This window comes from Gemmatimonadaceae bacterium (genome assembly GCA_035606695.1).
GTDB lineage: Bacteria > Gemmatimonadota > Gemmatimonadetes > Gemmatimonadales > Gemmatimonadaceae > JAQBQB01.
Genome location: DATNEW010000015.1, coordinates 230686 through 288356, shown reverse-complemented (window position 1 = coordinate 288356; position 57671 = coordinate 230686). Strand labels below are relative to the sequence as shown.

Annotated in this window: 48 protein-coding genes and 1 tRNA gene; 11 read left to right on the top strand and 38 right to left on the bottom strand. The window is 65.2% G+C overall.

Annotation, left to right across the window (positions count from 1 at the left end; translation table 11 throughout):
• Nucleotides 1-95: 95 nt before the first annotated feature.
• From VN706_06175 to VN706_06115, 13 genes are all read right to left on the bottom strand, one after another.
• On the bottom strand, nucleotides 96-1466 hold the full coding sequence (locus VN706_06175) for a dicarboxylate/amino acid:cation symporter (GenBank protein HXT15196.1): 1371 nt from the start codon (nucleotides 1464-1466) through the stop codon (nucleotides 96-98).
• Nucleotides 1467-1488: 22 nt separating this feature from the next.
• Nucleotides 1489-2994, bottom strand: a complete 1506-nt coding sequence (locus VN706_06170; GenBank protein ID HXT15195.1) for an amino acid permease — start codon at nucleotides 2992-2994, stop codon at nucleotides 1489-1491.
• 138 nt (nucleotides 2995-3132) lie between these two features.
• The gene (locus tag VN706_06165) at nucleotides 3133-5640 is read right to left on the bottom strand and encodes a sodium-translocating pyrophosphatase (GenBank protein ID HXT15194.1); all 2508 of its coding nucleotides are present in this window, start codon (nucleotides 5638-5640) and stop codon (nucleotides 3133-3135) included.
• A 258-nt stretch (nucleotides 5641-5898) separates the two neighbouring features.
• On the bottom strand, nucleotides 5899-6768 hold the full coding sequence (locus VN706_06160) for a hypothetical protein (protein ID HXT15193.1): 870 nt from the start codon (nucleotides 6766-6768) through the stop codon (nucleotides 5899-5901).
• Nucleotides 6769-6971: 203 nt separating this feature from the next.
• Entirely contained in the window at nucleotides 6972-7382 is a 411-nt protein-coding gene (locus tag VN706_06155) for a biopolymer transporter ExbD (GenBank protein ID HXT15192.1), read from the bottom strand.
• A gap of 47 nt (nucleotides 7383-7429) precedes the next feature.
• On the bottom strand, nucleotides 7430-7912 hold the full coding sequence (locus tag VN706_06150; protein HXT15191.1) for a biopolymer transporter ExbD: 483 nt from the start codon (nucleotides 7910-7912) through the stop codon (nucleotides 7430-7432).
• A 27-nt stretch (nucleotides 7913-7939) separates the two neighbouring features.
• Nucleotides 7940-8671 carry a MotA/TolQ/ExbB proton channel family protein gene (locus tag VN706_06145; GenBank protein HXT15190.1) on the bottom strand — a complete coding sequence of 244 codons (732 nt, stop codon included), beginning with the start codon at nucleotides 8669-8671 and terminating at the stop codon, nucleotides 7940-7942.
• A gap of 42 nt (nucleotides 8672-8713) precedes the next feature.
• Nucleotides 8714-9436, bottom strand: coding sequence for a TonB family protein (locus tag VN706_06140; protein ID HXT15189.1), 723 nt, complete (start codon nucleotides 9434-9436; stop codon nucleotides 8714-8716).
• A gap of 216 nt (nucleotides 9437-9652) precedes the next feature.
• Nucleotides 9653-11263: a HAMP domain-containing sensor histidine kinase gene (locus VN706_06135; protein HXT15188.1), complete on the bottom strand. Its 1611-nt coding sequence runs from the start codon at nucleotides 11261-11263 to the stop codon at nucleotides 9653-9655.
• Entirely contained in the window at nucleotides 11223-11966 is a 744-nt protein-coding gene (locus tag VN706_06130) for a response regulator transcription factor (protein HXT15187.1), read from the bottom strand. Before VN706_06130 ends, VN706_06135 begins: the two co-directional genes overlap by 41 nt.
• Before the next feature lie 227 nt (nucleotides 11967-12193).
• A complete protein-coding gene (locus VN706_06125; GenBank protein HXT15186.1) occupies nucleotides 12194-13627 on the bottom strand; it encodes a sigma-54 dependent transcriptional regulator in 1434 nt (477 codons plus the stop codon).
• The gene (locus VN706_06120) at nucleotides 13624-15072 is read right to left on the bottom strand and encodes an ATP-binding protein (GenBank protein ID HXT15185.1); all 1449 of its coding nucleotides are present in this window, start codon (nucleotides 15070-15072) and stop codon (nucleotides 13624-13626) included. The genes VN706_06125 and VN706_06120 overlap by 4 nt, the downstream gene beginning before the upstream one ends.
• A 234-nt stretch (nucleotides 15073-15306) precedes the next feature.
• Nucleotides 15307-15834 (bottom strand): redoxin domain-containing protein, encoded by a 528-nt coding sequence (locus VN706_06115; protein ID HXT15184.1) that lies wholly within the window; start codon nucleotides 15832-15834, stop codon nucleotides 15307-15309.
• A 114-nt stretch (nucleotides 15835-15948) separates the two neighbouring features.
• Between VN706_06115 and VN706_06110 the strand changes: the two genes are divergently transcribed.
• Complete coding sequence (locus tag VN706_06110) at nucleotides 15949-16404, top strand: FKBP-type peptidyl-prolyl cis-trans isomerase (protein HXT15183.1); 456 nt, start codon at nucleotides 15949-15951, stop codon at nucleotides 16402-16404.
• Nucleotides 16401-17507 carry an acyltransferase gene (locus tag VN706_06105; protein ID HXT15182.1) on the top strand — a complete coding sequence of 369 codons (1107 nt, stop codon included), beginning with the start codon at nucleotides 16401-16403 and terminating at the stop codon, nucleotides 17505-17507. Before VN706_06110 ends, VN706_06105 begins: the two co-directional genes overlap by 4 nt.
• On the opposite strand, the gene VN706_06100 is transcribed toward VN706_06105, so the two are convergent.
• Entirely contained in the window at nucleotides 17419-18078 is a 660-nt protein-coding gene (locus VN706_06100) for a porin family protein (GenBank protein HXT15181.1), read from the bottom strand. The genes VN706_06105 and VN706_06100 overlap by 89 nt on opposite strands.
• A gap of 221 nt (nucleotides 18079-18299) precedes the next feature.
• Here VN706_06100 and VN706_06095 point away from each other — a divergent pair, with 221 nt between their 5' ends.
• Entirely contained in the window at nucleotides 18300-20684 is a 2385-nt protein-coding gene (locus tag VN706_06095; GenBank protein HXT15180.1) for an alpha-L-rhamnosidase C-terminal domain-containing protein, read from the top strand.
• A 33-nt stretch (nucleotides 20685-20717) separates the two neighbouring features.
• Here VN706_06095 and VN706_06090 read toward each other — a convergent pair.
• Nucleotides 20718-20790: transfer RNA gene (locus VN706_06090), tRNA-Ala, on the bottom strand.
• A 124-nt stretch (nucleotides 20791-20914) separates the two neighbouring features.
• Between VN706_06090 and trxA the strand changes: the two genes are divergently transcribed.
• Entirely contained in the window at nucleotides 20915-21379 is a 465-nt protein-coding gene (trxA, locus tag VN706_06085) for a thioredoxin (protein HXT15179.1), read from the top strand.
• Between the two features lie 120 nt (nucleotides 21380-21499).
• Here the strand turns inward: trxA and VN706_06080 are convergent, their stop codons facing one another.
• The 12 genes from VN706_06080 to VN706_06025 all read right to left on the bottom strand — a co-directional run bounded on the left by VN706_06080 (nucleotide 21500) and on the right by VN706_06025 (nucleotide 37872).
• Nucleotides 21500-22828, bottom strand: coding sequence for a hypothetical protein (locus VN706_06080; GenBank protein HXT15178.1), 1329 nt, complete (start codon nucleotides 22826-22828; stop codon nucleotides 21500-21502).
• Complete coding sequence (locus VN706_06075; GenBank protein HXT15177.1) at nucleotides 22825-23595, bottom strand: cytochrome c; 771 nt, start codon at nucleotides 23593-23595, stop codon at nucleotides 22825-22827. The genes VN706_06080 and VN706_06075 overlap by 4 nt, the downstream gene beginning before the upstream one ends.
• 94 nt (nucleotides 23596-23689) lie before the next feature.
• Nucleotides 23690-24190: a DUF3341 domain-containing protein gene (locus VN706_06070; GenBank protein HXT15176.1), complete on the bottom strand. Its 501-nt coding sequence runs from the start codon at nucleotides 24188-24190 to the stop codon at nucleotides 23690-23692.
• Nucleotides 24191-24204: 14 nt separating this feature from the next.
• Nucleotides 24205-25668 (bottom strand): NrfD/PsrC family molybdoenzyme membrane anchor subunit, encoded by a 1464-nt coding sequence (gene nrfD / locus VN706_06065; protein HXT15175.1) that lies wholly within the window; start codon nucleotides 25666-25668, stop codon nucleotides 24205-24207.
• Nucleotides 25669-25680: 12 nt separating this feature from the next.
• Entirely contained in the window at nucleotides 25681-28857 is a 3177-nt protein-coding gene (locus VN706_06060; GenBank protein HXT15174.1) for a 4Fe-4S dicluster domain-containing protein, read from the bottom strand.
• A 1-nt stretch (nucleotide 28858) separates the two neighbouring features.
• The gene (locus tag VN706_06055) at nucleotides 28859-29554 is read right to left on the bottom strand and encodes a cytochrome c3 family protein (protein HXT15173.1); all 696 of its coding nucleotides are present in this window, start codon (nucleotides 29552-29554) and stop codon (nucleotides 28859-28861) included.
• A gap of 197 nt (nucleotides 29555-29751) precedes the next feature.
• Entirely contained in the window at nucleotides 29752-30555 is an 804-nt protein-coding gene (locus VN706_06050) for a hypothetical protein (GenBank protein HXT15172.1), read from the bottom strand.
• A complete protein-coding gene (locus VN706_06045; GenBank protein HXT15171.1) occupies nucleotides 30552-31427 on the bottom strand; it encodes an amidohydrolase family protein in 876 nt (291 codons plus the stop codon). Before VN706_06045 ends, VN706_06050 begins: the two co-directional genes overlap by 4 nt.
• Nucleotides 31424-32758, bottom strand: a complete 1335-nt coding sequence (locus VN706_06040; GenBank protein HXT15170.1) for an aminotransferase class III-fold pyridoxal phosphate-dependent enzyme — start codon at nucleotides 32756-32758, stop codon at nucleotides 31424-31426. The genes VN706_06045 and VN706_06040 overlap by 4 nt, the downstream gene beginning before the upstream one ends.
• Nucleotides 32759-32796: 38 nt before the next feature.
• Complete coding sequence (locus tag VN706_06035; protein ID HXT15169.1) at nucleotides 32797-33546, bottom strand: TrmH family RNA methyltransferase; 750 nt, start codon at nucleotides 33544-33546, stop codon at nucleotides 32797-32799.
• The gene (locus VN706_06030) at nucleotides 33539-36301 is read right to left on the bottom strand and encodes a heparinase II/III family protein (protein ID HXT15168.1); all 2763 of its coding nucleotides are present in this window, start codon (nucleotides 36299-36301) and stop codon (nucleotides 33539-33541) included. Before VN706_06030 ends, VN706_06035 begins: the two co-directional genes overlap by 8 nt.
• Nucleotides 36259-37872, bottom strand: a complete 1614-nt coding sequence (locus VN706_06025; GenBank protein ID HXT15167.1) for a peptide ABC transporter substrate-binding protein — start codon at nucleotides 37870-37872, stop codon at nucleotides 36259-36261. Before VN706_06025 ends, VN706_06030 begins: the two co-directional genes overlap by 43 nt.
• Between VN706_06025 and VN706_06020 the strand changes: the two genes are divergently transcribed.
• Both VN706_06020 and VN706_06015 read left to right on the top strand, forming a co-directional pair.
• Nucleotides 37867-38853 carry an ABC transporter permease gene (locus VN706_06020; GenBank protein ID HXT15166.1) on the top strand — a complete coding sequence of 329 codons (987 nt, stop codon included), beginning with the start codon at nucleotides 37867-37869 and terminating at the stop codon, nucleotides 38851-38853. The genes VN706_06025 and VN706_06020 overlap by 6 nt on opposite strands.
• Nucleotides 38850-39707 (top strand): ABC transporter permease, encoded by an 858-nt coding sequence (locus VN706_06015; GenBank protein HXT15165.1) that lies wholly within the window; start codon nucleotides 38850-38852, stop codon nucleotides 39705-39707. The genes VN706_06020 and VN706_06015 overlap by 4 nt, the downstream gene beginning before the upstream one ends.
• Nucleotides 39708-39845: 138 nt before the next feature.
• Here the strand turns inward: VN706_06015 and VN706_06010 are convergent, their stop codons facing one another.
• The 4 genes from VN706_06010 to VN706_05995 form a co-directional block, all read right to left on the bottom strand.
• Nucleotides 39846-42482, bottom strand: a complete 2637-nt coding sequence (locus VN706_06010) for a glycoside hydrolase family 38 C-terminal domain-containing protein (protein ID HXT15164.1) — start codon at nucleotides 42480-42482, stop codon at nucleotides 39846-39848.
• 127 nt (nucleotides 42483-42609) lie between these two features.
• Nucleotides 42610-42762, bottom strand: a complete 153-nt coding sequence (locus tag VN706_06005) for a lmo0937 family membrane protein (protein ID HXT15163.1) — start codon at nucleotides 42760-42762, stop codon at nucleotides 42610-42612.
• A gap of 81 nt (nucleotides 42763-42843) precedes the next feature.
• Entirely contained in the window at nucleotides 42844-43371 is a 528-nt protein-coding gene (locus tag VN706_06000) for a hypothetical protein (GenBank protein ID HXT15162.1), read from the bottom strand.
• A gap of 1 nt (nucleotide 43372) precedes the next feature.
• Nucleotides 43373-44584: a hypothetical protein gene (locus tag VN706_05995; protein ID HXT15161.1), complete on the bottom strand. Its 1212-nt coding sequence runs from the start codon at nucleotides 44582-44584 to the stop codon at nucleotides 43373-43375.
• Between the two features lie 38 nt (nucleotides 44585-44622).
• Here VN706_05995 and VN706_05990 point away from each other — a divergent pair, with 38 nt between their 5' ends.
• Together VN706_05990 and VN706_05985 are read left to right on the top strand one after the other, a co-directional pair.
• On the top strand, nucleotides 44623-45264 hold the full coding sequence (locus VN706_05990) for a VTT domain-containing protein (GenBank protein HXT15160.1): 642 nt from the start codon (nucleotides 44623-44625) through the stop codon (nucleotides 45262-45264).
• A 29-nt stretch (nucleotides 45265-45293) separates the two neighbouring features.
• The gene (locus VN706_05985) at nucleotides 45294-45896 is read left to right on the top strand and encodes a superoxide dismutase (protein HXT15159.1); all 603 of its coding nucleotides are present in this window, start codon (nucleotides 45294-45296) and stop codon (nucleotides 45894-45896) included.
• A 9-nt stretch (nucleotides 45897-45905) separates the two neighbouring features.
• On the opposite strand, the gene VN706_05980 is transcribed toward VN706_05985, so the two are convergent.
• The gene (locus VN706_05980; GenBank protein HXT15158.1) at nucleotides 45906-47150 is read right to left on the bottom strand and encodes an amidohydrolase family protein; all 1245 of its coding nucleotides are present in this window, start codon (nucleotides 47148-47150) and stop codon (nucleotides 45906-45908) included.
• Nucleotides 47151-47288: 138 nt separating this feature from the next.
• On the opposite strand from VN706_05980, the gene VN706_05975 reads away from it, so the two are divergent.
• On the top strand, nucleotides 47289-47708 hold the full coding sequence (locus tag VN706_05975; protein HXT15157.1) for a hypothetical protein: 420 nt from the start codon (nucleotides 47289-47291) through the stop codon (nucleotides 47706-47708).
• Nucleotides 47709-47869: 161 nt separating this feature from the next.
• Here VN706_05975 and speA read toward each other — a convergent pair whose 3' ends face one another.
• Nucleotides 47870-49834 (bottom strand): biosynthetic arginine decarboxylase, encoded by a 1965-nt coding sequence (gene speA, locus VN706_05970; GenBank protein HXT15156.1) that lies wholly within the window; start codon nucleotides 49832-49834, stop codon nucleotides 47870-47872.
• Nucleotides 49835-49975: 141 nt separating this feature from the next.
• Between speA and VN706_05965 the strand changes: the two genes are divergently transcribed.
• Nucleotides 49976-50359 (top strand): four helix bundle protein, encoded by a 384-nt coding sequence (locus VN706_05965; GenBank protein ID HXT15155.1) that lies wholly within the window; start codon nucleotides 49976-49978, stop codon nucleotides 50357-50359.
• Between the two features lie 56 nt (nucleotides 50360-50415).
• Here the strand turns inward: VN706_05965 and pdxH are convergent, their stop codons facing one another.
• The 3 genes from pdxH to VN706_05950 are packed head-to-tail and all read right to left on the bottom strand — an operon-like array spanning nucleotide 50416 to nucleotide 52831.
• Nucleotides 50416-51015, bottom strand: coding sequence for a pyridoxamine 5'-phosphate oxidase (gene pdxH, locus VN706_05960; GenBank protein ID HXT15154.1), 600 nt, complete (start codon nucleotides 51013-51015; stop codon nucleotides 50416-50418).
• Nucleotides 51012-51782, bottom strand: coding sequence for an ABC transporter permease (locus VN706_05955; GenBank protein HXT15153.1), 771 nt, complete (start codon nucleotides 51780-51782; stop codon nucleotides 51012-51014). The genes pdxH and VN706_05955 overlap by 4 nt, the downstream gene beginning before the upstream one ends.
• Entirely contained in the window at nucleotides 51779-52831 is a 1053-nt protein-coding gene (locus tag VN706_05950; protein HXT15152.1) for an ATP-binding cassette domain-containing protein, read from the bottom strand. The genes VN706_05955 and VN706_05950 overlap by 4 nt, the downstream gene beginning before the upstream one ends.
• Before the next feature lie 117 nt (nucleotides 52832-52948).
• Here VN706_05950 and VN706_05945 point away from each other — a divergent pair, with 117 nt between their 5' ends.
• Nucleotides 52949-53677 (top strand): TetR/AcrR family transcriptional regulator, encoded by a 729-nt coding sequence (locus tag VN706_05945; GenBank protein HXT15151.1) that lies wholly within the window; start codon nucleotides 52949-52951, stop codon nucleotides 53675-53677.
• Nucleotides 53678-53681: 4 nt separating this feature from the next.
• Here VN706_05945 and VN706_05940 read toward each other — a convergent pair whose 3' ends face one another.
• Both VN706_05940 and VN706_05935 read right to left on the bottom strand, forming a co-directional pair.
• Nucleotides 53682-54482, bottom strand: a complete 801-nt coding sequence (locus VN706_05940) for a TIGR00266 family protein (protein HXT15150.1) — start codon at nucleotides 54480-54482, stop codon at nucleotides 53682-53684.
• Between the two features lie 177 nt (nucleotides 54483-54659).
• On the bottom strand, nucleotides 54660-57629 hold the full coding sequence (locus VN706_05935; protein ID HXT15149.1) for a prolyl oligopeptidase family serine peptidase: 2970 nt from the start codon (nucleotides 57627-57629) through the stop codon (nucleotides 54660-54662).
• Nucleotides 57630-57671 lie beyond the last annotated feature (42 nt).

The window sequence follows — 57671 nt, the reverse complement described above, 5'->3', positions numbered from 1 at the left end:
GCGAGGGAGTCGAGGATCTGCTTTTGTGTCACGCCGTTCGAACTGCGTTCATGAGAGCAGATCCTCGTCTCGCTTCGCTCGCGAGGATGACGCCGTTACACCCGGTCCGGCGTCCGCACCGCCGGCACCCGCAACGTCTGTCCGACGATCGCATCCACCACCGGCAACGCCGGCTGGTCGAGCGGCTCTCCTTCCCACCGCGCCATCACCACCGTCGCCAGACAATTGCCGACGACGTTGAGCGACGTACGCCCCATGTCCATCAGCGCGTCCACGCCGAGGATGACGGCGACCGCCTGCAGCGGCAAGCCGAACTGCGCGAGCGCGCCCGACAGGATCACCAACGCGGCACGTGGCACCGCGGCCACGCCTTTGCTGGTGAGCATCAACGTCAACATCATCACGAGCTGCGTCGAGATCGGCATGTCGATGCCCGCCGCCTGCGCCGCGAACACCGAGGCGAGCGCGAGATAGAGCGTGCTGCCGTCGAGATTGAACGAGTAGCCCGTCGGCAGGACGAACGCGACAATGCGCCGCGGCACGCCGAACTGTTCCATGCGCTCCATCGCGAGCGGGAACGCCGCTTCGGACGACGCCGTCGTGAACGCAATCAACCACGGCTCGGCTACGGCCTTCACGAACCGCTTGATCGGCACCCGGAAGAGCAGCGCAACCGGCAGCAGCACGCACAGCACGAACACGACGAGCGAGCCGTAAAGTGCGCCAACCAGAATGCCCAGATTCCTGAGCACGCCCAGGCCGCTCTTGGAGACCGTTACGGCGATCGCCGCGCCAATGCCGATCGGTGCGTATGCCATCACGATGTTCACAAACTTGAACATCACTTCTGATAAACTCTCGCAGGCGCTGAGCATGAACGTCTTGCTCGGACCCTGCACCTTCGACAGCGCGACGGCGAAGATGATCGCGAAAAAGACGATCTGGAGCACTTCATTCTTGGCGGCCGCGTCGAAAAAGCTCGTCGGCACGGTGTGCTCGATCAGTCCCGTGAACGTCGTGTGCGTCGAGGCGAGATCGGCGCCTTCTTTCGCCGACGCCGCGCCCAGGTCGATGCCGCGCCCCGGCTTGATGATGTTCACCGCGAGCAGACCCACGACGAGGGCAAGCGTCGTCACCGCTTCGAAGTAGATGATGGATCGCAGCGCGAGCCGGCCCACGCGCTTCATGTCGTCGCCGTGCCCCGCGATCCCCACGACCAGCGTCGCGAAGAGCAGCGGCACGATGAGCGACTTGATCATCCGCAGGAACACGGACGAGAACACGTTCAGGTCCGTTGCGGCCCAACCGCCATGCTCGGCGCGCGCGCTGTCGGGAAACGCCCAGCCGACGATGATGCCGACGACCATCGACACCACGATCCACTGCGAGAGCGTCAGGCCAAGGAACTTGCCCGACTTGGCGGGTGTGCCGTTGCCGGCGGCGGTGGGAACTGCAGCATTCTGCATGAGTGCGCCCTGAAAAAACGTCCTACTCGACGACGACCGGACCCGTGCCGCGACGCAGCGTCGAATTCCGATGCCCGTACACGAAGTACAACACGAGACCGATCACGAGCCACCAGCCGAAACGGACCCACGCCAGCTGCGGCAGTCCCTTCATGACGAATACGCACAAGGCCGCGCCAACGATGCCGACGAAGTGCACGAGCGGCACGCGAAACGGGCGCGGCCGATCGGGATCGGTATAGCGCAACACGATCACGCCGATACAAACCAGGGCGAACGCGAACAAGGTCCCGATGTTCGTGAGGTCGTACGTCTCGTTGGCGTCGCCGATCAACGACCAGAGGGCGACGAATACGCCCGTCAACACCGTCGTGGTGTATGGGACTCGCGATTTTTTGCTCACGCGTGCTGCCCAGCGCGGCAGCAAACCGTCGCGCGCCATCGCGAAGAAGATTCGCGGCTGGCCATACTGGAAGACGAGCAGCACCGCCGCCATCGAGAACACAGCGCCCAGCGCGACGATGCGGGCAATGCTCGTGAGCCCGGTCGCATTCAGCGCGTACGCGAGCGGATCGGCTGCCTTGCCGAGATCCTGCGACGGCACCATGCCCGTGAGCACGGCGCCGATGATGACGTAGATGATGGTACAGATCGCGAGACCGCCCAGAATCCCGATCGGCAGGTTTCGCTGCGGATTCTTCGTCTCCTCCGCCGCGGTCGAGATGGCGTCGAAGCCGATGTACGCGAAGAACACGATCGCCGCGCCCTGATGAATGCCTTTGAAGCCGTTCGGCGCGAACGGATGGTAGTTCGCCGTATTGATGTGCTGCACGCCCATCACGATGAACAGCGCCAGCACGATCAGCTTGACCGCCACCATGATGTTGTTCGCCCGCGCGCTCTCGCGAACGCCCATCAGCAGCAGCCACGTGATGAGCATGACGATCGCGAACGCGGGAATATTAATTAGTATCGGAATGCTACCAATATGCGGCGCGGTCGCCAGCATCCCGTGGATCTTGGGATCGGAGCTGAGCAGCGCCGTGCGATAGCCCGTCGTCGTCCAGTCGGGCAGATGCAGAAAATCGCCCGTGAGCGTTTTGAAATAATCGCCCCACGAGATCGCCACCGCGACGTTGCCGACCGCGTACTCGAGGATGAGATCCCAGCCGATGATCCACGCCACGATCTCGCCCAAGGTCGCGTACGAGTACGCATACGCGCTCCCCGCCTGCGGGATCATCGAGGCCAGCTCGGCGTAGCACAAACCGGCCAGCGCGCAGCACGCGCCGAGCAGAATGAACGACACGACGAGGGCGGGTCCGGCGCCGACGCGGATCACTTCCCCGTTCGGTCCGAATTGTCCCGCGGCGGCCGATCCAATCGAGCCGAAGATGCCGGCGCCGATCACCGCGCCGATCGCCAGCATGATCAGATCGCCGGCACCCAGCGCGCGTTTGAGCGCGTTCGGGTGCTCGCCTTCGTCGAGCAGTGCGGCGATCGGTTTGCGAGAGAAGAGAGTCGCCATTGACTATTAAAAGTTCGTCATCCCGAGGGAGCGAACGCGACCGAGGGATCTCGCGTCACGGTAGTGGGCCTGGCCAATCCGACGTGACATGAGATCCCTCGCTTCGCTCGGGATGACACTATTTGCGCAAGATGCCCACTACCGCGCCGCCACGCGCCCTTCGCTTTCGATGCGCATGCCGTAGAACGAGCGATAGACGAACACCACGGAGATTACGAAGAACACCGCGGCGAGCAGATGGCTCAAGCCCGGGCCATTCCGCTCGGTGAGCGACACCGCCAGCTCCACGGCGAGCAGACCGAACAACGTCGTGAACTTGATGATCGGATTGAGCGCCACCGACGACGTGTCCTTGAACGGATCGCCGACCGTGTCGCCAACCACGGTCGCGGCGTGCAGCGGCGTGCCTTTCTGCTTGAGCTCCACTTCGACGATCTTCTTCGCGTTGTCCCACGCGCCGCCGGCGTTTGCCATGAAGATCGCCTGATAGAGACCGAACAGCGCGATCGACACGAGGTAGCCGATGAAGAAGTACGGCTCGTAGAACGCGAACGCCAAGGTCGAGAAGAAGACGGTCAGGAAGATGTTGAGCATGCCGGCCTGCGCGTACTTCGTGCAGATCTCGACCACCTTCTTCGAATCCTCGACCGACGCCGCGGCGGTGCTCGTCAGGTCCATGTTGGCCTTGATGAACTCGACCGCGCGATAAGCGCCGGTCGTCACGGCCTGCATCGACGCGCCGGTGAACCAGAAGATGATGGCGCCGCCAGTGATCAATCCGAGCAGGAACGGCGGATGCAGCAGCGAAAGGTTTTCGAGATTGGTCGTGAGCCCGTTCGTCAACGCCACGATGATCGAGAAAATCATCGTGGTCGCGCCGACGACGGCGGTGCCGATGAGCACCGGCTTCGCCGTGGCCTTGAACGTGTTGCCCGCGCCGTCGTTCTCCTCGAGAAAGTGCTTCGCCTTCTCGAAGTTCACCGGGAATCCATACTGCTGCTGGATTTCCGCGGCGGCGTTCGGAATCTGCTCGATCGTCGAGAGCTCGAACACCGATTGCGCGTTGTCCGTCACCGGGCCGTACGAGTCGACCGCGATCGTCACTGGTCCCATGCCAAGGAACCCGAAGGCGACGAGACCGAAGGCGAACACCGCCGGCGCGACCATGAGCGAACCCAGGCCCTCGAGACTCACGAAATACGCGATCGTCATCAGGATCATGATCGTCATGCCGAGCCAGTACGCGCTGAAGTTGCCGGCGACGAGGCCCGACAGGATGTTGAGCGACGGACCGCCTTCGCGCGACGACGTCACGACCTCGGCGACGTGCCGCGACTCAGTCGACGTGAACACCTTGACGAATTCCGGAATGATCGCGCCCGCGAGCGTGCCGCACGTGATCACCGCCGAAAGCTTCCACCACAAGGTCGTGTCGCCGCCGAGCTCGGGGATCACGAGCTTCGAGACGATGAACGTCAGCACCACCGACAGGATGGACGTCAGCCACACGAGGAACGTGAGCGGCGCTTCGAAGTTCATCTTGTCGGCGTTCTCGTAGCGTCCCTTCGCGATGGCGGCGTTGATGAGATACGACACGCCGCTCGACACGACCATCATGATGCGCATCACGAAGATCCACACCAGGAGCTGCACCTGCACCGTCGGGCTCTTCACGGCGAGCACGATGAACGAGATGAGCGCGACACCGGTCACGCCGTAGGTCTCGAAGCCGTCCGCGCTCGGACCGACCGAGTCGCCCGCGTTGTCACCCGTGCAGTCCGCGATGACGCCTGGATTGCGCGCGTCGTCTTCCTTCACGTTGAAGACGATCTTCATCAAGTCGGCGCCGATGTCGGCGATCTTCGTGAAGATACCGCCCGCGATACGCAGCGCCGCCGCGCCGAGCGATTCACCGATCGCGAAGCCGATGAAGCACGGACCGGCGTATTCACCCGGAATAAAGAGCAGGATGAACAGCATCAGCACGAGCTCGACCGAGATGAGCAGCATGCCGATGCTCATGCCGGCCGACAGCGGAATGGCGTAGCACGGATACGGTTTGCCGCGCAGCGCGGCGAAGGCGGTGCGCGAGTTGGCGAACGTGTTCACTCGAATGCCGTACCACGCAACGCCGTAGCTGCCGGCGATGCCGATCAGGCTGAACACGAGAATGATGATGACTTTGGCGAGCGTGAAGTGCTGGAGCACGCCGAAGTACAAGGCGATCACCAGTCCGATGAACACCTCGAGCAGCAAGATGAACTTGCCCTGGGTGATCAGATACGTCTTACACGTTTCATAAATCAGTTCGGAGACTTCGAGCATCGAGCGATGCACGGGCATGTTGCGGAGCTTCGTGTACATCACGAAGCCGAACAACAAGCCGAGCGCGCACACCACGAGACCGCCGAGGAGCAAGGAGCGGCCGTTCATGCCCATGAACTGCACCTGGCTCAAATCCGGAATGATGAGATTCGCTTCGCCGCCGGCGGCTTGCGGCGTGGCGGGACTTTGCGGGGCGGTCGCAACTCCACCGGTCGCCTGGGCGCCGAGTCGCGCGGTGGGGAGAGATCCGAACAGCGCTGCCATCATTACGGCGAGCACGATGGGGAGGGTCCGGCGGAACACGTTCTCCATCAGTTTCATCGGTTGTGTTGTCCTTTGGAGTGCCGAGGGACAGAAAGGCAGGGAGTGGCCTAGGGAGTGGCAGAAAAAAAGCCCATGCAACTCATCATGGGCCCTGCACTTTGGGTGGCGGGAAGATATCGGCGCGGGGGGGTATTGGCTAGTCGCTTCGCGATGGGCGCTGGGCGTTGGGCGATGGGCGTAACGGCAAAGGGCGACGGAACAGATTCCGTCGCCCTTCTGTTTTCACGCCCAGCGCCCATCGCCCATCGCCCATCGCTAAAAGTCGTAGACGATCTGCGCCTTCATCCGAATCGGTTTGCCGTCGGGCGTCGTTCCCGGACGGAACTTGGTGTTCTTCAACACCTCTTCCAGACGTTTGTTGTAGCCGCCATCGGGCGTGTGCGTGAATTCCCAATGCAACACGTTCCCCGCTGAATCCACGTCGAACTCGGCGATCATGTGGAAGCCGCGCACCTTGCTCGGATACGGAAGCGGAGGCAGGAACAACTCGGTTGTCGACGGCGGATAGTTCGCCTGCACGCCACCGCCTGTTCCAGGTCCAACACCTGATCCGCGCCCCGGGCCGATGCCGCTGCCGACGCCACCACCCGACCCCGGGCCGCTGCCGTTCGTTCCGTCGTTGCCGGTACCACCGCCTGTGCCGGCGGTCGGTGCCGACGCCTGCGGCGGCTTGGCGTCGGCAACGGTCACCATCGGTGTGGGCGGAGCCGCGATCGGCTGCGCGATCGGCGGCGTTACGAGCGGTTTCGGCTGCGGCGGCGGAATGACCGGCTGCGGAGGGGGAATGACCGGCGTCGCGACGGGTGCCGGCGTGGGCGCCGGCGCGACGGCGACATACTGCACTTTCTCTTGCTCACCGCCCGTTCCGCGATGTCCGCCACCGCCGCCACCGGCGGGTCCGGGGCCGCCGGCGCCTTGCAGCATGTCCTTGAGATTCTTTCCCGCGTGTCCGGCGACGGGATATGCGATCAGCAGGATCAGCAGAATGTGAATCAGCAGCGACACGATGCTCGACGCTCGGCGTTCATCGCCTTTCACCGGCATGCCCGTCGCAGGCAACCGACGCGCGCGGCGCGAAGCGCCTGGCGTTGGTGACGTGCGGTTGGGCTCGGTGTGCTGAGTCATCGAGGAATACCTGCGAGCGGCGGACGCGCCGAATGTCATGGGAAGTTATACGTCAGACGACCCCGAAGGTGTCATAGGCACAAGGCGGAATTGAGACGACGAGGCCCTCTGTTCTCGTGAGAACAGAGGGCCTCGTCGTTGCTTGCGGCGTTACTGCTGTAGCCGGTATTGCCGGTGCAGCCGGTGTTACGAAGCTGCGTGAGCTACTTGCCGGCCGCGGCCGGACCGGTGTCCTTCGGCGGCACGCCAATGATGACGTGCTGGCCGATCGCACCGCGGGCGATGTCCATCGCCTCGATGATGTCGGCGTACTTCGCCTTCGGATCGCCCTTCACGAACAGGATTTTCTCGGGACGCGGATCGTAGATTTCCTTCAACCGCGGACCGAGGTTCGCCGCGCCCTGCACCGCGGCGCTGTTGATGTTGTATTGGCCGTTCCCGTGAACCTCGAGCACGATCTGGTTCGAGTTGTTGTTCGCGGTCGCCACCTGCGGGTTGGGATCGGGCAACTGAATGTCGATCGCCTTGCGCATGGACGGCAGCACGGCCATGAAGATGATCAGGAGCACGAGGAGCACGTCGATCATCGGCGTGACGTTCGGCTCGCTGGACATCGAACCAGCGGAGCCGGAAGCACCCGGAGACCCTGCGGTCATCGCCATTACTTGGACCCTCCCGCAACGGGCGTCTGCGCTTTCGCGTCGCCCGGAACAGTCGAGACCGTGCCGTTCTTCTGCTCGCCGATCATACCGACCACGCGAACGCCGTTGTGCATGGCCACGTCCATCAGGTCGATGACCTTGCCGTAGTCGAGGTTCTTGTCGGCCTTCAGGTACATCACGTAATCGTCGCGCGTCTGATCGACGTAGATGTGCTTCAGCGCCGGCGCGATGTCGTCGTACCGGATCTGCTTCTTGTTCAGGTAGTAGTTGCCACCCTTGTCGATGCCCAGGACCTGATCGGTCTTGTCATCCTCGGGATGGTCCTTGATGTTCTGCGCCTGCGGCGGATCGGCCGTGAAGCCCGCCAAGAGCGCCGGTGCCACCACCATGAAGATGATGAGCAGCACCAGCATGACGTCCACCATCGGCGTCACGTTTGGCGTCGACTGTACACCGCCGCCGCCGCCCGATGACATTGCCATTGGGACTTACCTCCTCAGCGGGGTGAATTACTGCGAGATCGGGCCGCCCGAGGCCGCGTTGAACTCACGGGTGAAGCGCGACCGGCCGAACTCACCCGACACGCCCTTGATGAGGTAGTCGATCATTTCCTTCGACACATACGTCATCTCGGCCGCGAGGTTGTCGATCTTCGTCGTGAAGTAGTTGTACGCCCACACCGCCGGAATGGCGACGAGCAGACCGAACGCCGTCGTGATGAGCGCTTCAGCGATACCACCGCCGATCGCCGCGAGACCGCCCGAGCCCGACTGCGCCATGCCCGTGAACGAGTTCACGACGCCCATCGTGGTGCCGAGCAGTCCGACGAACGGCGCCGTCGAACCGACCGTCGCGAGCACCGCCAGACCACGCTTCAGGTTCGTGAGCTCGAGCAGCATGTTGCGCTCGACCGCGCGTTCCGCCGAGTTGATGTCGGCGACCGTGACCGAACCGTCGGCGATCAGCGGCTTCACTTCGCCGAGCGCGCCACCGAGCACGATCGCGACGTGCGAGCGCTTGTAGCTCTCGGCGAGACGGATGGCTTCCGTGAGGTTGTCCTCTTCCAGGAACTGCGAAAACTCGGGCGCGAACTTGATGGTTTCCTTCTGCGCCTTACGCAGGTTCCACCACTTCGAAACCATGATCGTAAGCGAATAAATGGACATGATCGCCATGACGATAACGATGCCCTTGGCGAAGTTGCCCATCTGATGCCAGAGGCCAAGCAGTGAGAAATCCATACAGACGTATCTCCGTGCGGAATAAGGAGGAGAAGACCCGAGTTACTCGGACTTGGTGAGGTTGAACTGGAACGGCATCTGGACGAGCTGCTTCACCTTTCTGCCGCCCACTTCCGCCGGAAAGAACTTCATGTTCGGCAGCGCGGACTTCACGGCGTTGGTGAAGAGGTCGTGCGTCGACTTGAGCACCTTGAACGTGCTCATGTCGGCGCGGCCCGTCGTGTCGACGACGAACTGAGCGAGCACTTCGCCTTCGACATTGGCCGAGCGGAGCATGTCGGGATAGCGCGGCGCCTGATTGCCCGGCACCTGCGACACCTGCTTCTCCACCTGGAATTCGAAGTACGTCTGGTTGTCGTTGGCCGGCGCCGGCGTGCCGCCGACGACGCCCTTGGCGAAACCACCGGCGGCACCCTTGCCGGTGAAGTCCTCCTCGTTCGTGACCTTCTTCGACAGGTCGATATCCGGGAGGACGTCGGGGATCTTGATTGGCGCGGTCAGCACCTGAAAGCCTTTCGGCGGCGGTGCCTTCATGACCACGTCCGGCGGGGGTGGCTTGGGCTCCTCCTTCGGCGGAGGCGGCTCGTCTTTCTTGACCGTGACGAAGTCGACCTTCTCAGCCTTGGGTTTTTCCAGAGCTTCGCTCGCGTGCAACGTGCCGTACACCGCGGCCGTGATGAGCACGGCGTGAATGACGGCACTCGCGAAGACGCCACCCGCCCGCCGCTGTTTCCTTGCCTTCGACTCGATAAGGTTGTCGAACATGTCTCGCTGGCCTTGATCGGGTACAGGGGGAGAGCTCCGATCCGGCGCATTCCGAGCGTTGGCGCAAAGCACCGAAGCGAGGAACGACCGTTCGAAGTGCGCGGACTGACTCGGGGGATAAGCTATCCCTCGACTCTAAGGACGGAATGGCCGGAAGATTAAGAGTCGATGAAGCCGAGGTTCCTTCTTGCGCGCGACGTGGCCGACGCGTCCGGATCAGCTATCCGCCGACTCCGCCGCGATTTCCGCTTCGGCCTCGTCCGCGACGGCGGGCACTGCGCCGGATGCGCCAGTCGACGCCGCGGTCGCGCTCGGAACGATCGGCAGCACCACGGTAAACATCGTCCCGCGCCCGAGTCGCGACTGCACCGCGATCGTGCCACCGTGCGCGTGCACGATCCACTGCGCGATAGCGAGCCCGAGCCCGAATCCGCCGCGCTCCGACGCGCGCGAACGCACGCGATCGGCTCGCCAGAATCGATCGAACACATGCGGAAGGTCGGCCGCCGCGATGCCGATCCCCGTATCGCGCACGACGATCGCGATCTCGTCGGCGCCACGCCGCGTCGCCGACACCTCGACGTGTCCGCCGCGCGGCGTGTACTTGATCGCGTTCGTGACGAGGTTGAGCAGTAGCTGCCGGAGCCGCGTGCGATCGCCCATCACGATCGCGTTCTCCAGCGACTCGAGTGACTCGAGCGACAGCGTCAGCTCGGCCTCTTCACCGAGAATCGTCGCCGTCTCGTAGACCTCGCGAATGAGCGGCTCGAGCTCCACCGGCGTCCGATGCAGATCGAATCGCCCCTCATCGGCGCGCGCAAGGGTCAGGAGGCTGTTCACGAGATCCGACATGCGCGCGGTCTCTTGCAGCGCTTCCTCGAGCGCGACCAAGCGATCCGTGCCCGCGGTCCCCGGATGCATCGCGCGCTCCACGTCGGCGCGAAGCACCGTGAGCGGCGTCTTGAGCTCGTGACTCGCGTCGGCGGTAAATCGCCGCAGCGCGGCGAACGACGTTTCGAGGCGCGTGAGCATGGCGTTGAGCGTCGTCGTCAGGCGAACGAGCTCGTCGTTCCCTGCCGGATCCGTCGCGAGGCGGCGATGCAGGCTGCGGCCGTCGGTGATCGCTTCGAGCTCGTTGATCAGCTGATCGACGGGCTGAAACACGTTACCGAGAACAGCGTACGCGGCGAGCGCCGAGAGGAGAAAGAGCAGCGGCGCGATGATGATGATCGCCTCGGAGGCTGCCGACGGCAGCAGGTCCGCGAACGACACCGGCTGCGCGACGACGACGCGCGAGATGTTCGGCACCGGATCCTTCGACGACGGTACCGTGTCCGCGACCATGAACAGGTGCTGGCCGTTCTTGAGCGTCACGCGCGCGTCTTCGTTTCGCACGGCGAGCCGCGTCGCGAGTCGATTGACCGCATCCTGATCGTCGGTGCCCAGCGCCTGCATCGCCGACGACGCGTAGAGCAGTTGGTTCTGATCGTTGAAGACGAGGAAATAGCCGGGCAGCCGGTTGAGCATCTTGCGCAGGCGCGCGCTCGACGCCGCGAGAGGCTCACCCGTCGTCGATGTGTAGATGGTGCTCGTCAGCGCGCTGTCCGGCTGCGCGCGCTGCAATTCGTGAATCGCGGTGATGATGCTGTCCGCCGCCGCGATCGGACTGGCCGAGATGTTGTTGGCGGCGCTGTTGCGCGTGGCGCTCAGCGCGATCGCGAACACCACCAGTGTGGCGAACAACAGCGCGGCATACGCCACGACGAGTCGCCCACGCGCCGACACGCTACCGCCGCGGCTCTCGACCCGCGGGCTCGCGTGGTTCACGCGACTCGCGTGATTCACGCGGCTTCGCCGCCGATTCGTCCTTGATCATGTAGCCCACGCCGCGCACGGTGGTGATCAGCCGGCGATCGTGCTTCGCGTCGACTTTCTTCCGCAGGTGATTGATCACCACGTCGACGATGTTCGTGCCGGGATCGAAATGATATCCCCACGCATACTCGGTGATGAGCGTGCGACTCATCACTCGGCCATGATGTCGCATGAGATACTCGAGCACCGTGAATTCCTTCGGCGTGAGCTCGATGAGCTCTCCGGCGCGGCGCACCTCGCGCGTCGCCTGGTCGAGCACGAGGTCGCCGACGGTGAGCGTCGGTGATGCGAGCGCACGCGGCCGGCGCGCGAGCGCTTCGACGCGCGCCAACAGCTCCTCGAACGCAAACGGTTTGGTGACGTAGTCGTCCGCGCCGGCGCGAAGGGCCGTCACTTTCGCGTCGACAGCATCCTGCGCCGTGAGCACGAGGACCGGCCGCTCGAACCCGCGCGCGCGCAGCGCATGAAGCACGTCGAGTCCGGACTTACCGGGCAGGCGCATGTCGAGGATGATGAGATCGAACGCCTCCGATCCGGCACGCCGCTCCCCTTCCTCGCCGTCGGCGACGAGGTCGACGGCCCAGCGCTGCTCCTCGAGACCTCGTTTTACATACTGTCCCACGGTGGGATCGTCTTCGATGACGAGAATGCGCATATGGGGAAAGTATAGCGCGCGAACTGGGCGCTGTCGCGCTGGGTTTGGCCGGCGCGTTGCGCCGGTGGTTCGGCCCGCGCTGTGCGCGGGTGATGAGGTCGGCCGCCTAAGGCGACCAACGTGAGTCCGGCGCTGCGCGCCGATGTAAAAACAGAGAGCGCAGCGCAGTTTGCACCAACCACCGCGCCGCAGGCGCGGCCGCACGTTCGCGGCCTTAGGCCGCGGCCCTAACCATCCGCGCGCGAAGCGCCGCGGTCCTCACCGCCGCCACCGCGCCCCGGCCGTTCAAACCCGTACTCTCTGATCTTGCGATAGAGAGTCTTACTCGAAATCCCCAACACTTTGGCGGCATTCCCCTGGTGCCAGTTCGTTTGCTGCAACACCGCCTCGATATGCTGGCGCTCGAGCTCCGACAGGGTCACCGCCGAGCCAACCGAGGCACGATTCGGCGACGGCGCCGTCACCAGCGGCAAATCCTGCGCGCGAATCTCGTGGCTGCCCGTGCGCGACAACAACACGACACGTTCGATCACGTTGCGCAGCTCGCGAATGTTGCCGGGCCACGGGTACTCCTGCATCAACTCGATCGCGTCCGGCGTCAACGTCGGCGCCGAAGCGCCGCCGAGCTGCGTCAGGAAATGCTGGGCGAGCAGCGGAACGTCCACCGCGCGATCGCGCAGCGGCGGCAGCGCAACGGTCACCACATTCAAGCGATAAAGCAGGTCGTCACGAAAGCGTCCGTCGCGCACAGCCTGCTCGAGATCATGATTGCTCGACGTCACCAGGCGCACCGAGATCTCGACCTTCTGCGTGCCGCCCACGCGGAAGAAGCTCCCGTGCTCGAGCGCGCGCGCAAGCTTCGATTGCAGCTTGGGACTCAGCACGCCGATCTCGTCGATGAACAACGTGCCATTCGCGGCGAGCTCGATCAAACCCGCCTTGCGCGCGATCGCGCCGCTGAACGCGCCACGCTCGTGGCCGAACAGCTCGACGTCGAGCACGCCTTCAGCCAGCACGGTGCTGTCCGCCTCGACCATCGGACCCAGGCGGCCCGACAAACGATGAATCGCGCGCGCGAGCAGCGTCTTGCCCGTCCCGGATTCTCCCGTGATCAACACCGGCGAATCCGTCGTCGCGACGCGCTCGAGCAGCGTGAGCACCGCGTGCATCGGCGCGTACTGCGTGATGACTTCAGGCGTCGCATCCACGCGCGACAAGCGGGCCTGCAGATACTTGTTCTCCCGCGCGAGCTGATGCTTCTCCCATGCGCGCCGCACCAGCACGTCGATCTCCGCCATGCGGTACGGCTTCGCCATGTAGTCGTACGCGCCAAGCTTCATCGCGGTGATCGCCGTCTCGACGGTGCCGTTGCCCGTGATGATGATGACTTCCGGCGGATCCGCCTCAGCGCGCAAATGCTTGAGCGTCTCGAGACCGTCCATCTCGGGCATCACGATGTCCACGAGCGCGACGTCGAATGCCTCATCGCGCACGGCTTGCAGCGCCGCCTTGCCGTCGCCGACCGACTTCACGTAGTGGCCGCGCCCGCGCAGAAACGTCGACAGAATCTGCGCGAGATTCTCCTCGTCCTCGGCCACGAGCACGCGAATGCGGCCGGCCGTCGTCGCGGTGCCCGAAGGCGGCGTGAAGCGGTCCGTCATGCGGCGGTCGCCGGAAGAATGATGCGGAAGACGCTTCCCTCGCCCACGACGCTGTCCACCTCGATGCGCCCTCCATGCTCGTTGACGATGGCGTAGCAGATCGAGAGCCCCAACCCCATGCCGCGCGCGGGCGACGACTTCGTGGTATAGAACGGCTCGAAGATCTTCGTCCGGTCCGAGCTTCGAATGCCGTGGCCGTGATCGACCACCTCGGCGATGGTGAGATCTTCCTTGTCGTCGTTCCGCGTGCGGAGCGTCACGACGCCCTTGTCTTCCATCGCGTCGAGCGCGTTGAGAATGAGCGCCATGAAGACCTGCACCATCTGCTCCTCGTTCGCCCATACGGGCTTGAGATGCGCGCTGCGCTCCACGCCCACGAGCACGCGCCGAAAGCGCGGATGATGTTTGACCAGACGCAGCGTCTTGTCGATCACCGCGTTGACATCGACGATCGCCTTTGTCGTCGACTTCGGCCGGCTGAAATCGAGCAGTCCGTCGATGATCCCCTTGCAGCGATACACTTCCTGCTGGACGAGATCGAGCGACTCCTTGAAGTCCTGCGTGTCGCGCGCCGGATCGAGCGAGCCCTCATCGATGCCGAGCGTGAGCGATTCCGCACAGGCGCCGATCGTCGCCAGCGGATTGTTGAGCTCGTGCATGACACCGGCCGCCAGCGTGCCGATCGCCGCCAGCTTTTCCGCTTGGGCGAAGCGCTCCTCGGCCTGCTTCCACTCGGTGATGTCCTCGCCGATGGTGATGATGTGCGACACTTCCTTCTCGTCGACGTGCATCGGGATCTTGCTGATCCGATACGTGCGCGACTCGCCGAACGACGTCGACTCGATCGGGAACTGCTGCATCTCACCCGTTTCGAACACGCTCTCGAACTCGCTGCGCAGCAGCTCCGCGGGCTGGCGATGCAGAATCTCGAAGATCGTGCGGCCGATCGCTTCCTCGCGCGACACACCTTGCAGGCCCGTCTCGCGCTTGCGGTTCCACGCCTGAATGCGATAGGCGCGGTCGATGACGTACAAGCCGACCGGCAGCGAGTCGATGATCTTCTCGGTGAATCGCCGCTGCTCGTCGATCTCGCGCGTGCGCGCCGCCACTTCGGACTCCAACCGATGCGCGTATTCCGCCGCGCCGAGTGCGGGCGCGAGCAGGTCGGCGACGGTGGAAATGAACAGACGGTCTTCGGGCGCGAGCTCGCGGCCGGGACGCACCGAGATCGCACCGAGCTGCTGTCGTCCGGCGAAGAGTCGCGCGGCGGCGAACGCAGAATCCGCCGCGACGTCGCCCTGCCGGAGCTGGTCCTCGACCGCGCGGGCCGGCGTGTCGTCACCGGCCACGCTCCACGCGCGCCGCAGCCCGTCCAGGCCATGCAGCCACAACGTCGCCTGCGCGCCATCCAGCTCGCTCGCGACCGCCGCGAGAATACCGGGCATCACCGCGCCCACCGAGTCACCTGTGGCCAGGGCGGACGCGATCTCCGCGAGCGCCGTGAGCGTCCGCGGGATGGGTTTGGATGGGCGATGCCTGATGGGAGCGGTTATGAAAACCTCGGACTCGCCGTCGGGTCGAGGGTCGCTGGCAGGGGGGACAACTTGACCGAAAACACCGTGTGATAGACGTGTCGACACGGCCAATCGCAACCGTGATCGCGCTGTATCATCTTGTGTCTAAGCCAGTTTATCGATCTGGGCCAGAAGTTCGGCGTCGCTCCGACGGTTACCCGGGTTCTCCTCGATATGTTCCCACCGTACTATCCCGTCCCGGTCGAGGAGGAAATAGGCTCGATTTGCGAAAAAACGCTCTTCGAGCAGCACGCCATACGCGCGAGACACGTCACGGCGGAAGTCGCTCAGCAAGTCCGTCTTCATGCCATGCTTCGCCTTGTACTCCTTGAGTGAGTACGTGTGGTCGACGCTGATCGGCAGAATGACGACGTCACGCTGCGCGTACTGGTCGTAGTCGTCGCGCATCTCGCACAACTCCGCGGTGCAGGTGCCCGAGAACGCGAGCGGGAAGAACGCGATGAGGACCGGTTTTCCCCGCAGACTCGAGAGCGTCACGTTGTCGCCCGAGGTCGACGGCAGCGTGAAGTCGGGAGCGGGCTGTCCGACGGCGGGGACCGGTTGCGATGCGGCAGCAGGTGCGGCAGCAGGTGCGGCAGCGGTTGCGGCGGTAGCTGTAGCGGTAGCAGTCATTTTGCGCGCGAGGCTCCAGTTGCTCTAGTTTCGTGGATTATGGAATCTAGAACCCTTTTGCGTTTCGCCAGCCGGAAAAGGCTCCTAATTGTCGTTGCTATCGCTGCGGTCGGCGTGCCCGGCATCGGCGCGTGCGGTGGGGGCGGCGGCGGAGGCGGAGCATCGAGCGCGAATCAGGCGCCACAACCCGTGGGCGAGGTCGAGCGAACACAGTTCGCCCCAGACCTTGGCGTCGATCTCTCGAAGATGATCCGCCGGCCGTCGGGCCTGTACGTCGAGGATCTCTCCGTCGGCACGGGACAAGTCGCGGCGCGCGAACGTACCGTGGTCGTGCGGTACGTCGGCTGGCTTCCGAGCGGCAAGACGGTGGATCAAGGGGAGATCACGGTCGCCCTCGGCAAGAACCAGGTCATTCGCGCGTGGGAGGACGGGCTGCTCGGCATGCGCGTTGGCGGACGGCGATTGCTCGTGACGCCGTCCGCACTGGCGTACGGCGGGCGCGGCGCGGGCGACGCCATTCCGCCGAACAGCGTGCTGGTGTTCGTTATGCAATTGCAGTCGGTGTATTGACGGACACTCATTCCGACTCTCGTCGCATTCCTTCGCTCGACGGGCTCCGCGCGATCTCGATCGCCGCGGTGGTTTCGTCGCATCTGCTCTGGCACGGCGAGACGGGCCCGCATGCGCTGATTCGTACCGCGCTCGGCCGCATGGGCGTGCAGGTGTTCTTCGTCGTGTCCGGATTTCTGATCACGCGTCTCTTGGTACGCGAGCAGGGGGCGCGGGGGCGGATTTCACTCGCACGCTTTTTCCAGCGGCGCGCCATACGCATTCTGCCGCCGTATCTCGTGTACGTCGTCACGGTGGTGGCGATTTCGCGCCTGGTCGCCGTGCCGATGCCGCGCGCTGACGTCGCGCACGCGCTGACGTTCACGATGAACTTCGCCAGCGACCGCTCGTCATGGGTGCTGGCTCATGGCTGGTCGCTGTCGACGGAGGAACAGTTTTATCTGGCGTGGCCGCTGCTCGCGGTGGCGTTCGGCTGGACGCGCACGCGTTGGCTGGCGGCGGTCGTTGCGGCCGTGCCGTTCGTGCAGTTCGCCGTCACGGGTGCGCTGCCGTCGATTCACTGGTTTCCGAACGGCGTCGACGGTATCGCCGCGGGGTGTCTGCTCGCGCTGCTGTGGGACGACCCGCAAGCGTCGCGGGTGCTACGACGAATGACGACCGGTGCGACGCCGCTCGTCGCGTTGGCACTCGTGATCGCGCGCATCGCGCTCGCACCGTATCACGTCGGGACGCTTCTCGAAACGCTGTCGGGCGGCGCGATCGCGATGCTCGTTGCGCGCGTCGTGCTGCACCCCGGCGGCTTTGCGTCCGCGCTCAACGCGGCACCGGCCGTCTGGCTCGGAAAACTGAGCTACTCGCTGTATTTGTGGCAGCAACTCTTCACGCGTCCCACCCTCGAGCGCGAGCCGCTGCCCTTCCCGCTTGCTGTGGCGTGCGCGCTCGGCTGCGCGGTCATCTCGTACTACGCCGTGGAACGCCCGCTGTTGGCTGCTCGCGCACGCCTGCGCGCGCCAATCAGTGACGCAGCGAGACCGGCAGCTCCAGCCCGACTCCAAACGTCGTGGCGCGACTCGTTGCGTCGTGCGATTTCTCGACGTGTGTGAACCCGCGTTCGTATTGCGCGGTAACGAGCAGCCGAGCGGACCCGGTGGAAGCGCGTAGTCCCAGGCCGCCAACGGCGCTCCAATCGAACGACTGAAACTCGATCGTCCCGTTGGACAGCGTCTTGGCGTCGGCGCACGTCACGCGCTGCGTCGCTCCAGTGGCGTGCGCCGTTGCCACGAGTGAGCAACCGCTCCGAAAGTTCGCGCTAGGTCCGCCAAACGCGACGACACCAAGCCGGCTCGCGCCGCCGAAATCATACCGCGCGAACAGCGGCACTTGAACGAAGTCGATTTGGACCACGGCCAGGTCGCCGGTGTCCGGCTCCTTCCGTTGCCATCCCTTCCCCGAGAACAAACCGCCCGTTTGGAGCGACCAGTCGGCGCCGAGCGGGTAGGCGACGTACGCGCCGTACGTCCCGGCGCGACGATTGGAGATGTCGCTCAAATCCGAGCCCTCGACGTGAGCGAGATTCACACCGCCCGATACGCCAATGCGGGCCACCCCCGATTGCGCTTGGAGGGCCACGGCGATCGGAAGTATCAGGAGGAACGAGAGGACGCGAGCAGGCATGGAAGCCTCGTGGTGAGAGGGAGCTTTTCCTTTACGACGCCGACGCGGGTCGAATCCCTACCCAGGCCCGCGAGATTTGAGGCCGCGCGATCTCGCGGGCCCATTCATGGATTCGTAGAATTGTTCGACCTTCCGAGGATCCTCCCTTCCGCACGCTCGCGCCAACGCAGGCGACCCTCCGCACATCGTACCTGGGGTTCATTGTCGCCGCCCTTCTCTCGTTGGGTGCCGCGTCGGCGTGCGCGCAATCGTGGACGGCGCGGTGGATCTGGGCGCAGAGCGGCCAAGCGAATCAGTGGGTGGCGTTTCGGAAGACCGTCACGCTCGCGCGAACACCGAGCAGTGCGCCGACGCGCATTGCGGCCGACACGAAGTACTGGCTGTACGTGAACGGAACGCTCGTCGTGTTCGAGGGCGGCCTGAAAGGCGGTCCGACACCCGACGCGATCTACTACGACGAGATCGACCTCGCGCCGTATCTCCAGGCGGGTCGCAACACCATTGCGTTGCTCGTCTGGACGCTCGGCAAGGACGGCTACTCGCACCATGCGCGGAGCGCGAACGCCGGCGGCCTTCTCTTTCAGAGCGACGTCGCGGAGGGGCCGGCGATCGCGTCGGATGATTCCTGGCGTGCGACCGTTCATCCCGGATACCAGCAGGAGACCAGCGGACGCCAGCCGAACTTTCGGTTGCCCGAATCCAACGTGTACTTCGACGCGCGGGCCGGCGCGCCGCTCGAGGGCTGGACCGCCGCGGACTTTAACGATTCCTCATGGCCGCCGGCGGCCGATCGAGGGAGCGCGGGCGCCTCGCCGTGGGGTGCGCTGCTACCGCGCCCCATCCCGCTCTTTCGGTTCACCGACGTGCTCCCGTACACGAGCGTCTCGACGTCGCGCTCCGGTTCGACGACCATCGCGGTCGGACATCTGCCGTCGAACCTGCAGATCACGCCGTATCTCAAAGTCGACGCACCGCCCGGCGCGACGATCGCGATTCAAACCGATCGCTACATGGACGGCGGCGACGCCAACGTACGGGCGACGTACGTGACGCGCGGCGGCGTCCAGACGTTCGAATCGCCCGGATGGATGTCGGGGACCGCCGTGCAGTACCAGATTCCCGCCGGCGTGCAGATTCACGTACTCGGCTATCGCGAGAGCGGATTCGCCACCGACCTCGCCGGCTCCTTCTCGAGCAGCGATGCGTTTCTCGATCGCCTGTGGCAGAAGGCCGCGCGCACGGTGTACGTGAGCATGCGCGACAGCTACATGGATTGTCCGACACGCGAGCGCGCGCAGTGGTGGGCGGACGAGGTGAACGAGATCCGCGCCGGCGCGTACGTGTTCGACACGGCGGCGTATCGGCTTGGCGGCAAGGGCGTGCGCGAACTGGTCGCGTGGCGGCGTCCGACCGAGGAGCTGTATTCGCCGGTGCCGACGGGCGTGTGGCAGGCGGAGATGCCGCAGCAGATGCTCGCCTCGATCTGGGGAGCGTGGCGGTACTACATGCTGAGCGGCGACAGCGCGTGGGTCCCGGGCGCGTATCGCGCGTTCGCCGACTATCTCGATCGCTGGTCGCTTGGGCCCGACGGACTCGTCGTGCATCGCGCCGGCGACTGGGACTGGCAGGACGCGGGCGACGCCATCGACGGTCCGTTGTTAGAGAATGCATGGTACGCAATGGCCGCGCATGCCGTCGCGGAGATGGCACGCATCGTCGGCAATACCGCCGACGAAGCGCGGTGGCGTTCGCGCGAATCGACCGTCTTCGCCGGCTTCGACGCATTCTGGGACGCGTCGCGTCAGGTCTATCGGTCGCGACACTATCACGGCGACGCGGACGATCGCGGCAACGCACTGGCCGTCGTTGCGGGTCTCGTTCCGGCGCTGCGATATCCCGCGGTGACGCGCGCGTTGCGCGATCACGCGAACGCGAGCCCGTATCTCGAGTTCTACGTCCTCGAGGCGTTGTATCAGATGGGCGCGCCCGATGTCGCGGTCGCGCGCATGCATTCGCGATACGCCGCTGAAGTGGATGGCAACGAGGCTGGTCCGACGTTGTGGGAATCGTGGGACGGCCGCGGCACGCGCAATCACGGATGGAACAGCGGACCGTTGCACGCGCTCTCCGCCTACGCGGCGGGCGTACGGCCCCTCGATGCCGGCTTCACCCGCGTGGAGATTCAACCCCAGCCCGGCGCATTAGCAAATGTGAAAGCGTCGGTGCCGACGGCGCGCGGGACGATCGGCGTGGACGTGACTTCGAAACTTTCAGGCACCAACACCAGCGTGACGCTATCGGTCGACGTGCCGAATGGCGTGAGCGCGCACGTCGCGGTGCCATGGGGGAGTCTGCTGTCCGGACGCATCGTCGCGAACGGGACGGAGGTGGACATCGACGGCGTTCTGGAAGCGATGCCGTCGGGTCTCACCGCGGCCCGCGACGACGGACAGTCGGTCTGGTTCGACGTCGCGCCCGGGCGGTGGGTGTTCGAGCGGACTGGTGTCATGGCCCCGCCGCCGCCGCCGCCGCCGTTCGGCCCGGCGCCCAAGTCCGTTCGCCCGCCGAGTGTCCTGGGGACGCACAACGGCCAGCCTTCGCGATGAAGGCTGGCCGTTGTCGAGCCGTTGAACGGGGCATGGAGCGTATCGGGATCGAACCGATGACCTCCTGGTTGCAAACCAGGCGCTCTCCCAGCTGAGCTAACGCCCCCTCAATCACCTGAGGCTTGGAATTTATCGAAGGGCACGCCACACTGGAACGGCTTGTGAACTCACGGATAGCGGTTCCGTGACGAACCGCGCCGTACCACGACGTGCACTCCGAGAGGACGCCCGTGACAACACCTGACACCGCCGCCACCGCCGCCGCGACGCGACACCTGACCCTCCGCTGCCAATTCTGCTCCACCTGGAATCGGGTCGACGCGGCGCGCGCCGCCGACCGGCCGAAGTGCGGCAAGTGCGCGAAGCCGATGCTGCTCGACCGGCCCGTGCACGTGGACGACGACACGTTCGCCAAAACGATCGCAGGCACCGACGTTCCGGTGCTGGTCGACTTCTACGCCGACTGGTGCGGGCCGTGCAAGATGATGGCGCCGTTCGTCGACGAGCTCGCGCGCGAGAAACAAGGTGTCGCGCTGATCGCGAAGTTGAACACCGATCTCGCGCAGCGGACCGCCGGCGGATTCAACATTCGCGGCATTCCGACGGTGATCGTGTTCAGCGGCGGCCGCGAGGTCGCACGCCAGACGGGGGCCGTGCCGAAGGCCGCGTTGGAGCAGTTGTTGGCGAAGGCGTAGCGGCCGTCATCCCGAGGAAGCGAAGCGACCGAGGGATCCAACATCGCGATAGAGAGCACAGCCCTCTGCCGTGACGCTAGATCCCTCGCGTTGCTCGGGATGACATGACGGCTTCCCGCGCTACTCGTGCGCCGGCAACGGCTCCATCGTGTCGGGATTCACCGGCACCTGCACTTCATCGCGATACGGCGACGTCAACAACGTCACCCGCATTCGCGGGAAGGCATTCATGAAACTGATATAACAGAATCCCCATGCGCCGGCGTAGAGCGCCAGCACGCCGAGCTCCCAGAGGCTGAACGGCAGCGACGGAATCACGCCGTAGCCCGACGGATACACCTCGATGTACCGCATCAGCCACATGCCGACGAGGCTCGACACGGCGAAGAGGTTCATCCACGACCGCGTGACCTTCGTGTGGCGCGACAGCAATCCGAAGAACGGCGCGAAAAACACGAGAATGACCGACGCCACCGTCACCCACTTCCACGGCGAGATGAGCCGAAGCCGCATGAAGTGCGTCTCCTCGCCCATGTTGCCGTACCAGATCACCAGGTACTGCCCAAACGTGAGATAGCCCCAGAACGCGGTGAACGCGAAGCAGAGCTTTCCGATGTCGTGGAAATGCGTCTCGGTGATGATGCCGTCCGCGGTACCGAGGAATGAGTTCCAGGCGCCCACGAGGACGGCGAACAGCATGAGCGCGCACAGCCAGCCGCCCATGAAGAACCACCAGCTGTACAGCGTGCTCTGGAAATGGAGCGAGAGACCCATCGACAGGTCCCACGCCAACACCGACCAGCCGAAGCCGAACAGCAGCACCTGGAAGACCGAGAGCTTGCCCTGCAGCGAATGCGTCGAGTGCAGCTCGCGGCGTTCCTCGCCGAAGCCGTTGCGCATGCGCGCGCGCCAGCCCGCCGCCCACGTCGCGCCCCACTCCGGCAACCGGCCCGCGTCCAGACGCAGCGACGTGTAGACGTACCAGAGGCCGAGCAAGTTCATCAACAACAGCACGACGATGTCGCGAATCGCGAGGAAGGTCCCGTTGAAGTACTGCGCCTTCTCAGGCGAGGGATACGCCTCGTGCGTCCACGGGAACACGTAGTTCCGGCCGAAGATCAGCGTCAGCAAGAAGAACACGAGCGCGACCGGCAGGAACGCGACATACGCTTCCATGAAGCGAATGACGCCGCGCGACCAACGTGCGGTCGTGATGCGCTGCACGGCGACGAACGTGACACCACCGCTCGACAACGCGGTGAAGAACAGCCAGTTGGCGTGGAACGCGCGCCACACACGATCGGGCGCGACGAACAAGCCGATGATGAAGATCAACGCGCCGATGCCGAACAGCGCGAGCATGGTCGTCGTCAGCGACTTGGGAATTTCGCGATTCGACGCCGCAACGACTTCGTTCGGCGTGTACACGCGCGGAGGATGCAGGCTCACGGACGTTGCTCCGGCTTCTTCGTCGTATTCTTCGTCGTGTCGGTGGCGGACTTCTTTCCGGTCGTATCCGCGGCGGCTTTATTCCCCTTCCCCGCCGTGTCGGCGGCGGACGGCGCCGGCGGCACAGCCGACGGAATCGCGGACGCGGCGTTCACCGCTCCACTCACGCTCATCGCATGATAGTACGGCGACGGACGCGTCGGACCCATGGTCGTTGCACCGGGCACGCACAATCCCGTCTCACCCGGACGACAGTGCGACGTATCCGCGGCGAACGCCGTGTTCTTGCCCTGAATGGTGCGCAGATAGTTGATGATGTCCCAGCGATCCGCTTCTTCGATGCGGTTGTAGGGCGGCATCAACCCGCGGCCGTTGCGAATCATGCCGAAGATGTATCCGTCGGTGTATTCGTTCGCGGCCTTGGAACCCGCGCCGATCGCGATGCCCGCCATCCCGTATTTCGTCGCTGGGCCGTTACCCATGCCGAGCGGCCCATGACAGACGGCGCAGTTGATCTGGAAGTTCACGCGCCCGCGCTCGATCGACGCCGAGTCGGCCGGCGTGGGATTCGGAATCGAGGCCATCGTCGCGATCGTCTGCGGCATCGGCGTGCGATCGTAGATGAATCCCGGCGCCGCACTGCCCGTGGTCGGCACAGACAACTGCGGATTGCCGCGGAACGCGATCGTGTCGTTCGGCGTCTCCCACGGATCGATCTTCGGCTGTTGTTTGAAATCCGTGAACCACGAGCAGCCGGCCATCGTCATCCCGAGGAACGCAGCGACGAGGGATCTAGCTGAGGGATAGAGCGCTCGTTCGGGACGCGAGATTCCTCGCTTCGCTCGGAATGACACCGCGCGCCTATCGCTCACGCCGCACCTCCGCCGCTCCGTGCTTTTTCAGAATGCTCTCCGCCGTCGCGGCTTGATCGGGCGACGCTTCGACCCAGATGCCGAAGTGACCGCTCGAGAAGCGCGGATCGTAGCCCACGGTCGTGGTGAGTCGTGGAATGTGCGCGAGCGCGAACATGGCGAACACCGTCGCGAGACCGCCGACGAGCACCATGACCTCGAAGCCGAGGATCGTGAACGGCACCCACGTCGCGATGGCCTTGCCGCCGACGACGAGCGGCCAGTAGTCCGAGATCCACACCGGAATCCAGTAGCCGAACGTGACGCCGGCGAGTCCGAAAATCAGCGTGTAGATCCGCACCCTGCTCGGGCCGCGATCCATTGCGTGCTCGAGCTCGTGCCTGGGCGTCGGCGTGAACACCGTGATGTCGCCGAGCTTCGCTTTCTTCAGCTCTTCGATCGCGTATAACGTCGAGTCGAGCTCGCGGAATGCGCCAAGAACGCCTTGCATCCGTGTCTCCTCCCTCAGGCCGGGCCGGGTTCGCCGGTCTCGAACGGTTGAACGTACCCGAGGTTCAGCTCGTGATCGATCTCGGGATCGGGATGCTTCATCCGCGGCGGTATGACTTCCTTGATCTCGCTCATCGCCATGACGGGAAGCTGCTTGATGAACAGCAGGAACCACATGAAGAACCATCCGAAGCTGCCGAGCAGGATGCTGTAATCGACGAACGTCGGACGGTACGTGCCCCACTGCCACGGCTCGAACTCGTGCGACAGCGACGGCACCACGATCACGAACCGCTCGAACCACATGCCGAGGTTGATGAACAACGACAGGATGAAGAGCCAGCCCGGATTGCGACGCAGCTTCTGCGAGTAGAGCGACAGCGGCAGCACGCAGTTGCAGATCAGCATGATCCACGCGGCCCACGCCCACTGCCCGAACACGCGATTCCAGAAGTAGTCCTGCTCGAACCGGTTGCCGCTCATCCACGCGACCTGGAACTCGGTGAGATACGCGAGTCCCACGACCGTCGACGTGAACAGGCACAGCTTCGCCGCCGCGTCCAGATCGTTGAGCGTGATGTAATGCTCGAGATGGAACGCCTTGCGCAGCGGAATGGCGATCGTGAACACCATGCCGATGCCGGAGAAAATCGCGCCGGCCACGAAGTACGGCGGGAAGATCGTCGCGTGCCAGCCGGGCGTCAGCGCCATCGCGAAGTCGAACGACACCACCGAGTGCACCGAGAGCACCAGCGGCGTCGCGAACGCGGCCAGGAACAGATAGGCGCGCGTGAAGTGCCGCCACTCCTTATCCGAGTTGCGCCAACCGAGCGAAAGCATCGCCAGGATCGACTTGCGCACCGGATTCGTCTCGCGGTCGCGCAGAATCGCGATGTCCGGAATCAACCCGACGTACAGGAACGTGCTCGAGATCGTGAGGTACGTCAGAATCGCGAAGACGTCCCACACGAGCGGCGACTTGGGATTCGGCCAGATCAGGCGCCAGTTCGGATACGCGATCAGATAAAAGAACTTCCACGGCCGCCCAAGGTGCAGGATCGGAAACAATCCCGCCGTCATGACGGCGAACACCGTCATCGCTTCCGACACCCGGTAGATGCTCGTTCGGAATCCCGCGCGGAAGAGATACAAGATTGCTGAAATCAGCGTCCCCGCGTGACCAATGCCGACCCAGAACACGAAGGTGACGATGTACACGCCCCACATCACCGGCGGCTGATACCCTGCCGCGCCCAGCCCCTCGTGAATCTGATACGTCCACGCCGACGCGCCGACGAGCAGACACAGGATCGCGATGCCGAGCGCCGCGAACCAACCAAGCGAGGGCCGGAGCGTGCCGGCAATCTCGCGGTCGACCTGCTCGTAGCTGCGTACCGCCGGAAAACGAACCGCCGCCGACGGAATGTTCGGTCGCGGGGATCCAGTGCCGCCCGGGAGAGGAGTCGCAGTCGTTGCCATAATCGCGCCTCCTTACGCCCGCGGCGCGGCAGTCGCCGCACCGGCCGAATGGTTGACCTTCTTCAAGTAGACCACCGCCGTGAAGGTGTTGAGCTCTTCGAACACGTGATACGCGCGCCGATCCTTCGCGAGTTGCGCGATCGACCAGTTGGGATCCGCGGCGTCGCCGAATACGATCGCGCGGCTCGGACACGCCTGCGCGCACGCCACCGTGAATTCGTCCGGCTGTACCTCGCGATGCTCGAGCGCCGCGCGATTCTCCGCTTCACGAATGCGCTGCACGCAAAACGAGCACTTCTCCATGACGCCCTTGCCGCGCACCGTCACGTCCGGATTCAACTGCCAGTTGAGCGGCTCGGGGAACGCGTACTGCTTCCGATCCTGCTCGCCGTAGCCGAACCAGTTGAAGTAGCGAACCTTGTACGGGCAGTTGTTCGAGCAGTAGCGCGTGCCCACACACCGGTTGTAGACCTGCACGTTCAAGCCGTCCGGCGAGTGATACGTCGCATACACCGGACACACCGGCTCGCAGGGCGCGTTGCCGCAGTGCTGGCACAGCATCGGCACGAAGCGGGCTTCGAAGTCCTGACCGAACTTGCCGTCGGGATTGCCCTCGAAGTAGCGCTCGAGACGAATCCAATTCATCTCGCGGCCGCGCTCGATGTTGAAGCCCGCGCGCGCATCCGCCCAGATCGTCGCGTTCTGCCACGGCGCTCCAACCGTCGGAATGTTGTTCTCGGCGTAGCACGCCGTGACGCACGCCGAACACCCGGTGCATCGCGCGAGATCGATCGTCATCGCCCACCGACGCTTCGATGCGCCGCGCGGGTCATCCGGGCGATACATACCCTTGTTCTTGCCCTGATCCGCCGCGGTCGGCGCGCCGAGCTCACCCTGCGCGTCCGCCGCAACCGGCGAGCGAAGTCCCGGCAGGAACTCGTGGCTCGCGTCGCCCGGCAGTTTCTCCTTGTCGCCTTCGCCTTCGACGGGCTTGTTCAAATCCGCCGCTTCGATCGCCTGCGCAATGCCACGTCCGTGCTGCCGCGCCGATCCCTCGGTACTCGGCAGCGTGACGTGGTCGCCCGTCTTCGAGATCGAAGCCTTGGTCGCCATCAGCACCGCACCGCCGGCGCCGTTCGACACGACCGGCAGCAGATCGGCGGCGTTCACGCCCAAGTCACGCGCGTAACGTCCGTAGCCCCACTGCGTGACGTTCTGATCGTGCTTCCAATCCCACATGCCGAGCTTCGCATTGGAGCGGTGGCCCTGGCCGAGGGGAATCGCGATCGCGTCCTTGTGAATGCCGAGATACGGGAACGCCGGCGCGCGCACTGAACCGCTCGCCGTCTTCACGTCGAGAATGTCGCCGCGCTCGATGCCCAGCCGCTGCGCGGTCTCGGGGTGAATTTCGACCCACGAGCTCCACACGATCTTCGTGACGGGATCCGGCAGCTCCTGAAGCCACGGCTTGTTCGCGCCGCGTCCGTCGCCGCCGAGCACCGAGTGTGGGTAGGCGATGAGGAAGAAGTCCCCGGTTGCGCTGGGCGCTGGGCGTTGGGCGCTGGGCGCGGACGGCGGAAGTGCGCGTGCGGGCAGCGTACCGGCCGCGATACCTTTCGGCAGCGCCGCGGCAAACGCGCTCGCGCCGCCGGGGAACTGCGCCATCAACCACGTGCGATAGTTCGTCGGCTTGGCGTTCCCCGCCGCGGCGGGCGCCGGAGCGGGGGTTGTCGCCGCCGCAGCGGCACCGCCGTTCGACACCGCGATCAGCGCATCCGCGGTGCTTCCCTTGATCGCCGGAAACACCGGATCCATCGTCGGCTGCTGAACGCCGATCGTGCCGCGCGTCGGCTCCGCGTCGCCCCACTGCTCGAGCGAATGGAGATCTGGAATAATAAGATTGCAAAGCTCGGTCGTCTCGTCGGGATAACTCGAGAACGACACGCGGACCGGCACCTTGTTGAATGCGTCGGCGAAGTTCGCCGACTTGGGCAACGCGTACGCCGGATTCACACCGCGCACGAACGCGATGCCCACCGCGCCCGAGCGCATGCGCTCCACGGCGGCGAGCACCTGGTCGTGCGATGCAATGCCTTCGTATCCGCCGATCGGCTGCGCGGCCTTGATCGTCGTACCCGCACCGCCATTGATCGCCGCCACCGCGAGCGCGACGTCGAGCGCGTTGTCGCCCGTGACGCCCGAGACGGCGAGGACCGGCTTTGCGGCCGCGATCTCGCTCGCGACGCGCTGCAACGTGTTCGCATCGACGCCGCTCTGCGTCGCGGCATCCTGAATGCTGCCCTTGCCCGCCAACGCGTTCGCGATCGCGAGCTCGCTGCCCGGCTTGCACGCGATCCATTCATCCGCGTTCAACCCGGTAAGCGATCTCCGCGCGCCGACGTAGATGAACCGCGGCGCGCCGTCGAGCTTCGCGCGTGCATCGGCGAAGTCGAGCTGCTGCGGCACGCTCGCACCCCACCCCTCGAGGAAGTCGGCGCCGAACGAGACGATGAGCTTCGCGTCCTTGAAGCTGAGTGACGGCCACGCCACACCGTAGGTGCGGCGATTGGCTTCGATCGCCGCGGCATCCGCGTCGAAGTCGACGCTCAGGTGCGGCTGCAATCCGTTCCGCGCGAGCCAGCCGTCGAGGAAGCGCGGGAAGCTGCCCGTCTCGTGCTGGTTGAGGAACACCGAGCCCTTGCCGCGCGCCGAACCGATCGCCTGCGCCAGACGATTGATCGCGTCTTCCCACGTCGTCGTCTTCCACGTTGTCCCGTCGAGATACATCGGCGAGCGGAAGCGATCGGGATTGTAGAGACCCTGCAACGCCGCCTGACCACGCGCGCACAACGCGCCGCGATTCAGCGGATGCTCGGGATTCCCCTCGAGCTTGATCGGGCGCCCATCGCGCACTTCGGCGATCACGCCGCACGCGGCAACGCATTCCCGGCAGACGGTGGCGTAATACGTCGAGACGCCCGGCACGGTCATGTCGGGCGAAACGAGATACGGGATCAGCTTGCCCGTTTCCTCGGAGCACGCGGTCGCGGCGACCGCGGCGCCGGAGACGCCGAGGACTTTGAGGAACTCGCGGCGCTTGACGGCCGTGCGTTTATCGCTCCTCCCTTCGGCGCCGCGCACCTCCGGTCGGAGTTCCGCGATGGACGGGTCCTTCGTATTCTGGCTCATATTAATAATGGCAGTTGGCGCAGTCATACCGCGCCTTCTTGCGTTCCGTCGAAGCGGCGGCGGTGGCGGCGAGCGCGTTACCCTGCCCCTGCGCGACCTGCTGCGGCGTGTACCCCGCGGCGTCCTGGCCTTCCTTGGGGACGTAGCCGTTCACGTGACAGCTCACACACCAGCCCATGTTGAGGCTCGCGTACTGCTCCACGCGGTCCATCTTCTGGATTTGGCCGTGGCACGTCTGGCAGGTGACGCCGGCGTTGATGTGGCGCGTGTGCGGGAAGTGGACGTACTCGGGCAGCTTGTGAATACGCACCCACGGAATGGGCTTCGGCGGACCGGCCGACCCCATGCCCGCGGCGACCCCCGCCGTATTCGCGAACTTGTACAGCTTCTGAATCTCGGCGCTCGTGCGCGCGGGACCGATGTCCGACGCGGGACGCTGCGGGCCGACGAGGTTGTGGCACCCCATGCAGGTCGAGAGCGCGGGGAGGCCCGGGTCCATCGACTTGTTGGCCGAGAAGTGACAGTAGAGACAGTTCATGCCGAGCTTCTGCACGTGAATGGGGTGCGGGAAGTTGATCGGCTGAACGGGCGAGTTGTGTTGCGAAGAGGAGGCGCCGCTATATGCCGAGAGCATGACGGCGCCGATCGCCAGGACGAAGAGTCCCGGGATGGCGGTCCACTTCCTTCGCTTGGTCATCGCGATGGGGTGAATTTTTGATGGTACGACAAGCCAGAGCGTGCCTTGTGAACAAATTCACAAGCCCCCGGACTGGCCGGGAAATCTGATGGGACCAGATGGCTCACGCAAGTGAGCACCACTGCGCCAACCACATGATCCCGGTCCAGCAACTCGTTGCAGAGACGTGTGTAATCCTAATCGGCCTCGCCCGGGCATCAGCGCGAAGTAACCGTCTTTCGTACCGCGCTCGCTCCCGCATCACAAACGGCTTCGGCCCCCGCAAGTCGCGAACCGCGAACATCATCCGGCAGCAAATCCAGATTCGCCCGCGGCGTTTGCGTCAACCGCAACGGCCACTGCGTGCCGAACACGAATCGCTCCGACCCGATCATCCGAAACAACTTCGCGAGATGATCCTCCGGCGGCCCCCAGACCCACGAGATGTCCCAGTACACCCGGCGCTGCTCTTCCGCCGTGAGCCCCCAGTGCACTTCCTCGATCATCTCGCGCCCTGCCGCCGTGACAACGAGGCGAACGCGTTCGCCGGCGCGGGCGAGCGAGCGAATCGACGCGGCACTCAGGTCGCCCGCGGAATCCATGGGGTGACGTTGCCGGAGATCCTCGAAGCGCACGGTCAGCAGCAGCGCCATTCTGTGCTCGCCGGCAGCGATTGCCAATTCTCGCATACCCGCGTCGTGGGGGCCCATCCCCCACTGCGGCGGATACGCGCGCACCGCCGGCGAATTCGCGCTCGCCGCACGCCGCAGTTCGTCGCGCCAGCGAGGCCAGTCGGGGCGAATCGTCGGGACCGGCTGAAGACGGTCGGGGAAGCGCTCGAGCGCGCGGTACAACTCGGCGTTGCCCTGCGTCGGATCGCGATAGAACGCCGACGGAAGATGCCCGACCCACGCTCGGTCGATCTGTTCACGATCCAGAACGCGAATGAGAACGTCCGGATCGGGGTGCGGTACGTACCGGAAGGGGTACGGGCCGATGAGCGCGTTGACGTCTGTTGTCACGGGCGTCGAGGCGTCGAGGCGTCGAGGCGTATGGGCGAACAGCGCGGAAAGCTGCCGTCCGGAAAAATTCGAGCGGCGTTGCGCCAGCGGATGTCCTCGAGGTCGTCGTCGGTCAGGCCGATCACCTCGAGGGCGCGGAGCTTTGCGAGGCCCGTGCACATCGTGAGATCGCAGCCCCACAACAATCGCCGCGCGCCGAGTGCGTCGACCGCGGCGTCGAGCATGCCGCGATCGACGCCGCTTCCCGAGAGATCCGGCAAGATGTTCGGACAGTCGACCACGGCCGGAAACGTGTGCATGTAATCGCCGCCGCCGCCGATGTGGGCGAGAATGAATGTCGCGCGCGGATGACGCGCCGCGAGTCGCGCGAGATCGGCGCCGTCCGAGATCTCCTGCGACGGCCATTCGCGGCGGCGATGCTGCCAGATGTGATGCAGCACCGGCATGCCCTTCTCCGCCGCGATGGCGGCGATGGGATCGAGCAGCGGATCGTCGGCGCGGCGGCTTGCCAGCAGTTTGATGCCGATCGCGCCGCGTGCGCCGCAGCGTTCGATCTCGCGCAACGCGTGTTCAGTATCGTTTGGATTCACGGTCGTGAACATCCGCACGCGTTCGGGTTCCTGCGCGCACAGCGCGAGCATCGCGTCGTTCCCTCGCGTGACGTCCACCGGCGAGGGAAAGTACGTCGGCGACGAGAAGCCGTAGCTCCCGAGCACCGACGCGACGTGATACGTGACGCCGATCCGCTCGCCGGCGCGAAACCGCGCGGCGTTCACGTCGCTCCAGTCGGCACGGCCCGCGCCGGCGTGATAGAAGTGCGCGTGCGCGTCGATCAGCGGCCCGCTCTGGAGCGGCGCGCCGTCGTCAGTCACGCCTCGGCTTCCTCGTCCCGGAGCGCCACCAGCGTATCGCTCACGGTGGCTTCGAGATCTCTAATTGCATCTTCATCATGCGCGAGCGCCGCGAAGTTGTACGCGCCATGCTTGAGGAGCACGCCGTGCGCCGCGGCCAGCTCGAGAAAACGCCGCTCGCGCTCTGGCCGATCGAAGCGCAGGAACCACATCGGATCGATGCCGTCGTCGCTGATGCCCTGCACGCCGCTCGCCTCCAACGCCGAGCGAAACGCGCCGCGCATCTCGGCGCCGATCGTCCACAGCGAGGCGCAGACGTCGGCTTCGTCATGCCAGCTCAACACCGCGGACGCCGCAGCGAGCGCCGTTGCCTCGCTCGCCAGCGTGGAGGAGATCCACGTTTTGCGCGCCGCATCCATGACGTCGCGATCGCCCATGACGGCGGCGAGGGGATACCCGTTGGCCATCGCCTTGCCGAACGCGGCGAGATCCGGTACGACGTCGACATGCGCCTGGTAGCCGCCGGTCTTCAGGCGAAAGCCGGTCTTGACCTCGTCGAAGATGAGCACGGCACCGGCGGACGTCGCCAGATCGCGCGCGCGCTTGATCCACGCCTCGCTCGGCAACCGCTCGACGACCGGCTCGATGACGATGGCGGCCAAGTTCGAACCGGCATCGCCGACGGCGGCTTCGAGCGCGGCGACGTCGTCCCATGGGATTCGACGAAATGAATTCTTCGTTCCCTCGGGTACACCCGCGGTCTCGTCGGCCGACCAATCGAGCCAACCGAAATAGCCGCTGCCGATCACGAGATCGCGCGCGGTATACGTGCGCGCGAGCCGCACGGCGGCGGCCATCGCTTCTGCGCCCGTCTTCAGAAACTGCACTTTGTCGGCGCACGGAATGATGCCGCAGAGCCGCTCGGCGACGTTGACCTCGTGCCAGCTGGACAACCCTGACACGTTCCCGGCGGCGATCGCATCGACCACGGCGCGCGTGACGTTCGGTTCGGCGTAGCCGAGTGCAACGGAGCCGAGCGCCATGGTGCAATCGAGGTACTCGTTGCCGTCGACGTCGGTGACTCGGCAACCGACGGCTTGCGCGAAGTGCGTCGGTCCCACCGCGTCGCTCGCGCCATAGAGCGCTTCCAGTCGCTTGCTGCCGGTGGATGCGCCGGTGGGAAGCACGGCGCGCGCGCGCATCAGCCAGTCCGCGTCATCGTGCTCAGCGGGAATGGATTCGGGCTCGGACTCCTGCTCGTCGTCGGGAGAGGTCTCGTCAACATCGGGCGGCGGCGCGGATTGCGCTTTGGAGTCTTTGGCGCCGCGATCGAAAAAACGGCCGAAGGGCATGGCGGAAGATATTGTGGCCGGGCGTCACTGTCACGCGGTTACTGCGTCACTCCCTTCCGCTTCAAATAATTCACCACCTCGATCGCCATCGCCCGCATCAACGACAGCTCGCGCGAATTCGGCGCGGCCCGATGCGTCAGCGAACGCAACGTGCGCATGATGTGCTCCGGATAGCGCGTCTTGAAGAACTCGATGGATCCGAGCGATCGTTCGGCGTCAGCGAAGAATTGCTCGAACTGCTCGTTCGTCGGTGGCGGCGCGTCCTTGCGCGGCGGGGCAATCTCGCGCGTGGCATCCGCGGCAGCGAGATGCAGCTCGTAGACGCCGATGAGCACCGCCTGCGCGAGATTCAACGAGGCATGGTCCGTCGTCGGGATCGTGACCGCGGCGTGCACACGATCGAGGATCTCGTTCGGCAGTCCATCGTCTTCACGGCCGAACACCAGCGCGACCGTGCCGTCGCGCGCGGACTCGAGCAGCTCCGCCGCGGCAGCCTTGGGATCGAGAACACGCAGCTTCGCCGCGCGGCGGCGCGCCGTGAATCCAACGGTGCTGATGCAGTCGGCGACGGCGGCATCGAATGAATCGAAGTGCTCGATGCGCTCGATGATGTCCATCGTGCGATGCGCGACGCCTTCGAGTCGCACGACGTCGTACTCGACCGGGTGCACGAGACGCAGTCGCGCCACGCCCATGTTCTTCATCGCCCGGATGACGGCGGCGATGTTGACCGGATCCTGTGGCTCGTACAACACGACGACGACCGACGAGAGCAGCGAGTCAGGCATCCGACAAACGTAGCGGAATCAGACGCCATGATTCGTGGCGATCGCCGCGGAGATACACCCATTCATTCGCACCGCCGCTCAACGCGAGCTGCCCGCGCCGGCGGGTGCGGCCGCGCGGCATCTCGTTCACGACGACGTCCATCGCCAGATTCTCGGCGCGAGCGTCGAGCACGATGTCGAGCTCGTATCCCTGGGCCGTCTCGCGCCACGTCGCGCGCGGCGAAGGGGACGACTTCCACCCGTCGATCGCGCGCTGTTGTACGTCGTTTCCGCCGATGATGGGAACGAACAGCCACCCCCGCGCACCGTCCACGTCGCGGACGAACAGCTCGACGCTGTCGCCGTTGATCTGCGCCGGTTCGTTGTCGTACATGTTGACCACGTTCGCGGGCACGAAGGTCCGATCGCTGCGCGGGACATCGACGACGACGTGCAACGCGTCGTCGTTCCACGCGAATAACACGGACGCGCGCGGTTCGCCCGCGTCGCGCCAACTTTGCTCCGAGCGACGGTAGTGCGCTTCGCCAAGCTCGATGTGCGTCACCGCGCCGCGCTGCATCATGAGCGCCGTCAGTCCCTCTGCAACGATCTGCTCGGTGGAGAACTCGTCCTGATCCTGCTCGACGACGCCACCCAGCTCGATCACGCGGCTGCGCGATGCGTGCTCCATCTCGATGCGCCAGCCGTCGTCGCCGATCGAGTGACGATGTTCGGCGCCGTCGCGGAGCTTTACGACGATCGTCTGGGCGTCGAAGGCCACGTCGACGACTGCGCGGTTCCACGACCATACGAGGCGATGCCTCCCGGCGGTGCCTTGGACACGCAAGACCCGAAAGCGATGATCGCCTTTCCCGGGCGCTCCGGGTGCCGTCGCGCGCCACCACTCGCAATCGCCGTCGGACTGGGCGAACACTTCCATCAATTCTTCTTGATTCGTCGCGGTTGTGGCGCGCGCTTGCACCGCGGTGAACGCGCGGATGCGCTGCACCGCGGTCTCGCGAACGAAGTCGAATCCGTCCTCCACGCCGTCGGCGCCCTTCAGTGAGCCGCTGGCGAGTTCGACGTCCGGATTCACAATTTCAGCATCGAGATGCATTGGCAGATCAACGGCCACCGTGCGAGTGGCCGCCCAGTCGACAATGTCGAGGCAATAGTCCGGCAGAACCACGAGCGTGCGCGAAACGCTCGTGCCCGGCGCGATCTCGTCGACCGCGGCGACGATCCAGCCAACGCCATCGCGTTCCGAATAGGCCAGCAGATTTCCGGCGACTCGACGCTGCGACTGTCCGTCGACGAGCGGCGCGTTGTGCGCGAGCGAGCTGCGATACCAATGCAGCGTCGGATCGACGTACGAGCCGGTACCAAAATCGTCGAGCCAGCGCACGTCGTTCTTTGCGAGCATGAGATTCAGGCGGTCCGGATGCCCGTGCCCGCCTCCGGGATGGCCGTAGTCGAGCGCCGCGTAGACACGCGCGCTGTCGCGCCGGAACACGGCGATGCCTTGCGCATCGAGCAACGCCGACGTCGCGACCGAGGACGACAGCACCGGCAGCTGCGGAAGCGCGAACATCAGCGCGCGCCAGCTCAAGTCGCGGCGGCTGAGCGGCGACGCCGGCGCATTTCGCTCGACGTCCGCCGAGGACCGCGCGCGTGCATTTCTCGCCGGCGTGTCGTCGCCGGTCGCCGCATACATCTCGCGCAGCGCCGCGAGCAGCGGCTCATCCGCTCGCCGCGCGACGCCGAGCTCACAATGCTCGGCGATGCGCCATTGGCGCAGCGAGATCGCGTACTGCGAATCACGCCGCGACGGCAGCGTGAAGTCCGGCAGCGCGGTCGCGAACGGTGTCGCAAATCCAAGTTGGAATCGGTCGCTGAGCGGCGCGAGCAATTCGAGCCCCGCCTGCGTCGCCATGGTGACGCCGTACCACAGCCCGCGATGCGCGAAGAGATGATAGTTCTCACCCTCGTACCACGTTCCGTCGACCAGCAACCCATTCGACAAATGGCTCGCGATGCCGGAGCGCCCGTACACGGCTTGTTCGGCCGCGTCGTCGTCGCCCAACAGGCGTCCCGCCGCGAGCAACGCGGCATCATTCCACACCTGACGATTCGACGCACCTTCGTCGAACTCGGCGATGATCGTGCGACTCGGCTCGACGATGCGATCGCGAACTCGCGCGGCGAGCGACGGATTGCGAGCTTCCATCAGATCGGCCGCGATACAGATCTGTAATAGCCAGATCGACTCGAGATATGTGCTGAAGAACAGGCGCGTCGGTCCGAGGACGTTGTCGGCATTCGGATACGACAGGTATCGCTCGACATATCCGTCGAGAATGGATGATGCGAGCGTCTCGAAGCGAGCGTCGCCACCGAGTCGAGACAGCAACGCGGCATGCACGCTCCGCTCGGCCATCCAGAGCTGATACCAATAGATCCAGAACCGATCGTGCAGCTCGCCGCGATAGACCTCGCCGCACGTGGGGCAGCGGTGCTGATGCGGCTGGTAAGGGTCGAACTCGAGCATCGTGCCGTCGCGCGCACACCGTCCGCCCTCGCGCGAAAGGAGTGCCTTCTCGCGCGGAAAATACAGATCGCGTGAGAGCAGCGGCTCGAGATCGCTCGCGAGCGAAAACGCCAGCGGCGCAAGCGGGCCATCACCGATCGTGACGCTGCGCCGAGCGTCGAGCGCCGGTTCGTCGAGCAGCAACGTCATCGCGCCGCCGCGACGCCGCGCGGCGCGCCGATCTCCCACTCCGCAAGCGACGCCAGTTCGCCGCGCAGATCCATGCGCACGTTGCGAAGCCGCGCGGACAGACCCTGCAGTCCGCGCGAATGATAGATCCACGAGACGGGCTGCTCGGCAGCGAGATAGCGCTGTACGTCGCGCCAGGCGGCAACGCGCAGCGACTCGTTCGGCGCGGAGCGCGTACGCGCGAACAACGTATCCAGCACCGCCGTGTGAAAGCCGGTATAGTCGAGCGCGCTGCCTTGCTGCCGTGACTCGAACATCGACGCGAGAAACGAAAGTGAGACGTCACCGGGCACGCCGGATACGAGCACGTCGAATGTCTTGTGACTCGCACGCGCCGCCGTGAGGAACGTGCCAAGCTCCACTTGTCGGATGTGCGCGTGCACACCGCGCAACGCAAGATCCGCCTGCACGAGTTGCTCGAGCGCGTTGTCGCCGCTGCCGACGGTGAGCAGTTCGAGCTCGAATGGTTTGCCGTTCCTGACTCGCACGCCGTTCGCGCGACGCCAGCCGGCGGCGTCAAACAAGGAATCGGCGACCGCGGTGTCGGATGCGCTCGAACCGGCGAGCGCGAGCGGACTCTCCGGAGGAACGGGACCGGACGCCGGCGTGCCGTATCCCGCGAGCGCCGCGTCGACAATGCGCCGCCGATCGATCGACAGCGAAATCGCGCGCCGCACGCGCGCATCATCGAACGGCGGCTTCGTCACATTGAAGGCCAGCCCGGTGGTGAACAGGATCGGATAATCGACGACGCGCATCGACGGATCGCGGCGCGCGAGGGCCGCCATCGTCGGCGCGATACCCGCGACGTCGAGATCGCCGCTCGCCAGCCCGGCGAATTTCGTCGTTGGCTCGTCGACGACGCTGACGACCAACCCAGCGAGGCGCGGCGGCCCGCCGAGCGATGCGGGAAATGCGTCGTTGCGACGGAAGGTCCAATGCGCGCCTGCGCGCCGATCCACAAACTTGAATGGTCCGTTGCCCACCGGATTCAAGTTGAATGATGCCCGGCGCATGTCGCCGCGCGCCACGGCGCCGAGGAGGTGTTGCGGAAGGATCGGGAGCTCGCAGAGCACGAGTGGAAACTCGGGCTGGTGCACGTGAAAAACGAGCGTGACCGTCGAATCGTCGTGCGCGATCGCGCTGTCGACTGCAGCGAGATCGGCGGCGCGCCAATAGCCCGTCGCGGGATCGCGCGCCGCATCGATCGTGAACGCAACGTCGCGCGCCGTCGTCAACCGGCCGTCATGCCACAAAAGGCCTTGCACGAGATGAAACGTCAGCGCGCGGCGATCGGCCGACCACTCCCACGCACGCGCGGCGTAGGGCGCCGGCGCCAACCGCGTGTCGTAGCGCGCCAGCGTGACGAAGAGTGCGTAGCGCTGAATTTGCCGCGACAGCGAATGCACGGTCACGAGCGGATTCCCCGACTCGAGATCGGTGCCCGACGCATACACCGCGACGTCGCGAGGCCGCTGCGGCGCGAAACACGCCACGGGCACCACGACCAGCGCGAGAACGGCGAGCACGGTTGACACGCCGAACCAGCGTTGCAGGTTCAACGTGTGCATCCTCCCGCCCTGCTGCGTCGCCTCATCGGCGCGCTCGTGCTGCTCTGGCTGGTCCTGACGATCACGTTCGCGTTGGTTCGGGCGGCACCGGGTGATCCTGCGACGTTTCTCATTCCGCCTTCCGCGTCCGCCGCCGATGCGCTGCGGCTGCGCGCGGAGATGGGACTCGATCGCTCGCTTGCCGTGCAATATGCACACTGGCTCGCGAACCTGCTGCGCGGCAACCTCGGCGAGAGTTTCTCGCTGCACGAGCCGGTGTCGTCGGCCATCGCCGACGCGCTGCCGGTCTCGATCGGCCTTGGCTCCATCTCGCTGATCTTGACGTTTCTGATCGGTGTACCGATTGGCGTCGTGCAGGCGGTGCGTCGCGGGCGTCCGCTGGATCGCGCGCTGACGTTCGCGACGACGGTGGTTTACGCGGCACCGAGCTTCTGGCTCGCGCTGGCGCTCGTCGCGGTGTTCACGTACGGCGCCGCTGAATGGGGTCTGCCGCCGCGCCTGCGATTGCCGGCGTTCGGAATTCACGCCCCGGGCGTCGAGTTGCACGGCGTCGCGTCGTTTGTCGATCTCGTGCGACATGCCTTGCTGCCGGTGTTCATTCTCACCTCGGTCGGCGCGGCCGGTATCGCACGCTATGCCCGGTCGAGTGTGAGCGACGTGCTATCGCAGGATTTCGTGCGGACCGCGCGTGCGAAAGGTGCGACGCCGCGCCGCGTCTACTTTCGCCACGTCCTGGCGACGGTGTTGCCCGCGCTCGTCGTCCTTTTCGCGCTGTCGCTGCCGGGGTTGGTCGCGGGATCGATCTTCGTCGAGTCGGTCTTCGCGTGGCCGGGCATGGGTCGGCTGATGGTGAACGCGATTGTCGCGCGCGACTACCCGCTGGTCATGGGCGCCGCGGCGATCTATGCGGTGCTGGTGCTCGCGGCGAATCTCGCGGGCGATCTCGCGCTGCCGCTCGTCGATCCACGGCGGCGCGCATGAGCGGGCGAGGGCGATTGCCTGGCGGATGGGCGAGCGGGTTGCTCGTTGCCCTCGCGCTGTTCGTCGTGCTCGTGCCGCTGGCGTCGCATCAGGATCCACTCGCGATCGGCGACGTGCTGGCGCTCAAACTCGTTCCGCCGCTGTCGCGCGATGCGCATGGCGCGTTTCATCTCCTCGGCACGGATCGCTTCGGCCGCGATCTCTTCGTGCGCATGATGCTCGCCGGGCGAATCTCTCTGGCCGTCGGCGTCATCGGCTCGCTCCTCGCCGGCGCGCTCGGCACCGCCGTCGGCGCACTGGCCGCATGGACGGGGGGCGCGGTCGATTGGGCGCTCATGGCGCTCGCTGATGCCCTGCTTGCACTGCCGCGGCTCGTGCTGTTGCTCGTTTGCGCGGCGTTATGGCAGCCGGGACTCGGCACCGTGGTTGTCGTGCTCGTGGCGACGGGATGGATGGGTGTCGCGCGAATGATTCGCGCCGAGTTGCTTGGCGTCGTGCAGCGGCCGTTCGTGGAATCGGCGACCGCGCTCGGCGCGCCGAGCATGCGCGTGCTCCTGCGGCACGCGCTGCCGAATTCGCTTGGACCCGCGATTGTCGCGACAACGCTGGGCGTCGGCAACGCGATTCTTCTCGAGAGCGGCTTGTCGTTTCTCGGGCTCGGGATTCAGCCGCCGCAGCCGAGTTGGGGGAATATGATCGCGGGTGGGCGCGATCTCATTGTCGCGGCGCCGTGGGTCGCGATCGCGCCGGGGCTCGCGCTCGTGGCGACGGTGCTCGCGTGTACGCTCATTGGCGATGACCTGCGCGATCGGTTGGCGGGGGATACGGCGGCGACGCTGCGCGACCGGGTGTAGCGAAGCGTTGTCATCCTGAGCGAAGCGCAGCGCAGCGAAGGATCGCTTGCTCAGGGATGCGCTGTGTTTGACTCCTCCGTCGGGACGGGGGTCGCTCGACTCCGGCGCTACGCGCCTCGCTCGGGATGACAACGAGAGTCACCGCACCGCGATGGTCACGATCTCACGCGGACCCGCCACGAACGCCAGTGAATCAGTATTTTCTAATACCAATTCACTCATTATTGTTTCGTCCAGCCGCGCCCGCCGCGCTTCGCTCGCCGCGAACGGTAGACGCCAGGCTCCGGCGACTTCGTCGTCTCGCAGATTCACGCAGCGCAGCACGAGCCAGCCGCCGTCCTCGCTTTCCTTGACCGTCGAGCATGCCAGTCCCGGACCGACGAGCTCGACACCGCGGACCGGCTCCGGAACAGCGAGCGCCGACCGGAGAGTGGTGCCGACGAGCGGCAAGAGCACCTCGTTGGCGGCGCGCTCGATCGCGTCGATCGTCGTCGCGAGTCGCGATCCGTGCAGCATGACCCCGAGCTCGGCTTCGAACGGACCGATGCACTGAGCGCCAGGTGTCGGCACCGGCCAACCGGCGTGGCCTGGCCGCTCGGGCAGATCGTTGCGCGAGAGCTCACCGACGGCGCGCACGAGGGTGACCGCGATCGCTCCGTCCGGCGTCGCCTCGTATTCGGCCAGGCCGTCGCTGAACAGCGTGAACCCGGCCGCCTCGTTGAACAACGACACGTAGCGATGCAACGGCGCCGTGCGCGGCGGGCGTTCCATCGCACTGTCCGACTCGCCGACGACGAGCGGCTCGCGACGCACCGGACCGAACGCGGCGTCCGCCCAGACGACGTCGGCCGGAACGTCTCCGTTCACCCGCAATCGCAGCCGGTGATTCTCGCGACGATTCTCGCCGCGAACGCGAAGCCGCACGAACGGCGCATCGGCGTCGAGAATGAGATGGATCGTCAGTTCGGCATCCACGCGGCGGCCCTCTTCTCCGTCGAGCACCGCGTATCGCAACGCGAGCTCGCCCCGCAATGGACCGCGATGCACCCGGCGAACCCCACGAAACTCGACGCGATGCGCGCGCGCGCGTGGCGCCGGCGTATAGAGATCGCCGACATCCGCTTCGTCGATGAGCTCCACGAGCGATGGAATCGCGCGCTCCAGTGCGCCGTGCGCGAGAGATACAATGCCGGACTCGGAGACGTCGACGCGCAGAAACGAGTTCTCCATCGATCGCGCGTCGGTGCGCACCGGCGCCGCCGGTCGTCCACGTCGTGCTTCGCCGCCACCGATTGCGTAGCTTGAAATTCCGTACGCCGGCGCCTCCGGAACCCACACCGCAACCTGCGTGCGTTCCACGAGATCATTGTCCGGATAATGGCGAGGCGATTCGGTGAGTGAATGACGAACGCCGCGCGACAACACTTGCACTGCACCGAGCGCGGGAATCGCGGGCTTGCGTCGCGCCGTCACAGCGCCGCCTTCGGGCGCCGCCGGCGCGGATCCCGGACCCACCGCGACATCGGCGATGAACTCGTCGACGTCGACGACGGCAACACCGCCGCGCGCGTATGGCGCCGCGTTGCGCACGACGACAATTGGCATCCACGCGTCGCGCGACGTCCGCGCGGCGACAGGGTCGTGGCCGACCAATTCGGCGATCGCGTCGTCGCGCACGCCGGCCGCCTGATTCGTTGCCGATCGCACGCGGAGCTCCATCGCGCTCGCCACGTCGTCGATCGAGCAGCCGCACAGCGTGTCGTGCGGATGTGCCTCGAGGAGGGTGTGCCATGCGACGTTCAACAGTGGTCGCCGCGACGTGCCATGGACCGCCGCCAGCGCCGCCCATGGTTCCGCTTCGCGCAACAGCACCCGCTCGGCGCGCGCGTTCATTCGCTTCTCGTGAGCGCGCGTCGCGAAAGTACCCTGCAGCGTCCAGGTGTAGCCGTAGGAATCGCGAAGCTCGCCGCGCACGATCGGCAGCCGCTGATTCGCGCTGCGCTCCACGAGACGCTCGGCAAACGAGCGCAGCGCGCTGCGATGCACGCCGTCGGCTTCGCCCGCGCGCTCGAGCGCCGCGAGCGCGTCGCTCAGCCCAACCTGGCGCGCGTGATGATCCGCGCCGTTCGTCACGAGCATGACACCGGTCGTCGCGCGGCTGACGAGCTCGCCGCGCATGTGTTGCCAGCGCTCCGATGCGCCCTGCTCCGTCGTCGGCAAATGCGAGCCGAATTCGTATCCATCGCGCGGCAAGTGGTAGACGAGCACCTCGTCTCCGCTCGGCGATGCCCAGCGAACGGTGTCGCCCGCGGGCCATCGCACGCCACCGTAGCCGCGCCACAACACGATGAGAGGCAGCCCAAAGCCGGCGGCGATCGCGGGCAGCGCGGCGGGATGACCGAACGAATCAGGGCAATACAAGACCGGCGGCGATTCGGCGGCAAAGCGTCGCAGCGCCCGTCGCCCGGCGAGCAAGTTGCGCACGAGCGCTTCGCCGCTCGGAATCAGTTCGTCGGCAAGGACCAGCCACGGACCCGCTTCGAGCCGATCCGTGCGCAGCAAGTGCGCGAGCTGCTCTTCACGATCTGGCCGCACCGCGAGATAGTCCTCGAGCACGATCGCCTGGCCGTCGAGCAGGAAACTCTCATGCGAGCCGGGCGGATCGTCGAGCAGCTCGTCGACGAGCGCGACGAGTCGTTGGCGGAATCGCTCGAGCGGATGGTACCACTCGCGGTCCCAGTGCGTATGAGAAACGACGTGAACGTCGAGGGCCAAGAGCCGGGAATAGGTAGTGGGAAGTCGTAGTCGGCGCGGAACGGCGAAAAAGATGGCCGACAACGGCAAAAGCGGGAAGCGCGTGAGCGCATTCCCGCTTTTGTCTAGCTACCGATTACCGGTTCGTTCAAACCACCGGCCGCCGCCCCGTCACCAGCCGAATGACGATGACGATGAGCGCGACGACCAGCAGCAGGTGAATCAGACCGCTGGTCACGTGGAACGCCAGGAAGCCGAGCGCCCACAGAATGATCAGTACTACCGCGAGCGTGATGAGCATGATTCCCTTCTCCCGAGTGCAAGTTCAGTCAGCGCTTCGGCTCGCTGGAAGGCAACAGTCATACCGCGTTGGCAGAAGCCATCACGGAATCGGCGGTCCGTCGTCGCCATCATCGAAGTGATCCACCAAATTGCGCCGCGGCATCAATGACACGTCATCGGTGCGCGGTGCGGCGACGGCCGGACGCGTTGCCGAGATGGGCGCCGTGCGCGAGGTGTGAGCAACGCGCGCCACCAGAATGCGCGCGGCCCGCACGTCGTGTCCGACGTCGATCAGCAGGTGCGCCAGATCACCCGTGCCCCACAGCACGCCCGCCAGCACGATCAACCGGCTGGCTTCGCCGAGCAGCGTTGGAATCGACGCTGATCCTTGCGTGTAGACGCCGGTGGCGACCTCGGCCACGAGCAGCAGCACGAGAATCACCGCCATGAAGCGAAACAGCTTTGACAGATACCTCAGGCCCGTGTACGGCTCGAGGTCGGTGGAGCGCACTTCCTTGATCTCACGATCCTTGTCCGCTTTCGCGTCGCGAGCTTCGGTTTTCACGTCCGTCGCCTCGCCGTCCTCTTCCACCACCGTCCCATCGCTCGTTCTCCGTAGATCCGCCACGTCAGCCTCCTGAGGTCCCCGACCAGCGCGCGCGATAGCCGCGCGCGTCGATATGAATGAAAGGTCCGTGCCCGGGCGCGGCCGTATACACGCCCGCACCACCGACGAGCTCGGGATGAGCAGCCTCGACGCGGTCTACGGCCTGTTGAATCACGCGCGCGTCGTCGATCGAGATCTTGCCGTCATGGTTGAGGTCGTCCATCTGGCCGTCGCCGTCGTCGTCGATGTAGATGTCGGACGCATCGCCGAACATGTGACGGCTGAGGTTGGCACGGCCGGCGGTGTTTCCGCCCGTATAGTTGTATTGCGGACTGCGGAAGCCGCTCATGATGTGCACGCCGTGCACGTCGAAGCCGTGCGCCTGCAGGTCGGCCAAGACGAGCTCGAGCTTGTCGATCTCCTTCGACTGCAGCACCATGTACTTCGGCCAAACGTTGGGTTGATCGTGGGTGAGGAAATCGCGCAGCTTGAAATGCTCGGACACGGGCGTGTCGGCGTTCGCCTGCGTCACCTCGATGAAACCGGCCGGATTTGCGTACGCACCCGACGGCGCCTTCGACGGCCCCGATGCGCCGTGCTCGCCCGGCCAGCTGCCGACGAAGTACGTGCCGATGCGACCGTTCTGCTTCGCGCTGAACGGCAGCATCGTGATGACGTTGAAGTTCGTGACGGGGCGGATCGCGTTGCCGACCGTCAGCAATACGCTCCAGATGCCCGCGCCCTTGGGCGCCGCCGCAACCTGTCCACCCTGCGAGTATTGCAGTGAGCCGCCCGGCGGCAGTGAATCCGCCACGATGGGAGCGGGCGTCGGCTCGATCGCCGCGCGCAACTTTCCGCTCGCGCCGCGGTCCTTGTCGAGAATGTGATTGGTGAGCGCGTTGAGCGCCGCATCGGTGAGGTACGCTGTCGACGGCGCGTCGGATCGGGTGAGCGACGCCGCGACACTCGCGACCACCGGAAGTGGCCGTTCCGCCGACGCCGCGTAGAGCGATCGCGCGTTGGCCAACGACCACACCCAGCCGATCACCAGCGTCATGACCACGATCGCCGCGCCGACGTCGAGGAGCCGCTCGCCGCGCGTACCAACGCCGCGCCGGCGTGCATTCGGCACGCGTACCGCCGCGTCGAACAGCTCCGGCCAGTGATCGTGCTCGCGGCGCGCGGTTGCTTCCGGGCCCTGGCCCGTTGAGTTTCCCCTGCTCGTGCTGCTCATACAGTGCACTGCCCCAGTCCAACACCGACCGTCACGCAATGCATTCGCTGCTCGACTTCCTGCACAAGATTCGCGACGTCCGCGCCCTCATCGCGTGGGGCGGATACATCGGACTCACCGCGATCATCTTCGCGGAAACGGGTCTGTTGATCGGATTCTTTTTGCCGGGCGATTCGCTGCTGGTCACCGCGGGATTGCTGGCCGCGACCACGGGCGCGCTCAACGTGTGGTGGCTCGGGCTGCTGCTCACGGTCGCGTCGATTCTTGGCAACACCTCCGGCTACGCGATCGGCCGCGCGGCCGGTCCACACCTGTTTTCGCGAGAAGATTCGCTGCTCTTCAACAAGAAGCATCTGATCCGCGCCCGAGAGTTCTACGACCGCCACGGCGGCAAGACCGTCATCATTGCCCGATTCATGCCCATCGTGCGGACGTTCGTACCCGTCGTAGCCGGTATGGGGCAAATGGAGTACCGCCGGTACACGATCTACAACATTGTCGGCGGTGTCGGGTGGATCTGGAGCATGCTGTTCATCGGCTATTTCCTGGGTCGCTACATTCACAACGTCGACCAGCACATCGAGTCGGTGATCATTCTCGTGATCCTGATCTCATTCCTGCCAGGCGTCATCGGCTGGTTGAGATCCAGACGCGCCCCGGCCGGAAGCACGCGGTCCTAGGACGGAACTTTCGCTCCAGAGGAAATGACATGGCGTTCACACTTCCCAATCTCCCGTATGCGTACGACGCGCTCGAGCCGCACATCGACGCCAAGACGATGGAGATTCACCACACCAAGCATCATCAGGCGTATGTGAACAATCTGAACGCGGCGATCGAGAAGGCGCCGGAGCTTCAGGGCAAATCGCTCGATGAGTTGATGAAGGGGATCAACTCGGTCCCGGAATCGGTGCGCACCGCCGTTCGCAACAACGGCGGCGGCCACTGGAATCACTCGATGTTCTGGGAGATCATGGGCCCCGGCAAGGGCGGCGAGCCCAGCGGCAAGCTCGGCGACGCGATCAAGAGCGCGTTCGGCGACTTCAGCAAGTTCAAGGAACAGTTCGCTGCCGCCGGTGCCGGCCGCTTCGGCTCAGGCTGGGCCTGGCTCGTCAACGACGGCGGCAAGCTGTCGATCACCAGCACGCCGAATCAGGACAACCCGCTGATGGAGGGCAAGACGGCCATCCTCGGGCTCGACGTCTGGGAGCATGCGTATTATTTGAAGTATCAGAACAAGCGGCCGGACTACATCACCGCGTGGTGGAACGTGGTGAACTGGGAAAAGGTCGGCCAGCGCTTCGGCGCCTAGCGCACGCTGTCATTTGAACACGACCCCGCCGCGCATCACGAATACCACGTTCGTGAGCGCGGCGATGTCGTTTGCGGGATTGCCGCGTGTCGCGATGAGATCCGCGTCGAATCCCGCGGCGACGACGCCAAGGCGCTCACCCAGGCCCAGCGCGTTCGCGGTCGCCGACGTCGCCGAGGTGATCGCGTCCATCGGCGACTGACCGGCCTTCACGCGGCAGAACAACTCCTCCGCGTTGCGCCCGTGCGCCAGCGCGACGGCATCGGTACCAAAGATCACCTTGAGCCCCGGCGTCGCGATCGCGCGCTTGAACATCGCCGTCGCGGTCGGAATCGCGTCGGCCAACGCTTTGAACGATGCGTCGGTGAACCCATTGCGCGCATATGCGTCGCGATGGTCGATGTAGTTCTGAAAGACGAGGCACACCTGCGGATCGAAGATCGTTCCATGCTTGGCCATGAGCTCGAGCTCCGCGTCAGTCGCGAACGTGCCGTGCTCGATCTCGGTGCAGCCGGCGAGCGTCGCGGCACGCACACTCTGCGCGCTGATCGCGTGCACCACCGTGCGTAGCCCCTGTGCTTTGGCTTCGCTGCAGATCGCTTCGATCTGCGCGTCAGACAACAATTGCTGACCACCCGCCCCGAGTCCCGACGACGCGAACAACTTGATCAGATCGGCGCCGCGCGCCTTGAGCGAGCGCACCCGTGCGCGCAGTGAATCAGGTGAGAGCGCCGTGTCAGTGAGCTGCGTGATCGACGTCAGAATGCGCGGTCCGGGAATCTGCCATCGATTCACCGCGTCGCGCAGATCGAGGTCCTCCGGTCCGCCGACGCTTTGAATCGTCGTGAAGCCGGCCATTAAGGTTGCATAAAGATTTCCCGCGCGCGCGAGAGCAGACTGCACGGGAGTGTCGCTGCGATCGCGATTGTTGAGGCTGACGGTGCGCGTGAAGTACCAGCCCGGATGCACGTGTGCGTCGATGAGACCGGGCAAGAGCGTCGCGTCGCCGAGCTCGTATGTCGCGCGCCGCGCGGGCGAGTATTTCTCGACACGCTCGATGCGCCCGGCGCGCACGGTCACGAGCATGTCGCCCTCGATCCGGCCCCGCCCGTCGATCACGCGGGCCGCATGAATCGTGATCGCCGAATCACTCGGCGTGCGCAGTGACGTGTAGAATTGCGCGGAGACGCGCGACGCGCCGAACGCGACGGCGAGCACCGCGGCCGAGGTTGCACGAAAACGAATCGGTCTCATGAGATGATCCGGAAGAGATTGCACAACCTCGCACCACCAAAACCCGATTGGAAGCTCTGCCGTCGGCATCGAACCTGCCCGAAAGGCCACTTGTGGCGCCGCGTGAGCGCGCGGCCGTGTAACCTGAAGGAGGATTTGATGAAGTCGTTTCACAAACTGGTAGTCGCCGGGGGCGCCGTGGCGATGCTCGCCGGCTGCATGCACCGTGGAGTGGAGAGTGTCTCGGGCGGCGACGTCGCCGTCGATTCGCTGAGCGCAACGCGGACCGCCATCGTGCGCGTCGACAACTCGTCGGGGCAAGAAGTCCGCGTCTACATGCTGATGCCGCACATGAAGCCGAACTACATCGCCAAGTCGATGTCGGGACAAGTTCGGAGCTGGGTGCTCGATCCGAATCAGTTCCCGGCGCAGGACGTGTCGTTCGAGGTGCAGGACGCGAATCACAACATCATTCGCACCCTCGGACCCTTCAACGTGCACAAGAATCAGACGGTCGACATCGTCGTGTCACCGAACGGCGAGAGAGCGCGCGCGTCGATTCATCCGTCGGTGCCGTAGCAAGACCAGATCGGACCTGGACGCGTCTCGCCCGCTGAGAAAGTTTCTCGGCGGGCGAGAGTTTTTTAGGCCACTACCGGCGAACAACAGCGAACAATGACAACGACCGACCAGATCTGATCAGACTTTGTCGTCTTTCTTTGTTGCTGTGTGAGAGCTCTCTACTGCGCCGCCTCACCCTCGAGGTAGGTATAGCCCTCGAGCCCGGCCACGTAATCCGCGATGAACGTATTCGCTTCTTGCCGGCTGATGTGCTTCGCGCTCGCCACCTTGCGCCGAAACGTCTGCAAGAGATCGGTCGCGCGGAACTGAACGTAATTGAGCACTTCAGTCACGGTATCGCCGTGCACGAGATCCGTCACCTCATAGCTGCCGTTCGGCCCTAGCCGAATGTGCACCGCGTTCGTATCCCCGAAGAGATTGTGCAGGTCGCCCAGGATCTCCTGGTACGCGCCGGTGAGAAACACGCCGAGCATGTAGGGCTCGCCGTCGCGGAACTCGTGCAGCTCGAGGCTCGGGTTGCCGCCCTTCTCGCCCACGAACCGATCGATCTTTCCGTCGGAGTCGCACGTCACGTCCTGCAGCGAGCCGCGGCGCATCGGCTCCTCATCCAGCCGGTGAATCGGCATGATCGGAAAGAGCTGGTCGATCGCCCAACTGTCGGGCAGCGACTGGAACAATGAGAAATTGCAGAAGTAGCGGTCGACCAGCGTCGCATCGAGATCGGTGATGATGTCCTCGAAATCGTCGCGGTGCCGCTCGACGAACTTCGACAACACGTTCACCGTGCCAAAGTAGAGCTGTTCCGCCATGGCGCGCTCGCGCAGCGAAAACACGCCGCTGTTGAACATCTCTTGCGCGCGCTCCTTGTCGAACGTCAGATCGTGGAAGATCTCGCGAATGCGCCGCTTCGAGACGTTCTTGCGCGATGCGTCTCGATAGTCCGCCATCATCTCGTGCAGCAGTTGATGGTCGTCGTCGGTCAGGTCCGGCAGCGGCCGATCGCCCTGGGATTCGACGTCGATGACCTTGATCAACAGCAGCGCGTGATGCGCGGTCAGCGCTCGCCCCGACTCGCTGATGATGTGCGGCATCGGGATCTCGTGCTCCCGGCACGCCTCGGCCAGCGTGTACACGACGTCGTTCGCGTACTCCTGCAGCGAGTAGTTCACGCTCGCGTCGGAGGTCGAGTTCGTCCCGTCGTAATCCACACCGAGTCCGCCGCCGACGTCGACGTGCGTAATATCGAGACCGATGTTGCGCAGCTCGACATAAAACCGCGTGAGCTCCGTCAAGCCAAGCTTGATGAAGCGGATGTCCGTGATCTGCGAGCCGAGGTGAAAGTGCACGAGCTTGACGATGTCGAGGCGGCCCGCGGCGCGCAGCTTGTCGATGGCTTGCATCAGCTGCGCGGCGTTCAGCCCGAACTTCGACTTCTCGCCGCCACTCTCCTTCCAGCGCCCGAACCCGCGCGACGCGAGCTTGATGCGAATGCCGGCGGTGGGCACGACGCCGAGCTCGTCGGCGACGCTGAGCAGCACGTCGATCTCGCTCAGCTGTTCGATGACGATGTACACCTTGTGCCCGAGTTTCTGGCCCATGAGGGCGAGGCGCATGAACTCCTCGTCCTTGTAGCCGTTGCAGACGATGACGTGGTCCGTCGTCTCGGAGAGACCGAGCACCGCTTGCAGCTCCGGCTTGCTTCCGCACTCGAGGCCGACGCCGTGCGCCTTGCCGAACTCCACGATCTCCTCGACCACGTGCCGCTGCTGATTCACCTTGATCGGGTAGACCGTGGTATACCCGCCGGTATACCCGAATTCCTCGCGCGCCTGATCGAAGCGCGTGGTCAGCGACTCGATGCGCGACCGCAGAATGTCGGAGAATCGCAGCAGCACCGGCAGCGCGATGCCCTGTTCCTCGAGATCATTCGTGATCTCGTAGAGATCGATCTCGAGCTCCGGCCGTTCCTTGTCGGGCCGCACGACGGCGTGCCCTTTCTCATTCACGTCGAAGAAACCCGCACCCCACCCTTCGACGTTGTACAACGTGCGCGCGGCGTCGATCGACCAGGTCGATCCGCCCTCTGAATCCGCCGGCACGTTGTCAGCGATGCGTGTGGCCATTTGGGGAAGATAATTGGGCGTCGGGGCGTCGAGGCGTCGGGGCGTCGGGGCGTCGAGACGTCGAGACGTCGAGGCGCCGAGGCGCCGAGGCGTCGGGGGGTACATGACGCGCGCGTGACGGGGCCGCGTTACGATCGGCGCATGAACTCAACGCAAACATCCCGACGGGCTCCGACGAATCATCGCGAGCTCGAGGTATGGCGACTTGCCATGGAGCTGGTCGTCGAGATCTACGCCGCGACGAGCATGTTTCCCGCGGACGAGCGCTTCGGCCTGACATCGCAATTGCGTCGTGCGGCGGTTTCCATTCCGGCGAACATCGCCGAAGGAAAAGCGCGGTTCGGCACGGCCGAATATCGCCGGTTCGTCTCGATCGCCCGCGGCTCAGTTGCCGAGCTCGAAACCGAACTCGAATTGGCAGTACGACTCGGTTTCGTGCCTCGCGAACGTCTGCACACCGCTGTAGCTCAACTCGATGGCGTGAGCCGAATGCTGACAACGCTCGTCAAGCGTCTTTCCTCCTGACGCCCTGACGCCCTGACGCCCTGACGCCCCGACGCCCCGACGCCCCGACGCCCGCCTCACGGATACAACCGCCCAATCTCCCACCCCTCGCCACGCCGCGTATACCGATGCCGCACGTGCAGCCGGCTCGGCATGCTCTTCCAGAACTCGATCACCTCCGGAACGACGCGAAAGCCCGACCAGTACGGCGGCCGCGGGACCTCGCGACCCGAGAAACGTTGCTCCGTCTCGGCCAGCCGCCGAGCGAGTTCGTCGGCCTCCGCCATCACGCTGCTCTGCGTCGACGCCCACGCGCCGAGTTGGCTGCCCCGCGCGCGCGAGGCGAAGTACGCGTCGGCCTCCGCCGCCGAAACCTGTTCGGCGACGCCTTCGACCCGCACCTGTTCCTCGAGCGGCTGCCAATGGAAGCAGAGCGCGGCACGTTTCGTCGCAAGGAGCTCGCGCCCCTTGCGGCTCTCGTAGTTCGTGTAGAAGACGAACCCGCGCTCATCCACGTGCTTGAGCAGCACGATACGCAGACTCGGCCTCGCGCGCTCGTCCACCGTGGCGAGGGCCATCGCCGTCGGCTCGGGAAGGATTTCGCGCGGCAGCGCTTTCGCCGCCTCGAGCAGCATGCTGAAGCGCGCGAACGGATCGCGCGGCATTCCATCCATCATCCAATCGCTCTCTTGTAGAAGCTGCGCATTCCCAACACCCAAAACACCACGGCGATGATCACGAGCGCGAGCCCCACCGCGGCGAGCGGCATGTGCGGCACGTTCGGAGTCAGTGCGCCCCGCATTCCTTCCGCCACGTAGACCATGGGATTCACGAGCACGAGATACTTCATCACCGGCACGACGTCCAATCCCCGCCAAGGATAGTATGCACAGCCGAAGAAGAGCATCGGCGCGACGATCACGCTGAACATCAGCCCGATTTGCTGCGGAGGAATCGCCGTACCCAGCCACATGCCGAGCGATGAGAACGCAAACGATCCGAGCAGCACGATGAGCGCCACTTCGCCGCCGTGCGCAAGCGTCAGTCCCGCGATCGGGCCCATCACCAGGCGCGCGATCGGCAACACGAAGGCCGCGGCGATGGTGCCCTGAATCATCGCGGCCACAATTTTCTCCGCCGCGATGAGCGGCGTCGGCACCGGCGCGAGCAGGCGATCCTCGATCTCTTTCGTCCAGCCGAAATCCTGCACCATCGGCAGCGCGACCGACTGAATCGCTGACAGACTGAGGCTCACCGCGAGAATGCCGGGCAGCAGGACGGTCTGATAGCCCGGTTGCGAAAAGTTCATCTTCGGCAACAGGTAGCCGAAGACGATGACGAAGAGCAGCGGCTGCATCGTCGTCCGGATGAGGAAAAACAGAAGCTCTTTGCGCGCCACGCGTATGTCGCGCCGCAGCAGCGCGAAGAAGACGGAGACGTTCAATCGAGTTTCCTCCCGGTTCTCGCCACGAACAACGTCTCGAGGCTGGGTTCGGTGAGACTGACGTTGGTGACGTTCAAGCCGCCCTCTTCGGCGACTTGAATGACGGGGGAGATCACGCGGCCGCCGCGATCGCTGTAGACGCGGAGCACATCGCCGTGCGATTCGGCGCGCAGCACGCCGTCGAGCGTTCGCGTCGCCTCGAGCACGTTGTCCGCTGGACCGGAGAGGCTCACCTCGACAAGCGTGCCGCCCGGCGCGCGTTCCTTGAGCGCCTCGGGCGTGTCGAGCTCCAGCAGTTCTCCGCGGTCGACGATCGCGATGCGATCGCACAGCTTGTCCGCCTCTTCCATGTAGTGCGTCGTCATCACGATCGTACGGCCTTCCGCATGCAGCCCGCGCAGAATGTCCCAGAGCGAGAGACGCGTCTGCGGATCGAGACCGACGGTGGGCTCGTCGAGAAAGATCACGCGCGGCTCGTGAATGAGCGCGCGTGCGATCATGAGGCGCTGCTGCTGACCGCCTGACATCTCGTCGACTTTGGCGTTCGCCTTCTCAGCGATGTCGAGCTGCGCCAGCAGCGCATTGGCGCGCGGCGTCGCGACGGACGACGGAATGCCGAAGTACGCCGCGTGAAACACGAGATTCTCGAGCACGTTGAGACTGCGATCGGGATTGGGCCGCTGCGGGACGACGCCGATGCGTTGCCGCACCCCGACCGGATCCGATGCGACGTTGTGGCCGGCGATGAGCGCCGTGCCGGACGTCGGCTTCACACGTGTCGTGAGAATGCCGATCGTCGTCGTCTTGCCCGCGCCGTTGGGGCCCAGGAGGCCGAAGAACTCCCCTTCGCGCACCTCCAGATCGAGTCCCTGCAGCGCGATGACGTCGCCGCCAGGCGGACGAATTCCAGGTGGCATGCCCGGCATGCCCGGCATACCCGGCATGCCCGGCGCGCCCGATGGCGTCCGCCGTGACGGGCCGCCGCGCCGCTTCGTGGCGGGCGCGCCCGGATACACCTTCCGCAACGCGTGCGTTTCGATGGCGGCCATCGGCTCGTGGGTCTCGCGGTGAGAAGAAAAGAGAAAGGACGGATGCACGGCCGCCCTTGCAATTTCGGCGCGATCGTGCAAATGTGAATCGAGGTTCACATTTTTCCAAACGCGAATATGGATTCACATTCCCCCGCCGTCAAGCGTTCGCGACGCGCCGCGCCCCGCCCGCCCGACGCCGCGGCCGAATCGCTGCCCACCAAGCAGTCGCGCAGCAAGGAAACGATGACGAAGCTGCTCGACGCCGCGGAGGCCGTGCTCGCCGAGGGCGGCCTGGAGCAGGCGACCGTGCCGGCGATCGCCGCTCGAGCCGGCCTGTCCGTCGGCGTCGTCTATCGCCGCTTCCCTGACAAGGACGCATTACTGCGCGCGGTCTACGAGCGCTACTTCGAGCGAGCGCGCGCGACCGGCGCACATGCTGGCGATCCGCAGTGGTGGGAGGGCATCTCCCTCCCCGACACGGCGCGCACGGTCGTGAATTCGATCGTGGCGCAGCATCGGCATCACCGGCAGCTTCTGCGCGCGCTCACGACGTACACGCAGACCGCGGACGCCGAATTCCGGAAGCGTGTGGACGATCTCAACGCGCACAGCCTGCGAAACGTCGCATCGCTGCTGCTCCAACGACGCGCGCAGATCCATCATCCCGATCCGGAGCGCGCCGTGAGCTTTGGCCTCTTCATGGTCGCCGCGTCGATGCGTGCGGTGACGCAAGCCAGCGAGTCGTCGCTTCGCCCGTTCGGCATCGCCGAGGCCGACCTCGGCGACGAGCTCACGCGCATGTTCCTCACCTACTTGGGCGTACGCGGACGTCCGACGTTCAATCCGCTACTGCACCGTCGATGATCGATCAGCGATCGCCGTCGATCATCGATCCGAGCACGCCGCCGATGATGCCCGCCGCTCCCAACCGCTCGGCGCGATGATCGTGGCGGCCGGGCGCCGCGGCGAGAATGCGATCGGCCAGGCGCGAGAACGGCATCGTTTGAAGCAGGACGCGGCCGGGCCCGCGCAGCGCCGCGAAGAAGAGCCCTTCTCCGCCGAATAGCGCGGTCTTGATCCCCGGCACCATTTGAATGTCGTAATCGACTTGCGCTTCCATCGCGACCAGGCAGCCGGTATCCACGCGCAGCGATTCACCGGCGGCGAGATCGATCTCGTGGATGGTGCCGGATGCGTGAAGGAACGCCAGCCCGTCGCCCTCGATGCGCTGCAGGATGAATCCTTCGCCGCCGAAGAAGCCGGCGCCGATGCGTCGCGTGAACGCGATCGTCACGTTCGCGCCGCGCGCCGCGCAGAGAAACGAATCCTTCTGCGCGATGATCGTCCCGTTCCAGTCGCGGAGATCCACCGGCATGATCTTGCCGGGAAAGTGCGACGAAAACGCAACGTCCTGGCGGCGATTGCCGGCGTTGGCGAACGTCGTGACGAAGAACGTGTCCCCCGACAGCGCGCGCTTGGCGCCCTGAAACAGCTTGCCGAGCATGCCGCCGCCTTGCTGGTTCGGATCGAGCGTCGTGTTCATCACGATGCCGTCCTGCATGTACATCATCGATCCGGCTTCGGCCTGAACCATCTCGCCGGGGTCGAGTGTGATGATGACGGCCTGGAGGTCGTCGCCGATGAGACGGTAGTCGATTTGGTCAGCCATTGTGTCGGGGCGTCGGGGCGTCGGGGCGTCGGGGCGTCGGGGCGTCGGGGCGTCGGGGCGTCGGGGCGTATGGAAAGCAAAAGACACCGAACATCCGAAGATGTCCAGTGTCTTCGCAGTTATGCCCTTACGTCGTTTCGCCCATACGCCCCGACGCCTCGACGCCCATACGCCCCGTCAGGGCGTAATCCCCCCCGCCTGCACCGGCGCCGGCCCCAGCTGGTCCTTCCCCTTCGCGACGTACGGAATGCCGTGCACCATCCAATCCGGCGCCGGCGCGCCCATGAGCTTGTTGTCGAAGAACTGCTGCATGCGCATCGCGATGTCCTTCTGGTTCGCGCGGCTCGCCGGATTGTGGACGTCGTTGTTGTAATCGATGAAATACACTTCTTTGCCAAGCCGGCGCATGCCGACGAAGAATTCGATCCCCTGGTACCAGGGTACCGCGTCGTCGGCGTCGTTGTTCATGATGAACAGCGGCGTCGTGACGTTGCGCAGGTGGAAGAGCGGCGAGTTCTCGAGGTAGAGCTCGGGCGCGTCGACCAGCGGCTTGCCGATGCGGCTCTGGCCCGACTCGTACTGGCCGGCGCGCGAGATACCCGTGCCCCAGCGAATGCCGCCGTAGGCGCTCGTCATGTTCGCGACCGGCGCGCCCGCCATGGCGGCGGCGAACATGTGCGTCTTCGTGATCACGAACGCCGTCTGGTAGCCGCCCCACGACTGTCCTTGCAGGCCCAGATGCTTCTCATCGATGCCGCCCCTGGCGATGACGGCCTTCACGCCCGGCACGATCGAGTTGTACGCGCTCATGCCCGGATGTCCGTTCGAATACACGATGTCCGGCTCGAATACGACGTACCCGTTCGACACGTAGTGCGTCGGGTTGATGACGTTGCGGCCGTTCGGCGGCACGTAACTGTACAACCCGTTCGAGAGGATCTCGTAGTAGTACGAGATCATCGGGTACTTCTTCGACGGATCGAAACCGTCAGGCTTGTAAAGAATGCCCTTGAGCGGCTTGCCGTCGGCGCTCGTCCAACGCACGAGCTCCGCGGTGCCCCACTTGTAATCCTTCTGCTGCGGGTTCGCATCAGAGATCTGTGACAGGTTCGTGAGCGACGGACCGACCCACAGATTCGGGAACTCGACGAAGGTGCTCTTCGTCGTCATGTAGACGTCCGCGTTGGCGGCCTTGATCACCGGGCCATACGCCACGTTCGCCATCACGACTTTCTCCGGCGCTTTCTTCACGCCGAGCTGATCGCGGTAGTAGCCGCTCGCCATGGTCTCCTGGTCGACGGCGCGGAGGTCGATCACCTGATTCGCATCCAGCGCGCGATCTTCGGCGCTGCCCGCGCCGGCGCCGCCGCGACCACCGCCACCGCGACCACCGCGGCCGCCGCCCGCTTCCGCAAGACGGAACTGAATGTGGCTCTTGCGGCCGACCGAATCGGTGACGACGACCGCTTTCGTCGCGCCGCTCGGATCGAACTGCCACACGTCGTAGCGATCGTAGATCAGGACCGCGCCGTCGCCCTTCGTCCAGCCGGCCAGGCCCCACGCGGGCGGTTCAGCCGGATGATCGTCGGTCTCGTTGTCGAAGTGGACGTTCATCCCCTTGGTGAGGTTCACGGCCTTGGCGCTCGCGATGTTGTACGAGTACCAGCTCTTCTTGTTGTAGTAGACGACGTACTTCGCGTCCGGCGAGAGCGTCGCCTGCCCGTTGATCTTCTCGGCGATGAGCTTGCGGGTGTTCGTCGACGGATCGATCACGTAGACGTCCATGCCGCCGTCGCCCCACATTTGCTCGATCATGTAGCGCTCGCGCGAGTTCGCGAGACCGACGCGGCCGTCGTCGGACACGGTCACCTGCGGAATCGATTCGTCGGCGAGCTGCACCAGCTTCTTCGTCGCCGGATAGTAGATCGCCGCGTATGATGGATTGCGATCGCGCTGTGCGTTCAACTTCTGCGTCGGCTGGAGCGTCTTGTCCTTATAGTGCCAGAGATCGAACACCGCTTTGCCGACGAGCGAATCAGCCGGCACCGAGTCGATCGGCGGCGGCGCGACGTTGAACGTGATTGCCGTGCCGCTACGCGTGAAGGCGAGCGGACCCGCGTCCGCGATGTGCAAGCCGGTCGGCACCTGCGACGGCGCCACGAGCAACTGCGCCGCGCCGCCAGTAACGGGCGCTTCGTACAGCGAGAAGCGCGCGCCGCGGCGGCCGAATTCGTCCTTGTTCGAGAGGAAGATGATGTCGTGCTGCGCGTGATCGAACACCGGCGTGCGATAGTCGCCGTTGCCCGAGAGCAGCGTCTGCGTCGAGCCGTTCGCCATGTTGCGAATGAACTCGCCGTCCTTGGTGGAGTCGCGCGACACGACGCTGTAGGCGAGCACCTTGGCGCTATCGTCGAAGGCGTAGCCAAGAACGTCGCCGAGCTTCTCCTCGGTGCCCGTAGCGAGGTTGCGGAGTACGAGCAGCGAGCCGAACTGACGCCGGCCACCAGCAGCGCCTCCGCCACCGCCACGCCCACCACGTCCGCCGCGACCACCACCGTTCGCCGTCGGCGCAGCGCCCCCGGCGTTACCGGCGTTGCCCGTGACGCTATCGGATTCGGTGTAGGCGACCCAAGTGCCGTTGTCCTTCGCGACCCGCGCGTTGCGCGCACCGGAGATCGTCGTGGTTTTGCCGTCGGCGAGATTCACGATGACCAACGACTGGCGGTTCGCCGCGGCGCCGGGATTGCGGCCCATCTTTTCGACTTCGGCCTCGGACGGCTCAACGCTGACGATGACGAACCTGCTGTCAGCGGAGATCAACGCCGGTGGCGCGGTCGGACCGGTCGGCGCTTCTTCGCCCGTACCACCGGCCGGACCGCGAAGTCCGCCGGGGATGTTGTTCGGGCGCGAAAGGTATCCGCGCGGCACGCGATACTCCGTGTTGCCGGTCGTCGAGCGAATCACCAGCTCGCCGTCGCCGACCTGCGGGAGCAGCGTGTAAACGGCCCACTTGCCGTCGTTCGACAGCGCGGGCGCATTGATCGACTTCCACTTGTCCCAGTCGGCCTGAGTCAGCGCCTTCTTGGGCGCTTGGGCGAACGCGGCGACGGAGGGGAGAGTGAGCAACACAACAACGACCCGTTTCATGTGCATGGACATCGGTGGGTTGAAGGCAGGATGCGGCCGCCG

What these genes read in the sequence shown, in the direction of transcription:
- speA (HXT15156.1), bottom strand. Translation starts at nt 49,834, where the DNA reads ATGGCCACACGCATCGCTGACAACGTGCCGGCGGATTCAGAGGGCGGA.
- VN706_06075 (HXT15177.1), bottom strand. Translation starts at nt 23,595, where the DNA reads ATGACGATGGCCGGCTGCTCGTGGTTCACGGATTTCAAACAACAGCCG.
- VN706_06005 (HXT15163.1), bottom strand. Translation starts at nt 42,762, where the DNA reads ATGCTCATCACGCTCGCGGTAGTACTGATCATTCTGTGGGCGCTCGGC.
- VN706_05950 (HXT15152.1), bottom strand. Translation starts at nt 52,831, where the DNA reads ATGGCCGCCATCGAAACGCACGCGTTGCGGAAGGTGTATCCGGGCGCG.
- nrfD (HXT15175.1), bottom strand. Translation starts at nt 25,668, where the DNA reads ATGGCAACGACTGCGACTCCTCTCCCGGGCGGCACTGGATCCCCGCGA.
- VN706_06125 (HXT15186.1), bottom strand. Translation starts at nt 13,627, where the DNA reads ATGACGGACCGCTTCACGCCGCCTTCGGGCACCGCGACGACGGCCGGC.
- VN706_06015 (HXT15165.1), top strand. Translation starts at nt 38,850, where the DNA reads ATGAGCGGGCGAGGGCGATTGCCTGGCGGATGGGCGAGCGGGTTGCTC.
- VN706_05980 (HXT15158.1), bottom strand. Translation starts at nt 47,150, where the DNA reads ATGAGACCGATTCGTTTTCGTGCAACCTCGGCCGCGGTGCTCGCCGTC.
- VN706_06145 (HXT15190.1), bottom strand. Translation starts at nt 8,671, where the DNA reads ATGGATTTCTCACTGCTTGGCCTCTGGCATCAGATGGGCAACTTCGCC.
- VN706_06100 (HXT15181.1), bottom strand. Translation starts at nt 18,078, where the DNA reads ATGCCTGCTCGCGTCCTCTCGTTCCTCCTGATACTTCCGATCGCCGTG.
- VN706_05990 (HXT15160.1), top strand. Translation starts at nt 44,623, where the DNA reads ATGCATTCGCTGCTCGACTTCCTGCACAAGATTCGCGACGTCCGCGCC.
- VN706_06140 (HXT15189.1), bottom strand. Translation starts at nt 9,436, where the DNA reads ATGTTCGACAACCTTATCGAGTCGAAGGCAAGGAAACAGCGGCGGGCG.
- VN706_06115 (HXT15184.1), bottom strand. Translation starts at nt 15,834, where the DNA reads ATGACTGCTACCGCTACAGCTACCGCCGCAACCGCTGCCGCACCTGCT.
- VN706_06025 (HXT15167.1), bottom strand. Translation starts at nt 37,872, where the DNA reads ATGCACACGTTGAACCTGCAACGCTGGTTCGGCGTGTCAACCGTGCTC.
- VN706_05945 (HXT15151.1), top strand. Translation starts at nt 52,949, where the DNA reads ATGGATTCACATTCCCCCGCCGTCAAGCGTTCGCGACGCGCCGCGCCC.
- VN706_06175 (HXT15196.1), bottom strand. Translation starts at nt 1,466, where the DNA reads ATGCAGAATGCTGCAGTTCCCACCGCCGCCGGCAACGGCACACCCGCC.
- VN706_06040 (HXT15170.1), bottom strand. Translation starts at nt 32,758, where the DNA reads ATGCCCTTCGGCCGTTTTTTCGATCGCGGCGCCAAAGACTCCAAAGCG.
- VN706_06055 (HXT15173.1), bottom strand. Translation starts at nt 29,554, where the DNA reads ATGACCAAGCGAAGGAAGTGGACCGCCATCCCGGGACTCTTCGTCCTG.
- VN706_05965 (HXT15155.1), top strand. Translation starts at nt 49,976, where the DNA reads ATGAACTCAACGCAAACATCCCGACGGGCTCCGACGAATCATCGCGAG.
- VN706_05995 (HXT15161.1), bottom strand. Translation starts at nt 44,584, where the DNA reads ATGAGCAGCACGAGCAGGGGAAACTCAACGGGCCAGGGCCCGGAAGCA.
- VN706_05975 (HXT15157.1), top strand. Translation starts at nt 47,289, where the DNA reads ATGAAGTCGTTTCACAAACTGGTAGTCGCCGGGGGCGCCGTGGCGATG.
- pdxH (HXT15154.1), bottom strand. Translation starts at nt 51,015, where the DNA reads ATGATGGATGGAATGCCGCGCGATCCGTTCGCGCGCTTCAGCATGCTG.
- VN706_06130 (HXT15187.1), bottom strand. Translation starts at nt 11,966, where the DNA reads ATGCGCATTCTCGTCATCGAAGACGATCCCACCGTGGGACAGTATGTA.
- VN706_06060 (HXT15174.1), bottom strand. Translation starts at nt 28,857, where the DNA reads ATGAGCCAGAATACGAAGGACCCGTCCATCGCGGAACTCCGACCGGAG.
- VN706_06160 (HXT15193.1), bottom strand. Translation starts at nt 6,768, where the DNA reads ATGACTCAGCACACCGAGCCCAACCGCACGTCACCAACGCCAGGCGCT.
- VN706_06070 (HXT15176.1), bottom strand. Translation starts at nt 24,190, where the DNA reads ATGCAAGGCGTTCTTGGCGCATTCCGCGAGCTCGACTCGACGTTATAC.
- VN706_06165 (HXT15194.1), bottom strand. Translation starts at nt 5,640, where the DNA reads ATGAAACTGATGGAGAACGTGTTCCGCCGGACCCTCCCCATCGTGCTC.
- VN706_05985 (HXT15159.1), top strand. Translation starts at nt 45,294, where the DNA reads ATGGCGTTCACACTTCCCAATCTCCCGTATGCGTACGACGCGCTCGAG.
- VN706_06155 (HXT15192.1), bottom strand. Translation starts at nt 7,382, where the DNA reads ATGTCCAGCGAGCCGAACGTCACGCCGATGATCGACGTGCTCCTCGTG.
- VN706_06120 (HXT15185.1), bottom strand. Translation starts at nt 15,072, where the DNA reads ATGCCCGGTATTCTCGCGGCGGTCGCGAGCGAGCTGGATGGCGCGCAG.
- VN706_06170 (HXT15195.1), bottom strand. Translation starts at nt 2,994, where the DNA reads ATGGCGACTCTCTTCTCTCGCAAACCGATCGCCGCACTGCTCGACGAA.
- VN706_05935 (HXT15149.1), bottom strand. Translation starts at nt 57,629, where the DNA reads ATGAAACGGGTCGTTGTTGTGTTGCTCACTCTCCCCTCCGTCGCCGCG.
- VN706_06035 (HXT15169.1), bottom strand. Translation starts at nt 33,546, where the DNA reads ATGCCTGACTCGCTGCTCTCGTCGGTCGTCGTCGTGTTGTACGAGCCA.
- VN706_05940 (HXT15150.1), bottom strand. Translation starts at nt 54,482, where the DNA reads ATGGCTGACCAAATCGACTACCGTCTCATCGGCGACGACCTCCAGGCC.
- VN706_06150 (HXT15191.1), bottom strand. Translation starts at nt 7,912, where the DNA reads ATGGCAATGTCATCGGGCGGCGGCGGCGGTGTACAGTCGACGCCAAAC.